Here is a 54,445-nt window from a genome sequence, read left to right as displayed (position 1 = left end):
TTAGAGGTTAGCATCTCGGCTTCATAAATAGGCAGAGGCCTGTTACCCACTACAGACATGTCGCCGCGTAAAATGTTATACAATTGAGGCAGCTCGTCGAGGCTCGAATTACGTAAAAAGTTACCTAATTTGGTAATACGCGGATCGTTTTTAATTTTTACGAAGGCTGCTGTTTTTTCGCCACCCTCGGCAGCATACTGGTTGTTTTCTTGCGATAATTTAGCCAATAACTGATCAGCATCGGTACGCATCGAACGGAATTTGTAAAAATCAAACACCTTGTAACCGGTACCTACGCGTTTACTTTTATAAAATACGGGGCCTTTTGAATCAAGCTTGATCATGATAGCCACAACCAGCATAACCGGCGAAAGGAAAAACAACATCCCGCCAGAAATTACCAAATCGATAAAGCGCTTACCTGCCGGCATTTTATAAGCCGTATCAACCACTTTTGATAGTTCAAGCAATTTAGGTTTGATCAGTTTAAACCTAACCAAAAAGTTAAGCCTTTCACGAATATCACTAATGGCGAAAGGTGCAGTATAAAAATCATGGACCCTTAACTTCGCTGCCTTTTGCTTTAAAGTTTTATCACTGTGCGATGAAAGCAAAACAATGATCAAACCGCTAAGTAAAAAGCTGCTTTTAACCTCTTCAACCAATTTAACCCATTGGCCTTCTGCATCTACCTCTACCAGCATAATATCCGGTACAGATAAAATTGATTGCTCGCCCAGGTAATCGTTAAGCTGAGCAATTGTATCGTTATATTCTATCTTAAAACCGTCGTTTAAACCCGCTGCTATAACATCCTTAAATTCAGTACCGGCGTAAGCTATCCTGATATTTGAACCCGAACTTTCGTTCCAGTTAGCTGTTTGATGATTCATAAACTTTTAATACTTGATTAATGGCTGTTTTTAACTGTTCTGGTTTAAAGGGCTTGTGGATATAGGCATCTACCTTAAACGGCATTTTGCTCACCTGTTCATCAAGGTCGTGAGCGGCCGAAAGCAGTATTACCGGGATGTCGCGGTAAAAGCCGCTGATCTTTACATTTTTCACGAACGATTGCCCGTCAAAGTAGGGCATTTGAAGATCTGACATGATCAGTTCTGGCATATTGCCGTCTTCCAACCAGCTAAAAGCCTCAATACCGTTGTTTTTAACTACGATATCATAATGTTTTGAGAGAATGAAGTTAAGGAGCTTCAATATACTCAGGTCATCGTCAACAATAAGTAAAGTTGGTTTCATTTTGAATAGTTTGACTTAAGGGAGAGGGGTTTGCTTATGATTGTTGTTATATATTTTTCTGTTTGTAATAGAGTAATATTGATTTTTTATACTCAAATTATTTATTATAATAAATAGTAATTAAGCATTATTGCCAATTTGTATTGGCTGCTAAATATAAATAAATAGTTACATCAATAACTATGTTTGTTTATGCTTAAAGCTTATGCAATAAACATTCCCGAAAACTAAAAAAACGATGATAAGCGGCTCAATGGCCCTTTTTACGTGTTTTACAGGAAATAGTTATCTAAATAATCCTTTTTTAACAGAAAGTTAATAGCGGAAGGTTGTATTGACGAGGAATTAATTCCCGGTAGGGATGCCGGGATTCCCCAAATTGTGGTTGATGAAATAGTGAAAATTGCGGTAATTTAACTTTGAGTTTCTAAAACAGATAAAAAATTGCCTGCGGCGTCTTTGAACCAAGCTATTTTGGGCCCGCCGCCCAGAAAAATACCCTTTTCGTTTGTCTTAAAATTTTCGTCGTTGTATATCTCAAATTTAACTCCGCGTGTGGTTAACTCATCAACCGTATGTTCTACATCAGCTACGGGAAAATTAAGAATGGTAAAGCTGGCCGGTGTATGGTTGGGTTTAGTGTAGATGAGAATTGAACTACCACCGCTAATGTTTAACCTGAGCAAACCCTGCATATCCGGCACATCGCTTACATCTAAACCAAGCACATCGGCATAAAATGTTCTGGCCGCTTCGGTATCATTGACTGAAAACCCGCTGAATGCTTTGCTCTCTTTTAACATAACTTTAGGTGTTGATCTGTAATTAAATACCCGGCAAGATGGGTAATTGTTTGCTTTAGATTAGGTTTATCCCGGCAAAACTTCTGCGCGGCAACCTAAATTGTTTAGGAAAGCTACCAGTGTTTTGGGGCAAATTGTACCTTCATTGCACTGCACCCTCAGGATCCGGTCGCAATCATCCAAATCGAAATTTGCCTTGTGATTGAGGAATGTTTGGTGAATGGCCTCAAGCAGTTTATTTGCGTCGCGGCGCTTGTTCACATTCGTTTTAAAAACTTCTACTATCATAAGTTTGGTTTTTAGGTTTGATTTTTAAGGGATGATGAAGCTATTCATCATCCCTTAAAAGAATATTACGGACGGTTTGGATTGTAAGAGATCATCCAGCTGATGCCAAATTTATCAGTAACCCAGCCAAAGTAATCGCCCCAAAATTCTTCTTTCATAGGGCCGCCTTTTTGCTGATCTTGTGATAAGCCGGAGTGGTACCTATCTGCCTCTTCTTTTGATTCGCAGCTGATGGTTAGCGAAAAATTGCTGCCCATAGTTACCAAACCCATGGCCGATTCAAGTGCATCAGTACCCATCAGCATATTGCCGGGGCCAAGTGGGAGCGCTATGTGCATTAGCTTGTTCTGATCTTCTTCGGGGATTTGCGATGCTTCAGGGCCATCTTTAAAACGCATTACCACGGCAAACTCGCCGCCAAATACTGATTTGTAAAAGTTAAAAGCCTCTTCGGTATTACCGTTAAAGTTTAAATAAGGATTTACGACTAACATGCCTGTTTGTTTTTATGATTTATGGATTGATTGGTTAATTGTTCAGAGTAAAAGTAAGCCGTAGCAAGCCACATAGGAGGGTGCTGTTAAGACATCTTAAGGGGTTAATTGCGACATCAATTATCCCTAAGATAGTTATAGGAGAATAAGAAACATGGGTTTTATACCCTAATTATTTTCAACAAATGTTTTGTCTGATATGAACCGATACAGATACGGTGCTTTATGCGCGCCACCAGTCCATTTTTTGGCAATGCGTTCTAATATTCCCAAGCCTAACATTTTACGCTGAAAGGCGGCGCGTATGAGTTTTTTATTGAGGATGGTTTCGTAAAGCGATTGCAGATCGCCCATGGTAAACTCCTCGGTCATGAGGTTAAAGCCAATGAGTTTTTGGTCGAGGTCGCGCTGCAGGGTTTGCAGGGCTTTACTGATGATCTGTTGATGGTCTTGCATCAAAACAGGCAATTCGTTAAGGCTGTACCAGTTGCAGGTATCCGAGATCTCGTCGGGGGCGGGGATAGCCTTAGTGAAATCAACAAGGGCATAGTATCCCACCGAAACAAAACGTTTAAGCAGCCAGTGATCGGCAGGGGGGATGTATCCCCGGGCTTCCATAATGGCTTTAAGCGGAGTAGGATCGTACCGACTGAGATCTCCAAAAACATAAAACTGCTCCAGGTAAATATTACTCAGCGTAGTACGGCTTTGCAGTACCCGCCGGGCAGCCTGGTTTACATCCTCGTCATCATGAACAAATCCACCCGGTAGTGCGTATAGCCCGGTGTTTTTATACTCAAGCAATAATACCTTTAGCTGGCTATCATGAAAACCAAATATAACGGTATCAATGGCCAGGCCTGGTAAAAAACCAATCCCTTCAACATTGCCTTCCTGCCTGCGAAACTCTTTGCTCATTTACTGTGTAAAATAAAGGCACAAGTAAATAAAAAAATTTGATAGCTGTTGTTTTATTTTTATTATTGTAACATATTGATACAATAAACAAGTGCTTTTGTATCTATCATAACCAAACTAACCAAAACCAGATAATGAAGAAACCAATTTTAGTAATGCTGTTGCTGGCACAGATAGCCTCGGTGCGGGTAATGGCCCAGCTTTCGGCCAACAAAACCACTGTTGAGAATGGCGCGCTTGAGGGTACAAGCGAAGCATCGGGAGTAGTAAGTTTTAAAGGTATTCCATTTGCCCAGCCACCCGTTGGCGATTTACGTTGGAAAGAACCTCAACCAGCCAAAAACTGGGAGGGCACTTTAAAAGCTGATCATTTTGGCCATAATCCTATGCAGAAACCAATTTTTGGAGATATGAGTTTCCGCTCGGCTGGTATGAGTGAAGATTGTCTTTATCTTAACGTATGGACTCCCGCCAAATCATCCCAAGAGAAACTGCCAGTACTGGTTTATTTTTACGGAGGAGGGCTGATGGCCGGCGACGGATCTGAATCGCGCTATGATGGCGAAAGTATGGCTAAAAAGGGGATTGTTACTTTAACCGTAAACTACAGGCTTAGCGTATTTGGTTTCTTTTCGCATCCGGAATTAACCAAAGAGTCGCCAAATCATTCGTCGGGTAACTATGGTTATCTTGATCAGAACATGGCCCTGCTTTGGGTAAAGAAAAATATTACAGCTTTTGGCGGCGATCCGGATCGTGTTACGATAGCCGGCGAATCTGCGGGTTCAATTTCTGTATCGGTACAAATGGCGTCACCCTTATCAAAAAATTTGATAGCCGGTGCTATTGGCGAAAGCGGGGCAGGTATCAAGCCAACACTTTTCCCAATTCCGCTGGCCGATGGAGAGCAAAACGGTGTTAAGTTTGCCGCCAAAGTAAATGCAAATACGCTGGCCGACTTGCGTGCTATCCCCGCCGAAAAATTATTGGATGATGCCTTTACACCGGGAACCCCGCCAATGTCGGCCACTATTGATGGGCACCTGTTGCCAAAATCGCTGCCCGAAATATTCATGGCTGGCGAGCAGGCTAAAGTACCGCTGTTGGTTGGTTGGAATTCGGCCGAGGTGCCGTTTCAATTCCTGATGCACGCCGATGCGCCAACCCTCGAAAATTATAAGAAAACTTTGAGCACATTATATGGTGATAAGGCTGAGGAAGCATTGAAGCTTTATCCGGCTGCCAGCGATGAGGAAGTAATTAAATCGGCAACGGCGCTGTCCAGCGATCGTTTTATCGTGTACAGCACCTGGAAATGGGCCGATCTGCAAGTACAAACAGGAGGGAAGCCTGTGTACCGCTACCTGTTTTCGCGCGTTCGCCCGGCAATGGTGGCTTCGATGGGCAATGCTACTCCTGGTCTGGCCGGTGGTGTGGTAAAAGGCGATGCAAGCAAACCTGCTCCTAAAATGCCGCCGCCGGTTGGCGCATCTCACGCTTCGGAAATTGAGTATGCGATGGGTAATTTAACAGGTAACAAAACATACGCCTGGACGCCCGAAGATTTTAAAGTATCGGAAACGATGGAAAGTTACTTTGCCAACTTTATTAAAAACGCCAATCCTAATGGTAAGGGCTTGCCAAAATGGTCGGCCATTACCGATAATAACAAGGTGAAGTTTATGAATATAGATGTAAAAAGCCAGGAACAGGTCGAGACAGACCGCGCCCGCTACCTGTTTTTGGATAAGGATTATATGAAGTAAGATTCTTTTTTTTTTAGATGTTTGGGCTGGCCTCTGCAATTTTTTGTAGGGGCCTTTTTTATTGTATCTTTAGAGTGTGAAAATCAAGGCGTTAAAAAGTATCTTATCTAAATGGCTATTCACAGCCATGGTGGTGTTGAGCTTTTTTACGTTTTCGGGGTTTGTATCTCCATCCACAATTAAAATTGCTACGCCAAATACAACCTTAATTGCTAAAAGTATCGGTGGGGTTGTAAAATCGGTTTGTTATAGGTTGAGATCAAAACCGACAGCACACAAAGGATGGTTTAACACGCGCCCGGTAAATGATTTTGCTAAATTGAGTTATACTCATACAAAACAAGTGTTGCTACTTGTTAAGCAAATTGCTAAACCGGTTGCAAATAATACAATGGCACATTTTTATCACGCGGCAATTTACCCTCAAACCCTCGCCGACGGCGCTGACCTTATCTAAGCTTCGCTTTTTCTTACCAACCTCATGGTAAGCTAACTCTTCCATTTATCATAATCAATTTATAAAGCAAATGCTTTAAGCACTTTGCCTTGTTACGCATTTCAATATTTTAACAGATGAAAAAGCTTAAAAAACTCATCAGGCTTTGCGGGCTTGTTGTGTTTATAATCCTCGCTGTGGCCGGCATAGGCATTTTTGGCGTGGCCCCCACGCTAACCAAAGACAGAAAACTTTTTGTTGATGAACAATCAAAAACAGAAATAACCGATAGGAGGAAGAATGACAATCAATTACCAGATGAATAGCCAGGAAAGTGGCATTGGCGTGAGTTTGGATATAAAGCTATAACGCTATAACGCGTTAATAACTATCTTTGCTTTATGAACTATTTTGAATTTTATGGCATCCCCGAGTCATTTAACGTTGATCAGGCAGCGCTTAAAAAAGAGTTTTACAAGCTGAGCAAGCTTTACCATCCCGATTTTTACGCTAACGAGGGCGATGAAAAACAGCAGGAGATCCTGGAACTATCCACCCTAAATAACAAAGCTTACCTGGCACTTAACGACCCAGCGAAGCGACTTGAATACATTTTGCAACTTCATGACTTAGTATCTGAAGGGGCAAAACCACAATTGCCTGCAGATTTTTTAATGGAAATGATGGACATTAACGAGCGCCTGATGGAAGTTGAGAATGCCGGAGAATTAGCAAGCATCACTTCAGAAACACTTGCCATTGAGGGTGATATAAACGAGGAGTTGGCAACGCTAACCGATGGCTATGAGCAATTAGACGATACGGCCAAAGAAAGCCGTCTGGTAGACATTGCAAATGTTTACTATAAGCAAAAATATTTGTTGCGAATTAGGGAGAGTTTATCTACATTTGCAGCCCGCTTGTAAGGGAATACACTTACAAAATGCCCAGATGGCGGAATTGGTAGACGCGCTGGTCTCAAACACCTGTGGGAAACCGTGCCGGTTCGACTCCGGCTCTGGGTACAAAGCCTCGATAGTAATATCGGGGCTTTGCTGTTTTTATCACTTTTTTTCTGATTAGATAGCATTCTGGGGCAAGCAAAAATCTTATAAGCGAACAAGAAAAGGTATTTGTTTTGAAATTAGAATATGACCCAATAAGATATGGAGGTAATTTTGAGCGTTTGACATAAAAAAAAGCCTGCAATTAATTGCAGGCTTTTTTTATAATTTGATATTAAGCCCTTTTTTACAGCTTAGACCCTTTAGCGGGCGATAATCACTTTCGCTTCCTTCAGTGGACTTCGTCCGCCGAAGATCGCTACAGCGATCGAAGGCGGAGAGTTAGGGAACAATCACCTATCCAATGTCCACTGTAAATCAATGCTTTCTAATTCTATTCAATTTGAGGTCACCTAATAGATCACCCTTAAATAATCAAATCGCTTGTGCTTATTAAACAAAGATAACTATTTTAAAATATAAAACTGCAAACCCAACACAAAGGAATTCAAAGATGCGTTAGTGCTAATACGCATCGAAGCCGTTTCGGTTCGACTCCGGTTTAGAGTACAAAGCCGTGATTAGGACGAATTTTAGTTCTAACACGGCTTTGGTTTTTTGGTGAAGTGCTGTTAATCAGATAGATAAGCTCTACTGCTGCATTCAGTTTTCCGGTTCGATGTATTAAACCATCAAAACTCCATTTTTCAAGAAAGATCGAACCAATAATATCCCGTTGATGGCCAATATCTGCGTTTAAATACAACAGATCAAGCTTTTTAAGATTTTCGACTGCTTTGTAAACTAAATTATAAATATCTACAGTTACCGCTGTATTGGCTATAAAATCATTTAGCCGGGCTTCCAATATCATGATTTTTTCTTCAGCCTCTGCTTTGATTGTTTTATAGTCACTGCCGCTAATATCATCGGATAGCAGCAACTCCCTCGCTTTAGTTATACGGTTATTATTTTCCGTAATCTGGGTTATATAGTTTTTTCTTTCAGTACGGAAATAATCACTCCCACCATTATATAAATCAAGTATAACCTCCTTGTATAATTCACCCATCCCTGGTTTAGGAATAAACTCACGAAGCTTTGTCAAAAAAGCCATATTAACATGCTCGGCCTTTTAACGACAACCACAAGATGGTTGACAATGATAGTAATGGTAATAATCGTTTCTACCTTTAGATGCACTACCAGTCAGTAAACGGCTGCAACGAGAGCATTTAAGAAATCCTCTTAAAGGTAACTTGTCAGGGACAACTACCAAGATGCCGTGGGAACTATTGATACCAATATCTCTTACCCTCCCATCCATCATCTCTTGTGCTTTATAAAACAAGACTTCTGATATAAGTGGTTGATGTAATCCCTGTACAATCTGCATTTCTTCATTTTTATAGGCAGGTACTAAAACCTTGCCACAGTAGCCAACATTTCTTAAAGCCGTCCTGAAACTTGTCGCGCTGCATTTTAAACCTCGGTGTTTAGCCATTTTCCAAATCTCCTGTGTGGTAAACACGCCCTCTGCTATTTGTTCAAATGACCATCGCATGTGTGTTGCTTCCGGTTCGTCTATGGCAACATACTTCGTACCGTTCTCCCTGGTCTTATTTATATAGCCGGGAGGCGCAACACCTAACCACCTGCCTTCCTTTCGAGCCTGGCGCATACCTGTTTTTACATTCAATGCCCTACGGTCGTTTTCTATTTCGGGTGTGGTGAGGTAAACGGCAAGCATCATCTTATTTTCCGGGATATTCATATCCAACGGCTGTTCAATTGCTTGCGGCTCTACGCCGATTTTTCGCAATGTGCTGATCATTTGGTAGGCATCACTTGCGTTACGGCTAAATCTGTCCCACTTGGTAAATAGTACCAAATCTGTTTTGCCTTTATACTTCTTTAATTCAGCAAGCAACTTTATCCACTCTGGCCGTTCAAATGTTTTAGCAGAATGATCTTCAAAAATGATTTTTCTAACCTTAATAGCGTTGATCTCACAATACTTTAAAAGCACATCTTCCTGAAGACGTTGTGAGTAGCCTTTATCCGCTTGTTCATCAGTACTTACCCTAATATATAAATCAGCTATTCTCATAGTTTTATTTGATATTCAAAAAAACGTTAACGTATTTTTGATTTTTGTTTGAACTTGATTTCCAGTGCATTAAACTCTGCTTCTAGAGCTAATTTACCAAATTTATACATGAAATCCAAAATTATTTTGGCTTCTTCAAGGGTGACTTTCGTGCCATATCCGGCTAATATTTCGACGGCTTTAGCGGGCGTAACATTTCGTTTATTGGAATAAATGATTTGCATATCATACCTGTTTATCAGATACAATATTGTAGACATAATAATAAAGAATTAGGCAAGTAGCCTAAAATTTCATCGTCAAACCCGTTGTTTAACAGGCCCCTGATTGATATGCATGTGCACAATTTTCAGCAATTCTTCGAGATCAAAAGGTTTATATAATATCCCGTCGCAACTTTCGGGTTGATCTGCGTCTGCTGCATTGAAGTATGCAGAGAAAATAATTATAGGGATATGCCGAAATTCGGGATTACCTTTTAATTGCTGCGACAGATCACCTCCATTAGTGTCTGCAAGTCGGTAATCCATTAAAATAAGATCTGGTGCAAAATCACTTACCGCCTCTAATAACTGGTAGCCCCAGGAAATATTCATAACTTCAAAATTTTCGTAAATAAGGGCTTCAGTGACGACTTCCAGTATGGACTCGTTATCATCAAGTATTAAAATGCGTTTATTAGTCATAACAGAATGTTGCCTAAATAAACAATTGCAAGGTAAGAGTATGAAAATTTAAACGTGCGCTATTGAAATAGGAATGTACAGTTGTTGTGTAGAACAACAATTAAAGAATAATTGTTTTGCGATACTATTCGTGTTTTCAAGATATTCATTTCGTTCGTAAAATAGATGCAATACTTAAATTTTAGGCAAGTTGCCTAATCCATGAAATATTGGTACCCACCTTTGATTATCAATTCAGATAATCATGAAAAACAGTGAAGTCATATCCGATCTCAAGGGCCGCAAGTTCAAGGCCATATCTCTAAAATTAAACGTATTCGCACCGAGCCGCGACAGCGGATCAGGCAGCTTTTACGCTCTTTTGTTCCGCTTGACCATCTTGGCCGCAAGTCCGAATCCAGTTAGCAAACTCAATCAAATACCAGGCCGCAAGCGGCCCGGTTTCCGTTTTTTACGCGTCCATTTTTTTGAAAAAAATGGAGCAAGCGGAAGTTGGGCAGAGCCCTACTTTGCTTGCTCTACGCTTCGCTACGAGGATTTAACTTATACTCCGGGTATAAGTTGTAGCGCAGGCTATATTAAAAACATCGAAAAAAGTATAACCCTGGTTATAACCCACCACTAAAAACGACAGGATGAGTAATAAGGATGGACATACGAAAACCCTACGGTTCTCCGATGCACTGGACGAAAAGTTTGGAAAGCTGGCGCAGAAGCTAAACCGCAGTAAACTTCAACTCTTCGGGTTGATGGTCGAATATTTTTACAAGACAAAAAAAGATCCTGCGGATATCAGCGACGAAATGCTGAAGACATCGCTCGCCAAAAACCACGATATCTATATACGGTTTATCCGTACCCAGGAAGATACGCTGCTCATACCCTTAAAAGAAGAAGTTGACCGGATGATCAACAACCAACGCGAAATAGTCAGATACTTTAATGAGCAGGTAGTCAACGCTAACAAAGCCATTCTAACAGGTCAGGAAACACAAGCTTCCAGGCAAAAGGAAACCGACAAGCTGCTTCAGGCTGTTTACAGCCGGATCGATACCAAAGAAAAGCTTAAAGCGAAATTCCTTGTAATCCTTACCGGCTATATTAAAATGCGCGAGGAACTCGGCAGCTTCAAGAACAGGGAAAAAGATGAACTGGCGGAAACTTTTAGAAAACAGATAACAGACTTATAGAAGCCACGATGTATATCAATATCACCGACAGCGAAGCTGGAAATAACGAAGAAAGCAGTAAACAATTGGTTCATTATCTTGAAAAAGAGAACCGCCTAATTGAAAGGCATGAGCCGGAGAGTTGGTTCAACGGTGCAAGCAATGGCATTTTGCCACATGAAGTTGGTAGCAGGCTGGATGACAATATCGCCAAATTAGGCCGGGACGATGCTGAATTTTTTCTGATCAATATCAGCCCCAGTCAGAAAGAAATAGCCTGGCTTAAATCACAATATGGTGAGGATGGTGCCAAAGATATGCTGAAAGCCTTTGCAGTTGGTATCATGGACGAATACGCAAAAAACTTTAATCGACCCGGCATAAAAAGCAACAGCGATCTGCTATGGTTCGGTAAACTGGAAACTCACCGTTATTTCAATCACAAAGATGCTGAAGTAAAAAAAGGTTTTAGAAAACGCGGGGAGGTGAAGCCCGGCGAACAAATGCCCATTCAGGTTATCGTTAGCCAAAGAGATATTACGAACAAGATCAAGCTCAGTCCGTTGAATAAATCACGGGGTTCAAACGCGGAGAATTCTAAAAGGTCGGACAGTTTAACCGGTCGGCCTCTAAAGAGTCAGGTGAAGTTATTATAGTTTTGCAAAATCCATCCCACTCATATTTGCGTAAGTTTGATAATAACACTTATTTATTTAAGTAACGGTTATACATTAAAGTATAAGTTTAAAGGCTGGTTATTTTTAACCCCGGCTAATTGATATCTATCTACCTAAAAAAACACCATGGGATTAGGCGCACCAGAGATCATACTGATCTTAATAGCTGTACTGTTATTGTTCGGCGGAAAAAAAATACCAGAAATGATGAAGGGTCTTGGAAAAGGCATGAAAGAATTTAAAGATGCCCAGAATGGAGATCAATCTGAACAGGCATCCGAAAGTCCTAAGACGCAGTTATAAGATAAGGGCGGCATGGGACAAAAAAGAAATCTAACTTTTCCTGAAGCGCACCTCATTAGGCTCATCAGGGAACGTCATCCAAATGGGGCCAAAGCACTTTACAGTATGTATAGTAGTTCGCTTTACGGCGTTATTAGTCGTATTGTTATTGATGAAGCTGTTAGTGAAGATGTTCTTCAGGATTGCTTCATTAGGATATGGCATAATTTTCATTCGTATGACGAAAATAAAGGTCGCCTTTATACTTGGATGTCAAATATTGCGCGTAACCTGGCAATTGACCAACGACGTTCAAAGGACTTTAGAAACAGCCATCGACACCAAAAGCTTTCAGATTTCAACGAGGAGTTTTATGAAGATGAAGTTTGCAGCTTGCAGGTAGATATTCGATTTCTAAGATCCTATACACAGAGGTTACCAGATAAAGAAAGGGCGATCATTGATCTTATTTATTATCAAGGTTACACCCATGCTGAAGTGGCGGAAGTGTTGCAAATTCCATTGGGTACTATTAAAACGAGGGCTGTAAGAGCGATCAAACGTCTTAGAATTTATTATTCGACGGAAGTTTTGGCTAAAGCCTCCTAATTTACCATCAGGGTTTAGCAGTCCATTCAAATGACTGTTCGTTGATCGGAGACAGATAGTAGACATAGTGTCGCCGAAACCAACGCATTAACCGGTTTAGAAAAATTATTTTCAGTTGGATCAATTCTAATAATTCCGTGTTTCCGGCTAAGCGGGCAGGGGCGTGAATTTCACGTCCCTGCGTTTGCTTTCGCCGGCCTTGGCCGTTGCCTCCACTCGTTCCTTGGCGGTACAATACAAATTTCACAATGAAAATCCGGATAATCTATTTTCAGCGTTTCTAAAGTATCCTAAAACATGTCATATTTTATTTGAGGGTATTTGCTCACGAAAACTTACCCAAAGAATACTCAAGAAATGCAATTTGTTGATTATATAGCTTTTCAGTTCTTGACAGGTATTGTTCAATCTTTTTTACGGCAGTTTCCAAAATGGATTTTTCGGCTTTGAAATTTTTCGCTTTAGGCTTTGGATATCTTTTATCAAAAAGATTGTAGAAAACAAACTCTGTTTCATCATCCGTATCCTTGTAAAGGATATATTGGTAATCATCAGTGAACAGGCTAATTATCTGTTGCAGTTTGGCAAATCTTCCGTCCTGTCTGTTGTATCCCAATTTAAGCTCTATTGCACATCTTTGTACAGTTTCAATCGCTTTAATCATGAATGATATTGCAGACTTGTATTCGTCCTTCTTCAAGTGGGTTTCTATTCGTTTTAACAGGCTGCGGCTCTCTTTATGAGCGTTCTTCCAGCACCTTTCCAACACTGCCTTATGCATTTCGACCGTCACATATTCAGGGTTCGGAATTACAAGGTCCTGATCGGTATATAATACTATCCCTGCATAAACTACCCATTCCCAAAAGCGTGGATTCGTTTTGATTTCATTTAAAGCGTCTTTGACTTTATAAACGATGGGAACGATAAAGGTTTTTCCAAGCCTGTCAGATTGAATTTTATCCGATATCTCAACTTCTGTTAGTCCAACCTGATCATCAACTAAAATTAACGGGTAAATCCTGTCCGCATATGGTAGAGCGCCCAGGTGGCATACGTGCCGGATAAATGGAAATTCTTTTACGAGAGTCTCGGCCATTTCCCCGAATTTAAATTCCTTCTCTAATCTGTTTTTGCGTTTAAGTGCCCGTGGCAACTTCCAATCGTAAAGATTGTAATTTTCCGTATCCTCCATGAGCGTGATGACCTTCCTGCCGTCTTTGGTATAAGATAAATGATGGCCGTTATTTGTAGTAAGGGTTTCCCACACCGCGCCAATAGCAAGTTGTTCGACCATATAAGCTGCCGAGTGTAGTTTTAATAGGTCGTCAAATCATTGGGGCATATTGCCTTCGAATTCTTCTACTGTCAATGCCTTATTGCTAAGGGCTGAGTAAAGCCAGTAATCGAAGTAGTCACGGAGGTCCTGCAAGCCGATATAGCCAAAGATTCGTCTGAAAACTATATATGGATTGCGCTCTTCGTAGAACGACAAATCATCCGGAAAATATTTCCATGTATGTCTTGCAAACCACAATTCACTCCCTTCGACAATTTCGGCCTTATCCCAATCATCGGGGGTTTTTCTGTCGAGCCACAAAATATAACAGATCTCTATCATCCGCACCCACTCGTTTACCGCCTGCACCATTTTTGCAGGGCCTTCTTTGCCACCCTGATAATGTGCATCGCTCAGTGCAAATGTTTTTAATTGTTCCAGCAAACGTTTATTCCTTTCTGGTTCTTCGCCCCAAAAAGCATCTCGTAACGCGCGATACGGATCGCGGATTTCATTAAAAAGCAGGAATTTAGGATAGTGCTCCCATGGTACATAATGTTCGTCACCTCGCATAGCATTTCTTTTTTAATGTCTGTTAATTAACAAAATTCAAACTGCTCATTTGATTATTCAATTCTTTTGAAGGTTATCGAAGATGCGAATTGGGATAACTCAGTCAAATCTGGAAAAATGAGTTAAAAAGTTGAGCCAATCTTGCAAATATTAGATTTTACTTATGCGCCCTAAGTCTCCGAGTCAATTACAACTTACTGTTTCTGCAAAACTCAAAGTAATTTTCATATCCACAATATAATGCTAACACGTCTTTAGTATAATACGAAGGAGGAAATTTTGCAGGTAGGAAATTAAATGTACGTAGAATAGCTATTTCTGAAATTTCATAATTAGTTTCCTTAAAAACAGCACAGGAAATATGCCGTGCATAATGAGCCTTCATCACTGAGATGCCGGTTTTTTTAAGTGCCAAGTTTTTAAGGGCTTGTAAACAATTATCAACGACTGACATTTAGGTTTTTCTATATAATACATATTGTATTATTCTGGTGTTTTGCGATAGGTATAAAATACTTAGAGCTTTTTGGGGTAAAAAATAGATTCAACACTTTCGACGATGAGTTGATTAAGCGAGTATATTAGTGGAAGAAATTTTGAAAAAAACTCCATTACGATTTAAGAGTTGTCGTGCGAATTCACGGAAAGTTTACACCGGTAACATCAACTGCATGTTAGCAAACACCGTTATCACCAATCCCTATCATAGATTAGTGGAACAATTTGAAATCCCCTAAGCAAACTCAATAAACTAAGCCTTGCCAACGTGTATTTCCTTAAAATAGCTTAATTGTCCTAAGTTCACAAATATATTGGATTGAGATTTGTTTAGTAAGGAACATGGATTGTAATTGCCACCTTACTTCGATAGTCGGAATAGAGGTTATCATTGTTCCCGAACTTAACTGCCAAATAAGGGTAATTGGCCCGGCAGAGTACGCCATGGAATCTCCGTACGATGGCGAGATGATTTTTGCCACAATATTGAACCGCGAATTAGGTTTTCAAGTGATTTCTGAGAGTTGCCCCGATTTAGAGGAAATTGTTAACGTAATACGGTGGTATAGCTTTCAAAAGACGTTCATAAATCAAGTTGCATAAGTTCGAAAGTCGCTTTAACTACGAAGATGCGGTACTCGTGGAAATAGTTACCCGTGACGCGAAAAATTGTACACTAAAACACGTGTTGTGGAAAATCATTGGCTTTGAACAAATTGTTAGCGCGGCTTCAAAGCGATTTGTAATGTTGTCTCTAAAATAAAGCATGCTGCACATTTCGCACATTTTTGACATGAGCAATTTACGTCGCCGTTTAACAATGGTGATGTAATAGACCCAAGTGGTTTACGGGGATCCCGCAAGTATCTATGCTAAATTGTAATAAATTTATTTGCTAACGTAAAAGGGCCTGCTCCTGCAGGCCTAAAACATATTTATTGGGGGTACTAAAATTAAGTGTTAATTCGTCGTCTACAAATGAAAGCCAAATAATTAAAACGAAAATTAAACGATTAAATTGTCATCTTGTAAATTTTGGTGATATTGAAATACGTTCTCAAAATAACGTGCAACATGTCCTATTTGGCTTCCGATCTATCTTTATATTGTTTGTCAGAAGTTATGAACAGTGCAATAATTCCTTCAGGTAGTTTATTTAACCAATACATCTGAATGAGCTTTGGAATTAATATCCAGTTATGATCAAGACGGCTCAGATGATTAACTAATTACCCTATCTTTGCTGCATATTCATCCGCCGGACAAGTGTCGGCAAAATTAATAAGGTTTTATTCGACAATGGTATAGCGCGAGGCCGTACCATTGTTATTAATTATTATTCATCAATACTGAAAATCAAACCCAAAGCAGGAACATTCAAAATATTTTCTTATGCACCCAATCTGAAGCTGACATCGGGATTTTGGTCAGGCTTGAGGAAAAATGCGGGTTCTTGCTTAGCAACCTTTCGACGAACAACAAAAGCTTGAAATCCCAGCTTTTTGACGCATATATAAAACACGCTATAAATAAATGAATGAACCGTTACAGCAAATTATCTACTTTAGTAAAGCAGTAAAATTGATGGAAGATGACGATCTCGTGTCGTTGTTAAGAGAGTGTCGTGAACTGAACAAGAAAGATGGCGTCACCGGTATGCTACTTTACATAAGAACCGAGATTTATGGCGGTTTGCAAGGCAGGTTTATCCAGATCATCGAGGGGCCCAAGGAGGTTGTTTCAGATACTTTCAATCGTATAAAGGCAGACCGCCGACACCGGAATGTCACTTTACTAATCCGAAAGAAAATAGATTCGCGAGACTTCCCGGATTGGGCAATGGGTTTTCAAGCGCAGGCGACCAATGAGCTCGGTAATGATATGAATTGCTACCTTGATAACGAACTATTTAACGTCGAAAGCCGCCGAATTAATATTCCGCTTGAATATCTTAAAAACTTTTATGCGCTTCGGGCGAAGTGATCATTTTTAAACCCGAATATAAATGACAGAATATAGGGGCAAGATCGCAAAACAATAGCGCCCGCCGATAGTTTACATTATTTAGGATTGTTTAGGAACGGTTAAATTGTTAAACGGGCACTTAGTGCCCGTTTTTATTTTACGGATCTAAGAAGTAGTTTGACCCATGATCAGGTGCAGACAAGTAATTTGAAGATATTAAGCGCAAATCCTTGGACTTTGATCATCAACTTTTAAAACAATCCACTAAGACGCTAATTGCAACCCCGATCAATTAACTGCTTGCATCTTATCTGTCAAGCTTATACTTTTTACCAAATTCTTTCACTTTATTTTGAAACCCGTCGTCGGTGTATTCCCTTAGCAGCTGCTGGTACTCATGTTTGGCATGTTCGAACAAGTTGAATTCACTGTAGGTAACCATTTTTCCCATTGGAAATAATGGCATTTCTTCTTGCTCAAGGTTAGTAAGCAACTTCTCTATAGTATCAAAGTTGCTGAGATAGGGTAAGATATAGTTTTGGATATCAGAATGCACTTGATTCAACAAATCGCTTTCAGGAGTTTCCTTAGATAACCTATACCAATTGTCACTCTTGTTTTTAAGCGTGCCAATTCTTTTTCGGATAAGGCAATCCACGTCACGAGGAAAATCCGGAACCTCTTTATGAGAAAAATTGAAAAATGCTAACCATACTTTCGGAACGAAAATGCCGATATTAATTGTGAACTTATTATGTTCTCTTGTGCCCCAGGCACTTTTTTGAACATTTATCAGGTGCCCTAAGCCATTAAGCTTTAAATAGAAATTATTTCCTTTGTTTTCAAATCCGCGGGGCTTTAGTAATTCCGCAAACCCATCTTCGAGCACTATATTAAATTTTTCTTCGGCAGGCACTGCTGTTTTTTTAAGGTTTCAAGGTGTTATGTTTAAATTTTTATTAGGATGCGGCATTGCTGGCAAGCTGATTGATCTAACCGGCCCATAAAATTTATGGGGTTTATACGTTTTAAAATTTTTATGGTTGCGTGCTTAATAAACTTATCTGATTTTTACGGGCATATACTCCAGCGGACAGCAATCTAAGACCGTTACACGATTGCCCTCACTACGCCCTGATACTGGTCTCTAATTTATTAAATTAAAAAGTCCTATGTCTAACATAAGATTCTAAGGGACCCGCCGCTTTTTCAGCTGTTCACATTTCAACTTAACGGTTGACTTTCAGAACTTTTGTCTCTAAAGTCCGTACAAAATAAAAAACCGTATTGCAACATGAACAATTTGAAGTTTAAATTACTGATGCAGCTAATCAACTTTGTTAGCGTGATTTCTTTCGAACAATACTGGAAGCACGGAATTCGTATCGTTATTAAAAAGCGCAAGAAAACGTGAATTCGTGTTTACCTATTTGGCCTCCTGCTGCCTTTGAGGTTTCCATTGGATAATGGGTAAATAAAGTGTTAAATTTTTAGAGAATATCAGCTGAATGCGATACCGTAGTAACTTAAATTATCACAGAGTTCATACGGCATATAAAAATATCGCTGTAAAATAACCGGCAAGTAATCGGTGTCATAAACAAGTTATAGTGGTCAAAATCGATTGGGTGCTACGCTATCAAACGGTTAAATCTTCATAACCATCTCGATGTGCTCGTAAGTTAAAGGTTTACTGATGATCTCATGAACAAAATCAATTGATTTTGCCATTTCGATATCTTTTTTAAAGACTGATGAAGTGAGAATGACAACACGGGTCCCCATTTTTGTAAAACCGCGTTCGTGATAAATTTTTAAAAATTCCCAACCGTCCATGCCCTTCATGTTAAGGTCAAGGAATAAATACTCGGGATGGGGACGATGTTCTATAGTTAGCTGGTGGAGGTAATCAATTGCATCCTGGGCCGAAAGAAAGGTTGTAACATTTGTGGCCGGATAGTATTTGCTAAACATAGACTTTGTAATGAAATTATTGATCATTTCATCATCAACCGAGAATACGCTGGTGGGATTTGAATAGTTCATACATTTAAATTTTACAAGGCATCGTGCTGTAAACGAGGCTTTGAATTTTGAATATGTAATTCCTCATAAAGCTCAATTATTTTTTTTTGAAGTTGGAAGAGTTGACCCTCCCGGTTGGAAAGCATTTCCCTAATATTAGCGAGCTTGTCTGTCGCTTCATGACGATCCGGCTCATGAAGGGTGAGGAGCTCTATTACAGAAAGATCGAATACTGATGCGATCTGTTCGAGGCGAGATAAGTTGACATCTGTGACGCCCGTTTCGATTTTCGAGAATGCGGGCGTTGACATATTAAGCAGTTCCGATATGTGTTTCTGATTCCAGCCTTTCTGTTGACGAAGCATCTTGATATTGTTTCCGACTTCACTCATGATTTTAAATTCTTAATTTATCATTCTGCAGCCGTGCTAAATCTTAATGCCACACAAAAAATAGAAAAGGATTCGATGAATGCACTTTAAAATCGTATGGAGATGCCTGCCGATTATTGGTTATACGAGTTAAATTGTTTTTTTGTTCTTCTAAGTTAAATTTGGACAACCTGTATCAGCAACGGATATCTTTAAAAAGCAAATTAGGTATTGTTCAATCCGCTAACTTTCGGTTAGAGATATTTTGTACAAGTATCTTTCATAAAATCCTAAGCGCTTTATTCCAGAATATTTTACCTGTTATTATTTCTATATTAGATAATCCATACCTTCTGATAATTTGTGTATTTTTGCCCGCACGCTACATACTGACTTATGAATAACTTAGACACCCCAAAAAATATCCATCAAGGCCGAAATGTAAAACGCTTTCGCGAAATGCTTGGGTTAAAGCAAGAAGCACTTGCGATTGCCCTTGGCGACGAATGGAGTCAGAAGAGGGTTTCGTTACTGGAAGCAAAAGAAATTATTGAGCCTGAATTATTGACTAAAGTAGCCAGTGCCTTAAATGTTCCAGAAGATGCAATTAAAAACTTTGACGAGGAAAAGGCTATCTATAATATTCAAAACAATTACGATGGGTCGTCGAGCAATTACAGTGGGCTTTACCATTGCACGTTTAATCCAATCGATAAGCTTCTTGAGGTAATTGAAGAAAATAAAAAGCTTTATGAACGTCTGTTACAGACTGAACGGGAAAAAGTAGAAATTTTAAAGAACAAGGCTTAAAAAAAAATAATTGTATGAGCTGAAGCATTCGCGGAATAAGCTTTGGCGGTACTGTATCGAACTCCCTTAAAAAGGCTGACAGAAACACACCAACCCCTTGGTAAAGATAGACCTCTTTATTTTGGAATATTTGGTCATTTTCAGCAGAATACCCAAGTAAAGAAAGTTCCGGTTAATCCAAGATCCAATGTTTTCTGGAGCACCGGAAACATTTATAACGTTTGATCGGTAGCCAAAACAAAATTGTTTTCATTAAGGTGGTTCTTCGAATACGTTGGAAACTGGAACGCGGCGCTCCGCAGCGGCACGACGGTTTCTGAGACTGGGGGGCAGACATGTTAATAATCACCGTTATCAAATAGTTAAGGCTTCTTACAACGGTTTATAATCGGTTCATCAAATATAGGGAAAACACGTAAAATTGACCAATAACCGCACATTAATTTGTGGCAAAAATTTTTAACCAGTAGCAACGCAAAGAACAGTGCAGAAAAATAACGGAATCAATAAAGTATTTCTACCCGGCAAGATCGTTGATTCTCCTCGTTTGGAACACAACGAAATGCGGTTCACATTAGAGACAGTTGAAATCATAGCAAAAAAAGAAGAGCCGAACGAACATTTTGAAACCCATAAGATACGGTACAGCAATTATCCGGCAGGTACAAGGTTGACAGCAGGTATGTTGCTGCATATTGAAGGCGCTATTAAAACGACTTTTTTTTCCGATACGGCAAACTTCAAGGGAAATTTAACTGAAATTCTAACCCAAAAAGTCTTGATTGTATCATCGTAGTTATTGGCAAATAATTCATTATTCATATTGACTTAACATTGTTGTTACGAGGCAATATTCGTCGAAAAAATGTCGTTCAAGATGGATGCCTTTAGCAAATCAACCGGCCAGAATTCTGCTCATTGAAGATTCTGAAATTGACACTTTCATCTTTCACTTAGTGATCAGAAAAACCCTCGACAATCCCATCATCGAATCTTTTAGAAATGGAGCGGATGCGATCGAACGACTTATCAGTTTAAAATCTAATGGATACGAACTATTGCCCGATTTCATTTTCCTCGATCTTGCAATGCCCGTAATGAACGGATGGCAATTTGTAGATGAATTCAATCGCCTGAATATAGATCCCATAGGAAAAAGCAAAATATACGTGTTGTCATCCTCCCTAAAAAAATTGGACATCCTAAAATCAAATGCGGAGCCAAGGGTTGAAAATTTTCTGTCGAAGCCAATCGATTTTGATAAGATAAAGGCTGTTTTCTACTCGAATTAATCAAGCATTGGATGAGCATTAAATCTGCTATCTTTGCGACGCTTTTGGAATAATAGATTTTCGTCTTATTCTATTTGTTAAAAGCCAGTTTAAGTTAATACGTTTAAATTAATTAGGGAAACAAAGTCGGGCGCGATGCCGGGCTTTGTTTTGTTTTCATACAAATAATGTCAGCATATTTTTAAAAGCTATGAGAATATTGGATCATCAGAACAAGGCGGCTATCAATAAATTGGTGAAAGTAATTCAGGAATATTGTTAAGCTCTTTAGGTGCGCCTCAAAGCCACAATATTTTTCAACTCCACGACCTTAAGAATCAACTCGATCTATTTACACAAAAAATTGGTTCGCATTATCCAGGTATTAATCCTCTTTCTCTTCAAGGAACGGTGAACTCGTATCTTACGTTTGAAATTTATAAGCTATACTATCATAAGGTGCCCGTAATATCAATCGTTTCGCGGAACACTGGATTTGAAGAAGCTTTTCGTGAAGATGACTTGAAGTATGGTTCTTTACCTTTTGTACACAGATATGGCTATTACGGTGTTTCTTAATTACTTACACCACCACCTAAACAGGCATTTATTCTACTCCTTAAATTAACTTGAAATTTCTTTTTCAGTAAATTGGGTAAGCCGAAATTGATACTCTTGAAGCTATGCAATAGCCAGTTTTCAAAAAAAGCCTTAAAGCGGTTGCTCCAAGGCTTTTTCATTGCATGTTCATCTTACTCTGTACGATCTTCGTCGTATCCAGATGTAGAAAGGTCTGCCTCATCATCGTCACTTCCATTTACTGGAGTTTGTGGTGTTGATTCGTCATGTAAATCGTCAAAGGTATCATCCCCGTCTTCAGCATTAAATTCATCGTCACCATCCAGGCTATTATCAACCTGATCGCCATTCAATCTCGCATCATCCGTAGATACTGTCCCGTGTGATTGTTCATCCTCTAATCTTGCATCATCAGATGATACAGTTTCGTTGTTGAATTTGCTCTCCAGCGCTTCATTACTTTCATTTGCAGTTGAGTCCTGATTGTTGTCAACTGTATTATTTTCATCCCGGTTCATAGTGTTTTGTTTTAGCTTTAGTTAAAGCAAAACATATACCGACAAATTGACAAATAGCTTTTATTTTGATGTGATTTTAACTTTAAGTTTATTATTTATATTAATTTTACAAAATATCTTTTATTTTTAAATTTACCCCTGCACTATTTATCATACACTGTGTCTGCCTACACGCTACATTCAGGTCATAAAAAATAATTATAGAACGTCAAAAAATCTACAATCATAACCTATGCTTTTAACGATTACTGTTGAAACAATTTCTTACCAATTCGAAGTTTCATTACATTCGGACAACGACAAAGAGTATTTCTGCCTTGCCATTCTATTCCCTGAAAAATCGGTATTAATTGCGAGAAAGGAATTTCCAGACGGTGACTGGTACCAAATTGAAGGGGGCGGATTTGACGCTGACCTTGAAGATGCTGTTTACAATGAGGTTGATGCCCAGTTTAATAAACTTAAAAGGTCACTTACGAACGTTAATGTTTTAAAGGAACGGTATTACGATTTGTTATAAAGCAAGCTTATGTGAGCGATTTAAAAACAGCAATTGAGTGAAAAACTATTTTCTTCATTAAACAGCTTCAAGAATCCATCATTTATGCCGTAAGCGCATCAATAACAAGTTTGCGTATGCTTAAATACCGATGGAAGTTGAAAACATGTCTCTCTCGTGTTTTACATGGCAAGCAAAAATTCAAGGTTGATCCTGGGAAAAAAGTTGTATTTGCATTCCATTCAAAACATCTTCCAATGCAAATTCAAAGAATTTGTTTTCCAAATCAGTCGCCAATATTTCATCTCCGGCAGCAAATGATTGCAGTAGCGTTAAATCTATTTCAACTGACTTTACGCGAGCATTTAGGAGATTCCTGATTTCTTCCCGCTCGGTCTCTGTAAATGGTGGTTTGTATTTGTCGAGTGCATCAAAGCCCTGCATTAAAGCCTTGTACTCAAGCATTAGCGCAGTAAGTGTTTTTCGATTCATAAGAGGTTAGTTGTAATTACTTTCTATATTATCCAAGAAGATATTGCCTCAAAATGTTTTAAAATTTAAAGCAATTAAAGGCCGTTAGTCGTTTTGAGGCCATCCATTTTTGGGTGGCCTTTTTTATTATCCATAAAATCGATGTATAAGAGCGGTGCAGCCGCTTCATGCCGTTCCTGCATTCAGCAGCTTCCCGCGTCAGGCACAGGCTGCGCCAGTGCCAATTCTTTTCAGCTGCGCTGTTTTAAGCCTATAAAAAGCGCGTTCTCGGCCTTTTATTAAACAAATTTCTGATAAGCCGTCCACACAGCAAGCCCGAGCCCTGCGGGTTTTGGAAAAAAAATCTTCCTCTCATTTTTTTACCTGATGCCGCTATCGCGGCGGGTCTTGAAAGCTAAAACCATACTCTCAAGGAGAGTAAAAATCATTTATTATTCAATTTATAAAATCATGGCAACGGTTTTGCCCAATCTTCAATCAAAACATTTATCTACAAACACTCTATGAAAACTAAATCACTCATTTATGCTGCGGCCTGCAGCTTGATACTGGCAGGAGCCTGTAAAAGCAAATCGACTAATAAAACGGTTGATAGTGCCGGAATCGACACAACCAAAAAAGATACCGAGGCTACCGGAAAAATTAAACCAACGGGTCCTGCACCTGAATGGGCTACAGGCATAAAACCCGAAATGCAGGCGGTTATTGAAAAACTGGGCAGCTATGGCGATAAACCTATAGAAACCCTTACTGCCGTGGAAGCCCGTAAAAATCACACACCCACCGATGCTGTAATGGATTTGATGAAAGAGAACAACATCCCCAAGCCGGCACTCAATATCGATACCATGGGCAAAGATATCCCGGTTGATGGCGGCAAGATCCATATCAGGGTGTACACGCCAAAAACAGGCAAAAGCAGCTACCCGGCTATTGTATATTACCATGGCGGTGGCTTTGTGATAGCCAATATCGATGTATATGATGCATCGGCAAGTAGCCTGGCCGATCAGGTTGGTGCCGTGGTAATATCGGTAGCATATCGTTTAGCACCCGAACATAAGTTCCCGGTTGCACATAACGATGCTTATTCCGCTTACGAGTGGGTGGTTAAAAATGCAGCCTCGATAAAAGCCGATCCTAAAAAGATAGCCGTTGCCGGCGAAAGCGCGGGTGGTAATCTCGCCCTTAACACCGCTATTAAAGCGCGTGATAAAGGTATTCAACAACCTATTCACGTATTGGCTGTTTATCCCGTTGCAGGATCAAATATGGCTACACCATCGTATGTAAAAAATGCCAATGCCAAACCGCTTAATAAAGCCATGATGATATGGTTTGTTAAAAACTATCTGAACAGCATGGCCGAGGGCAAAGATCCGCGTATCAATTTAATAGCAGCAAACCTTACAGGCTTACCTGCGACAACAATTATTACCGATCAGTTCGATCCTCTGCAAAGCGAAGGCATGACACTCGCTGATAAACTGAAAGCAGCCGGGGTATCTGTAGACAGTAAAAACTACGATGGCGTAACTCATGAGTTTTTTGGGATGGGCAATGTTGTTCCCGAAGCTAAAGATGCTGAAACCTACTCGGTTGATCAGCTGAAAAAAAGTTTTGGAATGTAAACAAACTCTTGATAATAGTGGACGCCGGGCATCAACCCCGGCGTTTTTTTTGTGACCGGTCGTGGTAGGATTTGCAGCCGTACTTTACAGGCTCGGGAAAGCATCGCTTTTAATGAAAATGAAATCTTGGCAAGAACTTAAGTTTAGAAGGCGGAATAAATATGGGTTTTTTCTTTCTAAAAGAATTAATGTGATTTATAATGTTGGGTTCTATGGCTTTGATCTATATTCGATAACCCAATCATAAACTGTTATTGGAAGACTTAACTATTGATAACGATGATAATTAACATGTCTTGCCCTCGACCTAATGAACCGTCGTGCCGCTGTGGTGCGCCACGTTGCAGTTTTCAGCGCATTTGGCGAAACGCCTTGATGAAGTTTTAGCACAAATGAACATTCACACGGATGGGTGTATGCAGATGCCAGGCAGCTATATCAAACCTAACCTGCTAAAAGCTGTATTTGATGCCATTACTTTTGCCGATCATCAAGAACTCATCAATGACATCAAGCCTCTTCAAGAAATAAAAATGAAGCATCTTAAATAAGTTCAGAATCTTTTTATGCTCTTAGAATAGTATTTCAAAGCCTATTCATAGCTGGGGGCTTTTTTCAATTGACTTATAATATCGTAACGCAACAAAAAACCCTTCGTTTTTGCGTATTGAAGGGCTAATTAACTTTTGCGAATGCAGTAAACCTTTTACCGCTTTCAGCCGCGAAGATAAATAAAATAATCAAAATTTAACCTTTGATTAAATTACCAAGGGTCGTTATTCACAAGAGCAGGCAATTTGATATTTGTAATGATGAGCAAATTCGCGCTGTCAGGATTGGAGTAATCGAAATTCTTCATCAGAACGATCTCTAATTTTTCTTTTTGCCACATTAAAGAGCCATAGCTTCTCTGCCGGTAATCACTCTCTATCACATTCCAGGGCCGTCCCAATGATTCACAGAAGGAATCTATATTCCTATGATTATTGACAGGCAACAGCAGATACAGACAAAGATTTTCATCATTTTGTCGAAAGGCATAAATATTTGCAACCGGCACGCTAAACAGTGATAAAAAAGTATCGTATTTATATGACCTGTTAAAACGGTAGAGTTCGATGGGGTGGTGAATCTTTCTTAATTCCGATTTCGAATAAGAGACAGGAGAAAAGTCTTGAGTAATAAAAGCTCTAGGCCAGTGATGCTAAAAACTCTATTCTCTAAATTTGATTCAATGTCGCTCATTCTCTTTTATTATGGGAAAACAAAATAAGTGTTACCCTTAAACTATGACAAGTGTAAAGTGTATTGATTTGACGATCAACATAACGTTACTTCCAATTAAATTCTTGTCGAACTCGGCTTATGGTGAGCTAATGGCAACATGATTCTTCTGCTGCCGCTTTTTGTTAAAAAGGTTGGCGAGAGTTGATTTTGTTACAACTGCGAACCTTTCGATATTCTCTTCTGTCACGTAAGGAGATACTTTTTGTGAGGCATAGCCAACCATTAATTTAACTAAAAAATTGGAATGCCTGAACAATGTCTTATTCAGAGTGATCGGGATCAGAAATCGCGAGGCTAAGCTTAATAAGTCCGGATGGAAAATTCCGTGGTCGGTAATACTACGCGCGGCAGCCGATTTTGGGAATAACGTGAGCACTGACGCCAATACTGCTGACGGGCTGTTAAAACGATGCTTGAGCGCCAGGCTTTGTTCATCGTCAATTATCCTCAGCCTGTTGATTTCCGATCTTAGTTCACTGATATTGCTTATTGCTGTTCTATTCATTTGCGTAGGTATTATGCATGCTCAAGATCGTCAGGGACCTCGGTTTCAATTTCGTTACCGAATATCTCTTTGATGTTGTTAACAATTTTGTTTTTGAAGACGTCACCAAGATTATTGATTTGCTCAGAGGCTGCATTTTTAATCGATTCACCGAGATCCAATAATGACTCCGATAGCTTGTTCCTGGTTTCTGAACCATTTTCCGGGGCTAATAAGATGCCTATTGCTGCGCCTGCTACTAATCCTGCCAGTACTGCAATAACAACTTTTGTTTCGCTCATAATAATTAAATTTATTTAACTTTCTATTAGTTAGTAAATTACGATTCTTTATCGTGGCTTTCCAGTTTTACTAACTTATTGTAAATACCAAGCAGCAAAAATGGGGCAGCCCATTGTCCGACAAATAAAGCGGTATGTTTTTTCTGCAATAACTTGAGTGTCAACGATGCGCCCATTGCTCCTAAGGCCGCTAAAAGAAAAATGTCTGATGGTAATTTTGCCGTTTGCTCTTCGATGGCTTTGGTAACAGTGCCCTCGCTTTGTGGTGTGTTTTGTTCCATGATTATACTGTGTTTGATAATTTTTATGACCGTAGAGTTAAAATTATTTAACCGATGACCGGTAAGCCGATTTTATCCTTATCTATTTTTTAAAAAGAACTTTGACGAATCGTCCTATTAGCATGTTTTGAATACTGATTTTTAAAATTCTCGCAAAAAAAACAACGATGACATATAGCAAGGCTATACATCCAAAGCCTTCCCAATAGGAATTGAGCAGATGCGCAGCAAACAACGACATGGTTATGCTAATAAATAAAAATGCTAACAAGGAAAGAACCACGATTATAATATCGGTTATCACTTCAGCAATAATCGCAGTTGCCCTGTCTATACCTTCATATTTTAACAGTTTGATTTTGTTTTCCAGATACAGCTTGATCTGGTCAAAAATAGGGGGCGGGGTATTTGTTTGCTCCATAATATCATGCTAAGGCGAGAAAGAATGTTCTCTTATCGCATAGCGCAATGACGGTGCCAAATGTTCACTAATTCGGAATTAATTTAACTAATAATTTTTATTGTTAAATTAAAGGTAAAATAAGGTAGCGCAGTCAGCCTATAAAGTTTGAAAAAAAACTTTCAGAATTTTAAATGACAGAACTTAGCTTTTTTGGATAGTATTTAATACGTAATTAATTGATACCTCGAAGTCCTGATAACCAATATCAATAAGTGACAATCTTACATCAATTCAATGATCAGCTGGTTGTAATTCAAAGAGGTTATTGTTTGATCAATAACGAAAATACCCTTCACTGTAAATTGATCATTAGAACAAAATCGTTGAGCAGTTTTATTCGTGATTCTATGATCAGGTAAGTGTTTCAGAAAGTTTTCAAAGTCGGATTGCAACAGAGGAACAACGTAAACTTTCATCTTGTGGCCTTTGTAAGTAAATGCAGGTGGTAGTTTCGCTTTTTTTATTATGGCATCCTCGAATGTCATTGATGTAAAGTTAAAGAGATTTGGATGGCGAATATATAAGAAATTACAATAAATCGGAATTGATTAAGTTTTCAATTCCTCCTTCCCAATGACTCAATTTATCATCATAGCCTTTAATATATTCTTGTACCAGAGCAAGGCTATTTTTATTTATGTCAGCGGTGCAGCCGCTTCATTCCGTTCCCGCATTCAGCAGCTTCCCGCGTCAGGCACAGGCTGCGCCAGTGCCGCTTTCTTTTTGACTGCGCTGTTTTAAGCCCATAAAAAGCGCGTTCTCGGCCTTTTATTAAACAAATTTCTGATAAGCCGTCCACACAGCAAGCCCGAGCCCTGCGGGTTTTGGAAAAAAAATCTTCCTCTCATTTTTTCATCGGATGCCGCTATCGCGGCGGGTGTTGGAGAGCGTATTTTTTTTCCAAAAGGCTTGCCTTAGTGACCGGCTTTTACAGGTGAGGTGCTTAATAAAAAGCGAGAGCGAGCGCATGCGAGCATCACTTAAAGAACAAATTAAAAAGCACGGGAAAATGAAAAATTTAAAAAATAAAGCGCCACCCATTAAACGACTAAAAACCGACAACCTATCGCAGAGCAGTAAATAATAATCAAATAACTAAGAAAAAATAACACCATGAAAACTACAGTAATCGAAAGCCAAAGCGCTAAAAACAATAAATCAGTTAAAAACAACAACCGCCCGAACATCACAGGTAGGGAGGCTAAAAATGAAAAACAAAACGATGAGTCAAAAAATGGCGATACGCAAAATGAAGCAGGCCCGCAAGCCGGAAACACAGAAGTTAAGGCCGATAGTAACATTGCAGTGGATAACCAACCCGCTAACGTTGGAGGCGAAACCGAAGCCGGCCAAATAAAGCAAGGTGAAGAAGCACAGCCACAAGGCGAGCCAACAAAAAAAGAGCTGAAAGAGCACTTTAGCCTTAAACCATTTTTCAATCTTGATGCAACGGTAAAACTGGTAGGCGATTTAAGCAAAAAGATTGCACAGCGCGACAGGCTCAAAGGCACTATTGACAATCTCGACACCTTTTCTATTCAGGCTAATGAGGATGGGGATGTAACAGGAAACAATAAATTTTACCGCTGTGAACTTATTCTCCGTGATGATAACGGTAACGAATTTGTAACCAAAAACGCCTATATCATCGACCACGTAACACAGTACGTGAACAGCCTCTGCGTAGAAAAATTGGCAGAAATCGAAGCCGAGATAATCATTCCCGCATAACTCAATTAATGGGCGATGCCCTATGTACCGTGGTACATAGGGCATCTTGCTCAGATGATATCACCTTAATAGCTGCAACAATGATAGAATTATTTATCGAGTTAACCAACCAAATATTTTGGCCGGGTTATGCGCAGGATTTAGCGACTGCCGACCCTGCATTATTCCAATTTGAGTACGACGAGTTTCTAAACGTCTATGAAATGGTTTAATGACTGCACAATCCTTGACGAGGTTAAGGCGCAATACAAGAAACTGGCCAAGCAATTTCATCCAGATTTGGGAGGCGATACTGCAACTATGCAGGAAATCAATAAAGATTATGCATTTGCAAGTGCGAAGGCCATTAAAGGCGAAAACCTTTCCGACGAAGAAACCGAAAACGAAATCCTTTCCTCGGAAGCCTACCGCAAAGCCATTGAGCAAATTATACACCTCGACGGTATCAGCATTGAATTAGTGGGATACTGGATTTGGGTAACCGGAAGTACCTATCCTGTAAGAGCAACTTTAAAAGGTGCCGGTTTCTTTTTTGCATCAAAAAAACAGGCCTGGTATTTCAGGATAGCAGAATACAAGGTCAGTCAAAGCAGTGGCAAATCATTGGATGAGATACGCACCAAGTACGGGAGCGAACTATTAAATGAATACAGACCAAAGCAAAACCACTCAAAAAGATAATTATGAAAATTTTAAATAAAGAAAGCACTGAAATATTCTGCTTGCTAATTGATAAACTTAACGGTAAGCAGCACCTTAAAATTGAGAACGAGCCATTTATGCCGTTGGTAATTGAAAAGATTGGCGAAGCCTACGACGGTGAAGCTTTGCTCATTAGCCTTTGCCATTATTACAAACAAAACGGTGATCTGATGCAAGACCCCGAAGTTTGTTTTGTCTTCATTGATGGAAGAAACCATGAACATTCAGGTTATGAGCATGTACAAATTATTCCGTATTCGTTTGAGCAGGCAAACCTTGGAATTTATCAGGTAAGTATAACGTTCTACTGCGGAATTGTAGAACATTGCGACGAGGTGATGCAAAATGACCATAGGGCGTTTGCAGAGGCGTGGCTAAAGAGTTTGTTGAATCAAGGCTTTGTTGATTAAAAGTATTAATATATTCTTAAAAAAAGCTTTGGGCCTCGGCGCAAGGCTTTTTTTAAAATTTCTTTTGTAAGGTTCTTTTAGGTTCAAATATTGCTAAATAGCGTTTGTGTATTCAATAAATTTTGTATTCCCGAAGTTCACAGGGTATTGACGCTTTAATAATGTTTAAGCGGTCAGGATATATAGAGTAGCGTTGCTCCATGATCCTCATAAGTAATGTTTTATTCTTCTACTTGATCATTAAAGTGTTCTTGACCTTGCTGCACTTCTCTCGGCATTGTGAAATTAAGCATTGCCCTTTTAAGGTTTACAAATTTGGCGTCCCCCCGGCATTTTGGTATTCACCAGATTACTCACCACTTTTTATTTACATTCATGTAGCTGCAAATGCTATGTTCAAAATTCAAAAAATCCACATATCACTTTATTTATAAAATGAAAGAACTCGAATCTATGAATCTGAAAAATTCTCCCTTTCTGGGGAATTTTCAGACGATGATCTTTTTGATGCTAAACATAATACTTTGACCTGAAATGCTGTCAGCTTCTTGTGGAGTTTGTATTTTAATTTAATAATTAAACTAAAAGTAAAACAAGATGGGGGGTTCAAAGCTTCTCATAAGTAGATCAATCATCTAAAATACCAATCAATCATCTCCTATGAAAAATGAAACCAATACTGAACCTAAGTTCAGTACTAAAACCTCTGCCAAAGCAGAACCTGCTTTGCTTGAACTTTTTAAAGATGGCATTATGGACATTTACTGGGCAGAAAATCACTTAGTGAAGAACCTGCCAAAAATGATCCAGGCAGCTACTTCGGCCGAGCTTGCCAAAACTATTGAAGATCACCTCGAGCAAACCAAAGGCCACGTAAGCCGCCTGGAACAGGTATTTCAATTGTTGGAAGAAAAACCACTGGCAAAAAAATGCGATGCTATGGAAGGCCTTACCAAAGAAGCGAAAGGCATTATCGAAAGTACTGAATCAGGAACTGCCACCCGTGATGTTGGGATTATCCTGGCTTCACAAAAAGTAGAACATTATGAGATTGCCACTTATGGCGGTTTAACACAACTGGCCCAAACCCTTGGCTTTGATGATGTAGCAGAATTGCTATACAAAACACTTGCAGAAGAAAAGGCGGCCGATCAGTTGTTAACTGATGTGGCGGAAAATAATATCAATTATAAAGCATCTGAAGAAGCGTAACCATGGCAAGTAAAAAAGTTACTGAAAAAGGAAAGGACGCTACCAGCGATACCAAAAAATTGGACAAGGGTGTTCAAGGCGTTAATGCTAAAACAGAGAACCTGGTTCCGCATACCGCAGATTCTACAGGGGAGTTCATGACCACCAATACCGGGCTGAAGATTAACGATGATCAGAATTCTCTGAAAGCCGGGGACAGAGGAGCTACATTGCTTGAAGATTTTATCCTGCGGGAAAAGATCACGCATTTTGACCACGAGCGGATTCCTGAAAGGGTAGTACATGCCCGTGGATCGGGCGCACATGGCACCTTTAAAGTTTATGAATCTTTAGCCCCCCTTACCAAAGCGTTATTCCTCAACGATACGGAAACTGAAACACCGGTATTCGTTCGTTTTTCAACCGTGGCCGGCTCAAAAGGATCGACAGATCTTGCCCGTGATGTGCGTGGCTTCGCCGTACGCTTTTACACGCAGGAAGGAAATTTTGACTTGGTGGGCAACAATATGCCGGTATTTTTTATCCAGGATGCCATTAAGTTCCCCGATTTGATCCATGCTGTTAAGCCCGAGCCCGATAACGAAATCCCGCAGGCTGCTTCGGCCCATGATACATTTTGGGATTTTATTTCACTTACACCGGAATCGTCGCACATGATCATGTGGGTTGTGAGTGACAGGGCCATCCCGCGTAGTTTGCGGATGATGGAAGGCTTCGGCGTGCACACATTCCGCTTCATCAATGCCGAAGGCGTGGCAAGTTTTGTTAAATTTCATTGGAAACCTTTACTAGGCGTCCATTCGGTGGCCTGGGATGAGGCGCAAAATATTTCGGGTAAAGACCCTGATTTTCACCGCCGCGATCTTTGGGATGCTATTGATAGCGGCGCTTTTCCTGAGTGGGAGTTGGGCGTTCAGATCGTTCCGGAAGAAGATGAGTTTAAATTTGAATTTGATTTACTGGATCCTACCAAACTCATCCCCGAAGATCTGGTGCCGGTGCAAAGGGTAGGTAGAATGAGCCTTAACCGTAACCCCGATAATTTCTTTGCGGAAACCGAGCAGGTAGCATTTCACTTAGGCCACGTAGTACCGGGCATTGATTTCAGCAACGATCCTTTATTGCAGGGAAGGCTGTTCTCTTACACTGATACACAGCTGCTTCGCCTGGGCGGGCCTAATTTCCAGGAGATTCCTATAAACCGGCCGGTTGTGCCTGTGCATAATAACCAGCGGGACGGTCATATGCGTCAAATGATCAATAAAGGAAAAACCAGCTATTCGCCCAATTCTATCGGGGGCAATGATCCGCGCCAGGCTAAAGAGGCCGAAGGAGGGTATGTTACTTACCCGGAAAAGATTTCGGCCAGTAAAGTAAGGGCCCGAAGCAAAAGCTTTTTAGATCATTTTAGCCAGGCCAGGTTGTTCTTCAACAGCCAATCCGACCCGGAAAAGAATCATATTACAGATGCGCTGAGCTTTGAATTGGGAAAAGTGAAAACAGTAGCCATCCGCGAAAGGATGCTGGTTGTTTTAGCTCAAATAGATAAAGGACTGGCAGCGGAAGTAGCGTACGCGCTCGGCCTGCATATCCCTGAAAATATCGGCGAACAGCTCAATCAGAATATCCCGGCTGACGGTGATCCTGCGGATTACGCTTCCGTTCAGGTGGAAGGCTCACTATTAAAATCCGATGCGTTAAGCATGGCTAATAGTGTTAAAACCAGTATCAAAACCCGCAAGGTTGCCATATTAGCTGCTGATGGTGTTGACGACAAGGCTTTAAACACGCTGAAATCTGATATTGAAGCTGAAGGTGGTGTAGTAGAAGTGATTGCGCCAAGATTGGGGTTTATTACATCGATAAACGACGAAAAGATCCATGTAGATGAAAGTTTGCTGGGTGCGGCATCTGTTTTATTCGACGCGGTTTATATTCCGGGAGGTACCAACAGTGTAGCGACTTTGGAAGCTGATGCCGATGCGGTGCATTTTCTGAACGAGGCTTTTAAACATTGCAAAGCAATTGCAGCAGACGCTGATGCCATGCAGGTTTTGGAAGCAACTTATTTTAGCAAGAAAATTGAGAACGATGAAGGTGTTATTATAAGCGACGATGCCGCAGAATTATCTGCTCAGTTTATAGCAGCGATTAAGCAACATCGTTTTTGGGAAAGAGAAAAACCAAGAAAGATCCCGGCTTAATAAAGTATAAAACAATGAATGAAAAGCCTCCCGCAATTTGTGGGAGGCTTTTTGTTAAGCGCCAAAATAGTCCGGGGCTTTCCGGATAACCTGTTATATATAGTCGGGCATTCTGATTTTGAGGTTGATAATGTATCTGTTAAATAACTGAAATATAACTTTCTTATTAATATAAAAATTATCCAAATAAAACTAAATAGAAACCATATTGTAGTAGATGTAAACATCTAAAGCAGTATGAACCCCTTATTTTTTCAACTTGAACAAGGTTATCCATTAATGGTGATCCCGGATACAGTTGCCCATTTGGATGGCCATACCATCATTACCCATACATACGGCATTTTTCTTGATATCGGCGCTGGTAACCCTTTAATAAGCAGGAGCAAAGAAAGTACCCTTCACCTGGAAAGAATCAATGACCCGGAGTATTTTGGCTATATCACTTTTGAGCTGCCTGGCAAGCTCTTTACTTATACTGCAGATGGCCAGCGGGAGCTGAATAATGATGAAGTGCAGGAAGTGATTGAACACCTAAGCAATATCCGCGATAACCCGGCGCTTTGGAACCAAATGAAAAATAATTAGTTGCGATTATACTATCCTTATCCATTCTCAAAACCCTGAACTATTGGAAAATAAAAAGCGTATCGCCATACTTGGCGGAGGCCCAAGCGGGCTGTTCATGTTTAAGCGACTGGTGAACACCGGGAATATAGATTTCGATATCACCATCTTCGAACGAAAAAATAAATTAGGATCGGGCATGCCATACAGCGCCGAGGGCGCCAATGATGAGCATATTACCAATGTATCCGGTAATGAGATTCCGCCCTTAGTCACCTCTTTGGATCACTGGGTTAAAACCATATCTAAAGATACGCTGGATAAATACCATATGGATTCTACCCGTTTCAACGAGTACAAAGTGTTGCCGCGCTTATTGTTCGGCCAATACCTTACCGCGCAATTTGACCTGCTGCAAAAACAAGCCCGCGAAACAGGTATTACTTATAATATACGCTATAATACAACTGTTACGGATATTATTGATCAGCCTGAAAAAAGCATGGTAATCGTAGAAACCAGCGACGGTGAACAATCCGAATTTGACCACGTGATCATTTGTACAGGTCATAACTGGCCTAAAAAACACGAGGGCAAAGTCGCTAATTATTTTGATTCGCCGTATCCGCCCGTTAAGCTGGCCCTGAAACTCAATCATCCGGTTGCCATTAAAGGCTCATCCCTTACCGCGGTTGATGCTATCCGAACCTTGGCCAGGCATAATGGTACCTTTGATAAGGATAAAGCAGGCAAGTTGTTTTATAGACCTTTCCCCGAAAATCATGGTTTTAAGATGGTGATGCACACCCGGAATGGTATGCTGCCTGCTGTACGTTTCCACCTGGAAGATTCACATTTATCCAATGATAGCCTGCTGAGTAAAGACGAGATCAAAGCACATATTAAATCCAACAACGGCTTTCTATCATTGGATTACATTTTTGAACGGGATTTTAAATTGCCGATACAGGCAAAAGAACCCGAGTTTTATGAAAAGATAAAGGATATGCGGCTGGAAGAATTTGTGGACGCTATGATGGCATTGCGCGAGGAACTTGATCCTTTTCAATTATTAAAAGCAGAATATGCCGAAGCCGGGCAATCGATAAAACGTAAAAAATCTGTTTACTGGAAGGAAATGCTGGGCGTATTGAGTTTTGCATTCAACTACCCTGCCAAACATTTATCTGCCGAGGATATGCAGCGATTACAGCATTCGCTAACTCCGCTGATTTCTATAGTGATCGCCTATATTCCCCAAAGTTCGAGCGAGGAATTACTGGCGCTGCACCAGGCAGGCGTTCTTGAGCTTATCCCGGTTGGCGATGATAGCAGGGTGGAGCCGCATGAAACCAATGGGGCGATTTACCATTATACAGATGAAGCCGAAAACGAACAAATTGTACACTTTCAAACTTATGTAGATTGTGTGGGGCAACCGCACTTAGCCTTTGAAAATCTTCCGTTTAAAAGCCTGATTGACGGACGAACTGTTACACCCGCCAAACTCAAATTTAGTTCGGCAAACGAGGGGCTTAAGGCCATGAACGCCGGTAAACCTGTTTCAACAGATGAGCATGGCGATTACTATTTGAAAGTCTCTGGCATCGCTATCAATGATTATTTCCAGGTAGTTGATGCCTATGGCGCTTATAATGAACGGATCTACATGATGGCGGTACCTTATATCGGTGGCTATAACCCCGATTATTCCGGTCTTGATTTTAGTGAAGAGGTATCTGGTATCATTATTGAAAGATTAATGGCATGAAGTTATACCTGTTATTGTTAGGAGCCGAAGCGCCCGGAAGGGTAGTTGAACAACATGATTATTTCTTCGGCATCGCCGAAAGCTTGCCTGACCTGGTTCCTGATGTCAGGGCATTTTGGCCGGAAGCAGGTGGCAGCCTGCACATTGATGGCTGGCGGGAAGTTACTAAGGTTGATAATTTTGAAGTACGCATTGTGCCCCTGCATGACGAAAGCCCTGCTTCTGTCAATAAACTGTTTTTTTTAAACCTGGGTGGTTACACCGGCGGCAAACTGGAGGAACAACATTATACAGTGCTCACTGTGCAAAACAATCGTTTAGATGCCATTCAGTTTGCGAAGAAAAGCCTGTTTTTTAAAACCAATTCGTTAAAAGGTATCGCTACCGCGCACATCGATGAAAAATATGGTGTGGACGTGGATAGTGTTCATCACATAGAAGATCTGCTTTCTCCGGCGCTAAAAGCACAATACCGCATTGTTTTCGGCGACGGAACCCGCATGCCGGAGGACGAAATCCATTTAGGCTATTTTAAACTGGATAAGCTTAAATGAACTGCGCTGATAAACTTCTTATCTGGATAAAGCAGCGGCATGAAGGCCAGCTGATCAGGCGTACGGCCGAGCCTTATATTAATCATCTTACTGCTGTTGCCGAATTAGCATCCGTTATCCCTTTAGGCTATGAGATTGGCCTTTGCCATGATCTTTTTGAGGAAACCGAAACAACCGGCGCCGACCTCCGTTCGGCACTAATAGGTTGTGGTTATACAGATCAGGAAGCGGATTTGATCCTGAACAGTACTGTAGAACTAACCGATGTATTCACAAAGAAAAACTATCCTGAGTTAAAAAAGAAGGTAAGAAAAGCGAAGGAGGCCATGCGGTTAACTACAATCAGCTCTGCCGCACAAACCGTTAAATATGCCGATTTGATTTATAACATAGGTTGGGTAGTACGGTATGATACTAAACATGCCGGGAAATATCTGCTGAAAAAGCGTTTGCTTTTGCTGGCCATGACGATGGGTGAGCCCAATCTGCATTTCAAGGCTATGAGCCTAATCGAAGATTCGCTTTACAAAATAACAACCACGGATTTTACCGGTACATAACTAAAGGCAAACAATACTGATTCAGTAATGACTGACCATCGCTAATGGTCAGAGCCTTATTTTTTCTTATAGCGTACCGCTTTCAATTTATGATTTTCACCCGCAGCGTCAATAGAATGTGTGCAGGTAATATCGTCTTCATCTTCCGCCAGATCTGATAATTGCTGATAAAAACTGTGCAGATGGTCCAGTTCTTTTTCTGTCAGGTCTTCTATATCAACCATCCTGTTGCTGGCCCCTTCATGTGCTGCCAAAAGTTCATTTAGTTTAAGGTGTACTGCTTTTGAATCTTTATTCTGGGATTTCTGGATCAGGAATACCATCAGAAAATGTAATGATGGTGGTGCCTGTGTTAATGATCAATTGCCAGGTATCTGAGTATTTAGCCAACGGCCCGGTGAGCAGCCAAATTACGATGGCGGCAATGGCGATTACGAAAGCTGCCGAACTGCCGGTAGCTGCCGTTGCCCAGTTAGAAAAACGCTCGAACAAATTTTTTTTCTGTTTCATTGAATAGAGTGTATGCCAACAAAGAAATAAAAGATGTATTTGTTTGAAAATTAATTAATTATTAATATAAAACAAAAGCAAACTTCAAAGGCTTTTCAGTATAGACATTTTAACTATATTAATATGAATTCTATACTTTATATCATCGCTGTTATCCTGGTAATTGGCTGGGCAATTGGAACGTTTGCTTACGCCGCCGGTAGCCCGATCCACATTTTACTGGTGATTGCTGTTATCGCTGTAATTCTGGGCGCAATCAGGGGAAGGTCGGTTGTTTAGGCAAGGCCTCCGGCAACAAAAATTTAATTTGCAAATCCATTTATGAAAGCATTAATCAAACCCCGATTTTTCCAATACCGGGGCGCTGGCGGAAAAGGCCGCCGAGCAATTAAAGGGACATGGTTTCGAAACCGAGATCATCCGCCTGAACGATTACCAGGTTTTAACCGGCAATTCGTCGGATGAGGGAGAAGGCGACCAATGGCCGCTCATTCTTGAAAAAATCAAAGCCTGCCAGGTATTTATTATCGCCACGCCGATATGGATGGGGAATCTCGCTTCCACATTGCAAAAAGTAATTGAACGGCTTGACGCTATCTTCAGGGATGAAGAATTGAGCAGTAAGGAAAACGGCCAATATATGCCCTATAATAAAGTAGGCGGCTATTTGGTAACCGGTAATGAGGATGGCGCGCATAGCTGCGCCGCCCAGGTGCTTTGGGCGTTACAGGAAGTGGGCTTTACTATTCCTCCAAATGTGAACGCCTATTGGGTTGGAATGGCCGGCGGCGAAAAAGATTATGTTGAAGGCGGTGGAAAACGTTATTTGTACACCAACAAAACACTCCGTTATATGACCGCTAACCTGGCCTGGTTTGCCAGGTTGCTTGCTGCTAACCCGATAAGTACCAACCTGCTGGAGGAAAACAAAAAGGCAGAAGCTGAAAGCGATAAAGAGGACGGCGAATAACTTTTAGCCGAAAATTACCCAATAAATAAGAGTTCTTTCGGAAGAGTTTTAAGCGCTTTTTTTCTCATTGTGTATTTATTACGCAATAAACGTAACTTTTTGATTGCTATTGCGTAATAGGCTTAAAATCAGAAGGGAAGAAGCAGGTGATACATAAGTGTTCAGGGTTGAAAATTAAATTATTAAAAAAACAGGTATTTATTAAAGCAGGATTGAAATCGGTTGGCATTGCAGATATTTTACCACTTACCAGTCAAATTAAAAAGGAAACAAACCTGGATTTGAGCCAAGTCACGCTCAGTAGGTTATTCGGCTATACAGACAGCAAATTCGGGCCTTCTTTATTTACACTTCATGTACTGTCTGTTTATTGCGGATGTGAAAGCTGGGATATGTTTAAAGAAAAAAATAGCTGAATTGAAAGCCATGCCGGGGCTATTGCATGTGGATCTAAAGGCGTGATTAAATTTCATTTAAAAAGCCAACCATTTTCTAAAATCATTGTTAACCCAATCATGCAATCAGAAAATACTAAAACGAAGTACAACGATACGGAATTAAATGAATTCAAAATATTGATCAAAGGCAAGATTAATATGGCACGCGAAGAATTGCAGGACCTGGTTGGTACGATCAGCTCCTCCAATTCTAATGGTGATGATGCCGCGATAGCCGGCAAAACGCTGGAGGATGGTTCTGCAACTTTCGAGAAAGAACAAACCAACCAATTGGCAGGACGGCAGAAAAAGTTTATCGAGCAGCTTGAAGCGGCCCTGACCCGTATTGAAAACAAAACTTACGGCATCTGTCGTTCTACCGGGAAACTGATCCCTAAAGAACGTTTAATGGCTGTTCCGCACACTACTCAAAGCATGGAAGCAAAACTTAAACAGGCATGAGTTCGGCATTTGTAAAAGAACGGGAGGCGCGGCATCTCAAAAATGTCGCGCCTAATCTTGGCGCGTTGCTGTTATTTTTACGGATAGAAAATAATGGCACGGTGATTCGCGATGAGAAGATGTATTTTAGCGAAAAGCATGGCCGTGATGTTTATGAAATGAGCGATGGCTTGATCTACGCGATAAATGATGACAACCAGTGGTACATTATCCTCGACTAAAAAGATAAAATCATTAGATCATTTAATTCGGCAGGTGATTTATCTATTAAAGTTCGTACGATGATTTGCGATTGCCCGCGACCACCAAGTCTTTGATCACTTCGCGTCCGCTTACCCACCGCTTCAAACGGTTTGCCCGGCGAATATCCTGCCTGTCTTTTAATTCGTAACTTTTTTTATAATAATCCGGCATCAGATCTTTCATAGCGTTATGTATAGCTTCCAGGCTTCCATGTAATAAAAGATCCGGGTCGCTCTTTACCAAACCTGCCAGTGCGTCGGCCATACTGGCTGCGTAATAGGGACAATCCCAGTCGTGGTTATAAGGATTGTCTCCTTTGACATTTACTTTTTGTAATGGATGGGAGAGGTCTTCTATAATCTCAGTTATCCCGGGGCCGAAGATATTCGAATATTCTTCAATGAAATGATTCCACCAACGTGGATGATGCGGCAGATTTTTAAGCAAAGTATCACAAACCAAAACCCGTGTCGGAAAGTCGGGGTTGGCCGGGTCCATAATCACTAAAGAAGTGCCGAAATGCCCTTCCTGCTGCGAATGCCTGCTATAGATTACAAAAAATTGCGGGTACCTTTCGGATTCATTTTGCATCGCGGCGGCCAGCACTTTGATATCCTGCAATCTGTCTTCCAAAAAACCACGTTTAAACAGGATATGCAACTGGCCTTCCGATTTTGCTGTGCAGCGTTTACTGTTCTCACTAAAAACATTCTCGTTTGCTGGTCGGCTCATGAAATGATTTCCGCTGTTATAGCAAAGGTCGGATCCAATGGGGTATGTGTTGATATCGGCGGTATCACCCGCTTCTGTCTGCTTGTTGGGATGAATGGAGAGGAACGGCACATGCATGTTTTCACCATCCATCCTGCGGGCAAGGTTATAGATGCGTTGTTCTGTAACCGCTAATAAAGGATCGCCGCTAACAGGATCAAAATAGACAACTTTCGGGCGCCGGCCTAAATGGCAGGAAATAAAGCGGTTTTTTAACAACTGCTGAATTGGATGCCTTGTGTTTAGAAAGAAATCTCTCAAGGCGTCATTCGCGATATACTCCTCCAATGGTTGTTCAAATTGAAGCAGCGTATTGTCCTGGTGCCCGTTAACCCACTCACGTAAAAATAAATGCACTTCCTGATCGAAAAAGAAATTGGCGGCCACTGCTGTTTCTTTTGTTAAAGCGCATAGTTCCATAAAATTTATAGGGGAGAAATAAAGTATGAGCCATAAATATAGCAAATAAAAATCCAACTGTCGCGTATCAAATTATTTTAGCTCCCAGTATTTCTCACTCCAATATCATTTAGCCTCCCGTGGTTGCGGGAGACTTTTAAATTTAATGGGCAAGCAGGCTGATTGCCTCTTCATTTCCTTGCTGAACAGCAAGGTCAAGCACAGATAAGCCTCTCGAATCAAGAATGGTTTTATCAGCTCCTCTATCCAACAACAATTTGACCAGTTCGTTCCGGCCGAACATGGTGGCAAACATTAACGCCGAGCCTCCATTACCATGCTGCCGGTCAATATCAGCACCATGTTCTAATAATAGTTTAGCAATATCGGCGTAGCCTTTAAATGCAGCGCCCATCAGTGCGGTATTGCCTCCAAAATCAGCAGCGTTTACATCTGCACCATTATCCAATAAAAGTTTTGCGGCTTCGGGTTGATGATTGTAACAGGCAATGATCAATGGGGTGTATCCTTTTTCATCCTTGCTGTTAACATCGGCACCTTGTTTAATGGCTTCCTGTAAAACTTCGGTATTGCCCTGGCGGGCAGCTACTGTAAGTACCTGGTTTAATTGGGTCATTGTTTTATCTTTAAATATTTTCAGGTTTGGGCTTAAACAAGCCCTTTTTGTAATCCTTCATAAACTGCCTGTAATCTGCCCTTGCTTTGGTCGCATAGTTTTCAGCATAAGCAATCAATAATGGCTGCCACTCTTCCGATTTGCCAAAAGCGATCAGGTCGTCGATAATGGACGAACCCTGCATACCGCCGCTCCGCAAATGCGAAGAAGCCGTGAGCGTTGCCATATCGCTGATCACCTGGTACATATCTCGGTAATTGGTTAATTGTTTAAATTTAATAGTGTCTTTAACCGGTTGCAGTTCCTGGATCACGAAGGTGTCGTCGCGGAATGTAGTTGTACTTAGCAAAGCAGCCGGTACATGTTGCATCCTTCTTTGAATATTGACAATCCGTTCCGATTCGTTAGGCCAATCCAGTTGTTGTACGGGTAGATAGGGGTAAACGGATGATTGCATGGACTGCTTCATATCCAGCAGCAGATATTTGTTTTTCGTGTTGGTGCTTTTTAATAGGAACAGGTAACGCTTTACGCCGATGCTGCCAGTTCCCGCAAGGCGGAAAACGGTGCTCACCACCTCGTAATTGTACGGGCCATCATTACTGTTTTGTACCCACTCGTTGATGTGAGCTTTCAACTCGCTTTTCAACTTTTTGTCGAGTTTGAAATGGCGCTCATCTTCCAGCGAAAGAATGATCTTCCGCTTTTTGCTGATGGTGCGCTTTTTCAGCAGGTCTTTTTCATTGCTATTGTCTGCCCTTGTCAAAAAATCTTTTACAATTCCCCTGGCTGTACGCGGTTCTATGCTTATCGCTTTTGCGTTAACCAATGTATTTGCATAATCGCGGATAAATAGCTGAGCCATTTTTAAAGCTTTTTCCGGTTCGAAACCAAGGTTGTCAAAAGCAATAAAAATACTGGCTGTCATACGGGCTAACTCATAGCAAACCGGCGCGAGTACGGCTTCGTCAAAATCATTCAGGTCGAAATAAACCAGCTTGTTATCGCCTTTATAACTGCCAAAATTCTCTATGTGCAGATCACCGCAAATCCAGCCTAACGGGGAAAGTGGTAATGGTGAGGCTTTAGCTAAGTCCTCATAAAATAAATGACAGGTTCCCCTGAAAAACCGGAAATGGTTTTCGGCCATACCTTCATATTTCAGCGCCACCATTTCTGGCAGGCGCCCTTTATTAAATTCAATCAATCGTTCGGATAATGTGGACATGGATGGTACCGGTTCATATGGTAAACATGCAACAAGCGTTTGATTTTAATGTTTAATGATCCATGATTTTTCAACCACCTCTGTAGCATAAAACGCTTTCCGGAACTCATCGTTATTTTTAAAAGTTAGCTGATTGATGAGCCGGGTTTCAAAAGCAACTTTAAATTCTCTCTCTTCAAAAGGCCAGGGTGTAATTTTCAATATGCCCGGTTCATCCTGAGTGAGCATGTGGTTGCCATTATCAGGGCCTTTACTGATCTCTACGGCCCGGCCTTGCGGCTGGTTTTCCCGCTGACAGATGAGCAGCGAGAGCGCGTCGCACCATTCCATCAGGCTGTAGTCCTTTTCGGCCTGTTTAATGGTGATATGCAGTTCTTTCCGCCAGCCTTTTCGCAATGCTTCCTGTGCTTTCATAAATGATTTACCTTCCAGGTTGTTTTTACATAGACTGCCGTAAACAAAATCCAGGTGCATAGAACATAGTAAGGCCACATAGCGGCTTTTACTGATGGACGCCTCGAAAGTGCGCTGGCAATGGCCCTGGTCAAACGCTTTCATTTTGAAGTCGGCCGGGCCGCCCCGGTCGGTAAGCAATTCACCATCGCCGGGTTCAACCCTGGCGTCATCGTGTTCGGCAATGGCCAGCAGCGTTTCCAGCCATCGTTCGGTACGTACCGAATGATGCCAGTGGGAAGCAAGCTGCGCCGCCAGCATTCCGTGTGCTCTTTGCGTAATTACCTCCCATCCGTTTTTGGTATAGTTAACTATCATATATGCTTATTGTTGCTAAACAAAAGCCGCTCACAATAGTTGTAAAAACAAATACTTTAATATGGACAATTTTCCGGTAACGATTAGTGTGGATAAAGAGGTGCAGCGCTTTGAGGTGGGTGAATACCTGCACCATAGCGGCGAAACCTGTAAGTTTAAAGTTTTAAGGATGGAATCTGGGTTGCCAGTTTCGAGCCTGATCCGCATGAGTACCTCAGGGTTTGCAATAATCCCGGCAACCTCAAAGAGCCGGTGTTGCATTTGTTGGCCGATGAAATAGAGAGCCATCACCCGCATCAAGCGAATGATCACATTAAAACCATAAAACCATGAGGGCTATCTGGAAAGGCTCTATCGGCTTCGGTCTGGTGAGTATCCCTGTAAAATTATATTCGGCGGTGCAAACCTCGGGGCTTGACCTGGATATGCTGGACAGCCGCGATCATGCACATATCAAATATCAGCGGGTAAATGAGCATACCAAAAAAGAAGTTCCCTATGATAAGATAGTTAAAGGCTACAAGCTGGATAACGATGAGTATGTGATTGTGGAGGATGCTGATTTTGAGGCTGCCGCGCCCGAAAAAAGCAGGGTAATAGAAATAGAAAGTTTTGTTGACCTCGAAGAGATCAACCCGATGTACTACGAAACATCTTATTACACCGAACCCGATACCAAAAACAACAAAGCTTACGCGCTGCTTTTTCAAACCCTGCAGCAAACTAAAAAGGCCGGCGTGGCCAGATTTGTATTACGAAGCACCGAAAGCCTTTGCGTGGTTCATGCGGTAAAAAAAAGCATGGTGGTTACCCGCATTCGCTTTGAGCAACAAATCCGCGATCAGGAAGATCTGAATATCAGCGGCGAAGTAAAAGTGAGCAAAAAAGAGCTGGACGTTGGCCTGGCGCTGGTTAACCAGTATGCCGAAAAGTTCGACCTGTCGAAATACAAGGATGAATACCATACCGAATTACTTGAACTGATCAAAGCGAAAGCTAAAGGCAAACGGCCGACCATTAAAAAACTCAAACCTGCCAAAGCAAAAAGCGACGACTTGTACGAGCAGTTGATGAGCAGTTTACAGGCTAAAAAAGGAGCGTAATGAACAAACCAGAAAAAGTACTCCTGAGCGGATTTATGGGAACAAACTTCATGACAGCGTCCAGCTACTTGATGTCTATACTTGCCGGCGAAAATTTCCGGGAGCCGGAACACCTGGCCACCATGATCGGCAGGGTTGCACCCGGTATGTCAAAACATGCCAAGGTAATTGCAGGCTGGGCCGCTCATTATGGCATGGGCATAGTTTTCGCCGCTGTATATGTTGAGCTTTGGGAAAGCGGTAAGATCAAACATACTATCAGGAACGGGATCATGCTGGGTGCTATCAGCGGCTTTTTAGGTATCCTGATCTGGAAGGCTACATTTAAAGTTCATCCTTTACCGCCCTGGGTTAATTTCGAAAAATATTACATCCAGCGCATTCCCGCACATATCGTATTCGCCGTTTTCGCTACCATCACTTACCGTTTAATACTGGCGAATGAGGATGAAAACCCGCAAATAGAAGCTGCACCTTACGGTAAATCGTTATAAAAAAATCAAAATAAACAACATCATGTCCAAACCAAACTACGAATTAGCAGGAAAAACAATTGTTATAACCGGTGCTTCCAGTGGCGCGGGGCGGGCGGCCGCATTAGCGTTCGCGCAGCAAAATGCCGCGTTGGTGCTGGCAGCGAGGAATGAAGACGCGTTAAATGATGTTGCAGAAGAATGCCTGGAATTTGGAGCGGAAGTATTGGTTGTTCCTATGGATGTTACCGATCCGCGTGCGATGATTAGCCTTGCAAATACAGCTAATGATTGGAAGAATGGGCTGCACGCCTGGATCAACAATGCAGGTGTATTGGCCGCCGGCCCTTTTGACAGAACGCCTATAGAGATTCATATGCAAGTGGTACAAACCAACCTGTTAGGCTATATGAACGGCGCGCATGCGGTAATACCGCTGTTTAAAGCCCAGGGCCATGGTGTCCTGATCAACAATATCTCCATTGGCGGTTTTTTACCGGTGCCGTACGGCGCGGGTTACACGGCCAGCAAGTTTGGCCTGCGCGGTTTTTCGGAAGCGTTGAAGGCCGAGCTTACTCCATGGCCGGAAATTTATGTATGTGACCTATTCCCGGCGTTTTTGGACACGCCAGGCATTTTACACGCGGCAAATTATACAGGTAAAGTCTTAAAACCGGCACCTCCAGTTTACGACCCGAAAAGAGTAGCACAGGCTATGGTTGCGATTGCAAAAAAGCCGGATGCCAATACTTACGTAGGTAGCGTATCCTACGGGTTAAAATTCGCCCATGCGCTATTCCCGGAACTGATGACCAAAGCAACGGGATTTGTGATGCGCCGCTATTTTAAAAGTGCCGATCCAATTGCATCGACAAGCAGCAACCTATACAACACCGTAGATTACGGGATGGCAACGAACGGCGGCTTCGGCCTGCCGGGAGAGCCAAAAACTCACCGTAAATATATTGTAGGTGCGTTGAGTGTTGGGCTTGCTTTAGGGTTTTACCTGACTAAAGGTAAGCGACCATGAAAAAGTATTTGCTGATGGGATTGGTGCTATGCTGCTTTGCCTGCAGTAGCCACAAAGGGCCGCTGGCTATTTTTCAAAAACTTTCTCCGCATGATCAATATGCCCGGCACCTTGCCGACGCAGGACTGGCGAATACCGCGTTGGGCTCGGGGTGGCTCAGCACGTCGCAAACGATATTAGCAGCCCCCTTAAAAATATCTTTGCCTTACATGGAAAAAGGCTATTTCGCGGCAGATAAAGCAACCGCAACAGCGTTTGACTTTGATTTGAAACGCGGACAGAAGATCTCGGTTCTGATCACCAAAAAACCGGTGAGCTTTATTATTTATGCCGACCTGATGCTGAACGGCGAAACCGTTGCCCCGGCGGACAGCACGATGATCAGCTATGAAGTAAAAACCGGCGGCAATTATATACTCCGTCTTCAGCCCGAATTGCTCAGGGGCGGAGAGTATACGCTCACCATTAATATCGGGCCAGCGTTGCACTTCCCGGTTTCTGCCACCGGGCATCCAAGGATAGGAGGTTTTTGGGGCGAGGGGAGGGATGAGGATACCCGCAAACATGAAGGCATAGATATCTTTGCAGCCAAAGGAACGCCGGCGATAGCCGCCGAAAAAGGGACGGTTACCAACGTAGGGCAAAATACCCTCGGTGGCCTGGTTGTATTTATGCGGCCTGAAGGCCGTGATTATAATTTGTATTATGCCCATCTCGATGCGCAACTGGTACACAACGGGCAGCAGGTTAATACCGGCGATACGCTTGGGCTTGTCGGGAATACCGGTAATGCGAAAAATACACCGTCGCACTTGCATTTTGGGATTTATACAGGCGGGGGTGCGATTGACCCGCTTCTATTTGTCAAGCCTCAAAATGAAAATCCACCCGCTTTAACCGCACCCCTAAATAAGCTGGCAAGTATGGCAAGTTACAATGATATCCCGGTTACCATCAGCGCAGCTACAAGAAATTCATATAAAGTTATTTATCCCGATAACAGATCGGCATTTGTTAATGCCGCGCAAGTAAAACCACTTCTTGATCTTCCCGAAACTATCCGGTACCGCCAACCATTATATGATGCGCCAGACAGCAATGCATCGCAAATTACCGAGCTTAATACCAAAGATAATGTTAACGTTAAGGGAATATTTAAAGGTTATCAGCTTATAGGTTTTGGAGATAAAACAGGTTGGACCAAAATATCCTCATCAAAAAACACAGCATCGAAATAAATTCCGGCACTGTGTTAAATTGCTTTTTCGAAAGTGCAATAACTATTGCGTACTTTTTAACGCCCAGGTGATAAGAACCGGTTGAAAAAATAACCGCGCTAACCTTTTGTTGGATGTGTTAAGCCCGAAAGCGTTCCGGTTATGCGTGTATTGCGCTATATTTCCCGGAAAAACAGCGGTGAAGAAACCCGCGGCAATTTTTCCCATAGTTTTTTCAGTATGTTTAGGACTGAGCGCCAAAGCCGCACCCAGTGCAATTTCAGCAAAGCCAGAGTAGATAACGGTATCGTCTTTTTTCAGCGGAACCCAGTTAGGTACCTGTGCCCGGAAATCTTTTCGTGCAAAAGTAAGATGGCTGATACCTGCTAATACCAGGCTTGTACCTAACAGCACGCGTGCGGCTGTTTTGATATTTTCTTCTTTCATAGTAATTTACTGTGCTACCTGATCTTTTATTTTTCCATCGAGCGCTCTTACAGCTGCCAGGTGCGCTTTGAGCGCAGGGAGTTGCTGTTGCGCAAACGCCTTGACCGCCGGATCTTTACCGTTCACGGCATAATTTTCAAAAGTTTGTACCGTATTATTATGCCCTGCCAACATACCGTGTACATATAACCGGTCGAAATCTGACGTAGCATTTTTCAGGTTGAGATCGGGTTGAATACCACCGGTTGCTGCCGCAGGCAGGTTATAACCCCTGCTTTTAGCCAGCTGTAATAGTTGCTGTTCGGCCTGGGTATGATCTTTAACCATCATCTGGCCAAAAGAACGAACGTCGGCGAGGTTGGCTTTTTGTACAGCAAGCTGGCCCACACTTGCTTCCTGTAAATTACCGATGCTGGCAACAATCAGGAAATGTTGAGCCGTTGTATCAGGATCGGGCTGCGGAATCTGTGCATGGGCGGTGAAACCGGTAATACACAGGAGTGAAATAAAAATCGCTTTTTTCATGCTCATCTGGATTAAGGTTGACCAACACCACCGGATGCGCCATAAATCTGCCCGGAAGCAAAGCTGGCATCGGATGCTGCTAATTGTACATAAATGGAAGCCAGTTCCGCAGGCTGCCCTGGCCTGCCCAACATGGTCCAACTGCCAAACATCTGTTGTTTTTCGGGCTGCGCGCCACCGCTGATTTGCAAAGCGGTCCAAACTGGTCCTGGTGCAACGCCATTAACCCTGATACCTTTTGGGCCTAATTGTTTGGCAAGGGATTTCACATAATTCATGGTAGCAGCCTTGGTTTGCGCGTAGGCGTAAAGATCCGGCGACGGATCATAGGCCTGCTCTGAGGTAGTACCGATTATAGCTGAACCCGGAGGCAAATGAGGCAATGCCTCACGGATGATCCAGAATGGCGCGTAGATATTGGTTTTCATGGTAGCATCAAACTCCTCGGTAGTAACATCTACTATAGAGTTGATAGACTGCTGCCTGCCGGCATTGTTAACTATAATGTCCAGACCACCAAGGCCGCTGATCGCTTTTTGCACCAGTTGCTTACAGAAATCTTCGCTGCGCAGGTCGCCGGGGATAGCGATAGCTTTGCGCCCTTCTTTTTTGATCAGGGCGATCACTTCCTGAGCGTCCTGCTCTTCGGTAGGATAGTAATTGATAGCTACATCCGCACCTTCGCGTGCGTAAGCAATAGCTGCCGCACGGCCCATGCCCGAGTCTCCACCAGTAATGAGGGCTTTTCGTCCCATTAATCTGCCCGAACCTTTATAACTTGTTTCACCGCAATCAGGTACCGGGTCCATTTTGCTTTGCAGGCCAGGCCATGGCTGGGGTTGGCTCTTATATGGTGGTTTTGGATAAAGTTTAGTTGGATCGCTTATCTTCGCAGGACCATCAATCGTTTTGTTTGACGTTCCTGTGGCTGCCAATGCAGGCGAAACAGTGGCCGCTGAAATTGCAGCTCCTAAGCCGGCAACTACCTGTCGCCGACTCATTTTATTTTCTTCGTTCATGTTAGTTTTCGGTTTCGGTAAGCTTATATTGATGGTTGGCATGTTCAGCCAGCCATTCGCTAATGTAATTCGCTATTTCTTCCCAGCCGGCCTGTCCGCAAATCCAGTGCCCGCGGTTTGGAAACGCTTTAAAATCGGTAATACTGATCTCATCGGTATAAGCTTTGGCGTTTTTCTCGTTAAGCTCGTAAGGAATGATCTCATCTTCCTCGCCGCCAATAAACAACAGCGGCGCGTGCGGTAGTTCTAAATCTATGTGACCGGCCTCGCCCATGCAATCGCGTAATACGTTCCGGCTGTCGTGGGTGGCAGTTTCATTGAAAGCAACTTCTGTTTCTTCAATGCTCATGGTATTACAGAATGAACCGTGGAAACTTTCCAGATCCATAAAGAAAGGCTCATTCCCTTTAAACGGATTAGCGATCAGCGCACTGTTTTTCATAAAGCCCCAATCGAACGCCAGCATAGCATTAGGTGCTACCGAATCTATAGGAACGCCAATTTCTGCCAGTCCCTTTTGAACCAGGATCTGTACGATAAGGCCGCCTACAGAATGACCAATCAGGATCGGTTTTTCGGGCAAGGATGCTATTACGCGTTCTATCTCATCAACAATAGTTTGAAGGTGTAGATCGCCTAAACCGGCGGGCGGGTTTTCCCGCAGATCGGCAGGGGAGCCAACATGCATTGGCCAGGCCGGAGCTATGCAGTTATAGCCTTTTTCATTAAAATAAGCGATCCAATTTTCCCAGCTTTTTGGGTTTTGGAACATGCCGTGAATAAATACGATGGTTTTCATAGGATGATATTTGATGTTTGTTTTTGTTGTTTAACCGTTAACGACCTCTCCGCCGTTAACATGAATAACCTGCCCGGTAATAAAAGACGCATCCTCCGAGGCCAGGAATACGTAAGCAGGTGCCAGCTCCGAAGGCTGACCGGCACGTTTCATAGCAGTTTCACTCCCAAAGCTTTTGATCTTTTCCTCGTCAAAAGTTGCTACGATCAGCGGCGTCCATACAGGGCCCGGCGCAACGGCATTAACCCTGATCTTTTTATCGGTTAGGTTAGTGGCCAGCGAGCGTGTAAAACTGGTAATAGCACCTTTAGTTGAAGAATAATCGATCAGGCTGGGCGAGGAGCGGTAGGCGGTAACCGATGTGGTGTTGATGATGCAATCACCTTCTCCCATATACTCCAATGCTTCGTTGGCAAAATGGAAATAAGCGAAGATGTTGGTTCGAAAGGTATTTTCCAATTGTTTTTCATCGATTGATTTCGGATCTTTTTGAGGTAACTGCATCCCTGCATTGTTAACCAGGATATTCAGTTTGCCTAATTTATTAACTGTATTCCCGACTGCCTTTTTACAAAAAGCAGCTTTTTTTACGTCGCCTTTTAGTAAAAGGCAACGCCGGCCTTCAGCTTCAACCAGTCGTTTGGTTTCATCGGCGTCTACATCTTCATTAAGGTAAACGATAGCAACATCAGCTCCTTCGCGTGCAAAATGAATACTTACCGCACGACCAATGCCTGAATCTCCACCGGTGATCAGGGCAACCTTACCGGCTAACTTACCTGAGCCGTTATAGCCGCTTTTAATGTATTCCGGTGCCGGGTCCATTTTGGCTTCGATGCCTGGTTGCCTGTTCTGTTTTGCTGGGGTCTTTGCCATTACTAACTAATTTTATTGTCAAGGGATGCCAGATCTATCACATAACGGAAACGTACATCCTCATCCTTGATCTTTTTATAAGCCTCATTAATATCTTCGATATCTATCAGCTCCACATCAGGCAGGATATTATGCTCGGCGCAAAAATCCAGCACTTCCTGTGTTTCGGCAATTCCGCCGATGAGCGAGCCGCCTACGCTGCGTGCCTGGCTGGCTATCATCATGTTATTCAAGGGGGCCTTATAAGGTGCCAGTAGACCAACGGTAACCAGCGAACCACGGCGATGGATCAGGTTGATATAAGGTGTCACGTCGAAAGGATCCGGAATGGTAACCAGTATGAAATTGAAATATTTTTCGCACTGCTTCATTTCCTCCTCGTTTTCTGAAACGATCACAGCATCAGCTCCAAGTTCCAGGGCCGGTCCGCGTTTTTCTTCTTTGGTGGTGATGGCAGTAACTTCAGCGCCCATGGCTTTGGCAATTTTCACGGCCATGTAGCCCAATCCGCCAATACCAACTACGGCTACCTTATCACCGGCTTTAACGCCCCAGTGGTTTAAGGGCGAATAGGTGGTAACGCCGGCACAAAGGATCGGCGCTGCTTTGGTGATGTCCATCCCTTCGGGTATGCGCAAGACAAAATCCTCTTTTACGACAAGGTTGTTTGAATACCCGCCGAAGGTGTTGTAACCGCTGCCATCGGCCACAAAATAACCGTTGTAAGTCATGGTTGGCCCATGCGGGTGTTCGCAAAATTGTTCTTCTCCTTCGTGGCATGCCGAACAGCTTTTGCAGCTGTCTATCATACAGCCTACACCTACGATATCGCCCACTTTAAATTTACTGACTGCTTCGCCCGCGTAAGTGATCTTCCCGATCACTTCATGACCGGGTACGCAGGGATAAATGGTGTTCTTCCAGTCGTTCTCCACCTGGTGCACATCCGAGTGGCAAACGCCGCAATATAATACTTCAATTAAAACTTCGTTGGCTTGCGGAGCATCGCGCTCAAAATCCATCGGTTTCAGGGTTTCACCGCCAATTAATGACCCCGATGCGCCATAGCCTTTAGCTGTTATTTTTTCCAGCACTGCTGTTGTATTTTCCATAGGTAGGTGTGTATTTTAGTTTTCTATTTTTACAGGTTCGGTATTATCCGTTGGTTTTTTCTGTTCCCAGGGTTTCAATACCACTTTCACGCAATCCTCTTCTTTTTTATTGAAGATCTCGTAACCATGTGTCACTTCGCTCAAGGGCAAGGTGTGGGTGATGATATCATCCAATACCACTTTTTCTTCTTTCACTAATTCAATTAAGTGATCGATATAATTTAATACCGGTGCCTGGCCCATTTTAAGTGTTATGCCTTTATCAAACAGGCGATGTAGCGGGAAATTATCATACGTTGAACCATAAACGCCCATAATAGAAACAGTCCCCATCCGGCGTACGGCTTTAAAAGCCATATCCAGTACTTTCATACTACCTACCTCAAAATTGATCAGGGCTTTTGCCTTATCTATAATGTTGCGTTCCGGTTCAAAGCCTACTGCATCCACGCAAACATCCGCACCGCGGCCACCGGTCATAGCACGGATGGCTTCTACAACGTCTACTTCATCAGGGTTAAGTGTTTCCACTTTATTGACAGCTTTGGCTTTTTCTAAACGGTAACTCAATGGATCTATAGCGATTACGCGGCTTGCGCCGTTGATCCAGGCTGCTTTCTGTGCCATCAAACCAACAGGGCCGGAACCAAATATGGCCACAACCTCGCCGCCTTTTAACTGCGCCCAATCGATTGCCGACCAGCCGGTAGGGAAGATGTCTGTCAGGAACAAAACCTGTTCATCGGTCATATTATCCGGTACAATCCTCGGGCTGATATCCGCATAAGGCACACGTACATATTCCGCCTGTCCACCGGAATATCCTCCGTACAGGTCAGTATACCCAAATAGCGCAGCGCCTTTCTGATCGGCCATATCACCGTCAGGCCCATAATGTTTATAATTGGAATTTTCGCAGGCCGGAGAAGCATCATGCTGACAGAAAAAGCAATGCCCGCAGGATATCGGGAATGGTACTACCACGCGGTCGCCTTTTTTTAATTTGGTTACGCCTTTACCAACTTCTTCAACAATGCCCATAAACTCGTGTCCCATTATCATGGGTTTTGGTTGCGGTACGCCGCCGCTCAGGATATGCAGGTCGGAACCGCAGATGGCCGTAGAAGTGACTTTTAAAATGACATCGTTATCCTGCTCTAATCGGGGATCTTCAACGGTATCATATCGGATATCGCCGGGTTTGTGAAATACTGCTGCTTTCATAGGAGAATTTAAGTTTTAATGTATTAGTTTAACTTTAGGTGAAATTATTTGTTTTTTAATTTACAATATAAATAAATCAATAGCTCCAACAATTAATCAGTAGTAGGATTAGATACGAATTCAAATGGAAGGTATTAGAGTGCGTGAAAGCATTGCCAATTTCAGGAATCTGACGATTATCTAATTCTTTCTTCAACTTCACATTTAAAAAAAACGAAAAGTTGAAGTCGAGGGAAGAAAGACGTGCTATATTAAAGAAGGAGAAGAATTATAACAACCTAGTATCAATGATGATACAGGTCGCGATTTCGGAGACTGACTTTTAAAATTACAATATTAAAGGTGGGAAGAGAATTAACTTGAAACTTCCGGAGGCCATGATGGTAATGAATATCGCCGTTTTTGGTTTAGTTAAAGCAAACTCAGGCAATCTCACAGTAAGGCAAGCTGAAATGGAAAGTAGAGCCTTCATTCTCTTTACTTTCCACCCAGATCTTACCGCCATGGTCGGTCACAATTTTTGATGTGATATAAAGCCCCATACCCAATCCGGCGTGGGTTTTACTGACATCTTCGGCGCGGTAAAATTTATCAAAAATTGACGTCATCGTATCGGCCGACATACCAATACCCTGATCTTTAATTGATATG

Annotated in this window: 70 protein-coding genes and 1 tRNA gene (1 of these 71 cut by a window edge); 36 read left to right on the top strand and 35 right to left on the bottom strand. The window is 41.8% G+C overall.

Translation table 11 applies throughout. The features are described from left to right. The 6 genes from AAFN85_RS23265 to AAFN85_RS23240 form a co-directional block, all read right to left on the bottom strand. On the bottom strand, positions 1-893 hold the 5' portion of the coding sequence (locus AAFN85_RS23265) for a sugar transferase (RefSeq protein WP_347530111.1). Its footprint begins 196 nt before the window's first position; 893 of the gene's 1,089 nt are visible here — the first part of the coding sequence; it begins with the start codon at positions 891-893; the stop codon falls past the left edge of the window. Next, positions 874-1,260: a response regulator gene (locus AAFN85_RS23260; protein WP_347530110.1), complete on the bottom strand. Its 387-nt coding sequence runs from the start codon at positions 1,258-1,260 to the stop codon at positions 874-876. Before AAFN85_RS23260 ends, AAFN85_RS23265 begins: the two co-directional genes overlap by 20 nt. Before the next feature lie 413 nt (positions 1,261-1,673). Further along, positions 1,674-2,063 (bottom strand): VOC family protein, encoded by a 390-nt coding sequence (locus AAFN85_RS23255; RefSeq protein WP_347530109.1) that lies wholly within the window; start codon positions 2,061-2,063, stop codon positions 1,674-1,676. 66 nt (positions 2,064-2,129) lie between these two features. Continuing rightward, a complete protein-coding gene (locus AAFN85_RS23250) occupies positions 2,130-2,351 on the bottom strand; it encodes a hypothetical protein (protein WP_347530107.1) in 222 nt (73 codons plus the stop codon). Positions 2,352-2,416: 65 nt separating this feature from the next. Then, complete coding sequence (locus AAFN85_RS23245) at positions 2,417-2,845, bottom strand: VOC family protein (RefSeq protein WP_347530106.1); 429 nt, start codon at positions 2,843-2,845, stop codon at positions 2,417-2,419. Positions 2,846-3,013: 168 nt separating this feature from the next. Next, complete coding sequence (locus tag AAFN85_RS23240; RefSeq protein WP_347530104.1) at positions 3,014-3,763, bottom strand: NUDIX domain-containing protein; 750 nt, start codon at positions 3,761-3,763, stop codon at positions 3,014-3,016. 134 nt (positions 3,764-3,897) lie between these two features. Here AAFN85_RS23240 and AAFN85_RS23235 point away from each other — a divergent pair, with 134 nt between their 5' ends. The 4 genes from AAFN85_RS23235 (at position 3,898) to AAFN85_RS23220 (ending at position 6,990) form a co-directional block, all read left to right on the top strand. Further along, the gene (locus tag AAFN85_RS23235) at positions 3,898-5,529 is read left to right on the top strand and encodes a carboxylesterase family protein (RefSeq protein WP_347530102.1); all 1,632 of its coding nucleotides are present in this window, start codon (positions 3,898-3,900) and stop codon (positions 5,527-5,529) included. 573 nt (positions 5,530-6,102) lie between these two features. Beyond that, positions 6,103-6,291: a hypothetical protein gene (locus AAFN85_RS23230; protein ID WP_347530100.1), complete on the top strand. Its 189-nt coding sequence runs from the start codon at positions 6,103-6,105 to the stop codon at positions 6,289-6,291. 75 nt (positions 6,292-6,366) lie between these two features. Next, the gene (gene hscB, locus AAFN85_RS23225) at positions 6,367-6,891 is read left to right on the top strand and encodes a Fe-S protein assembly co-chaperone HscB (RefSeq protein ID WP_347530099.1); all 525 of its coding nucleotides are present in this window, start codon (positions 6,367-6,369) and stop codon (positions 6,889-6,891) included. Between the two features lie 19 nt (positions 6,892-6,910). After that, a tRNA-Leu gene (locus AAFN85_RS23220) sits at positions 6,911-6,990 on the top strand. Between the two features lie 541 nt (positions 6,991-7,531). Here AAFN85_RS23220 and AAFN85_RS23215 read toward each other — a convergent pair. The 4 genes from AAFN85_RS23215 to AAFN85_RS23200 all read right to left on the bottom strand — a co-directional run bounded on the left by AAFN85_RS23215 (position 7,532) and on the right by AAFN85_RS23200 (position 9,765). Next, complete coding sequence (locus tag AAFN85_RS23215) at positions 7,532-8,086, bottom strand: hypothetical protein (RefSeq protein ID WP_347530097.1); 555 nt, start codon at positions 8,084-8,086, stop codon at positions 7,532-7,534. 18 nt (positions 8,087-8,104) lie between these two features. After that, positions 8,105-9,079: a recombinase family protein gene (locus tag AAFN85_RS23210; protein WP_347530096.1), complete on the bottom strand. Its 975-nt coding sequence runs from the start codon at positions 9,077-9,079 to the stop codon at positions 8,105-8,107. 26 nt (positions 9,080-9,105) lie between these two features. Beyond that, entirely contained in the window at positions 9,106-9,303 is a 198-nt protein-coding gene (locus tag AAFN85_RS23205; protein WP_347530095.1) for a hypothetical protein, read from the bottom strand. 75 nt (positions 9,304-9,378) lie between these two features. Next, positions 9,379-9,765 (bottom strand): response regulator, encoded by a 387-nt coding sequence (locus AAFN85_RS23200; RefSeq protein WP_347530093.1) that lies wholly within the window; start codon positions 9,763-9,765, stop codon positions 9,379-9,381. Between the two features lie 244 nt (positions 9,766-10,009). On the opposite strand from AAFN85_RS23200, the gene AAFN85_RS23195 reads away from it, so the two are divergent. The 5 genes from AAFN85_RS23195 (at position 10,010) to AAFN85_RS23175 (ending at position 12,502) form a co-directional block, all read left to right on the top strand. Then, complete coding sequence (locus AAFN85_RS23195; RefSeq protein ID WP_347530091.1) at positions 10,010-10,390, top strand: hypothetical protein; 381 nt, start codon at positions 10,010-10,012, stop codon at positions 10,388-10,390. A gap of 10 nt (positions 10,391-10,400) precedes the next feature. Beyond that, positions 10,401-10,955 carry a BfmA/BtgA family mobilization protein gene (locus AAFN85_RS23190; RefSeq protein ID WP_347530090.1) on the top strand — a complete coding sequence of 185 codons (555 nt, stop codon included), beginning with the start codon at positions 10,401-10,403 and terminating at the stop codon, positions 10,953-10,955. 8 nt (positions 10,956-10,963) lie between these two features. Next, the gene (locus tag AAFN85_RS23185) at positions 10,964-11,590 is read left to right on the top strand and encodes a DUF5712 family protein (RefSeq protein WP_347530088.1); all 627 of its coding nucleotides are present in this window, start codon (positions 10,964-10,966) and stop codon (positions 11,588-11,590) included. Between the two features lie 147 nt (positions 11,591-11,737). Beyond that, complete coding sequence (locus AAFN85_RS23180; RefSeq protein WP_347530086.1) at positions 11,738-11,914, top strand: twin-arginine translocase TatA/TatE family subunit; 177 nt, start codon at positions 11,738-11,740, stop codon at positions 11,912-11,914. 12 nt (positions 11,915-11,926) lie between these two features. Continuing rightward, positions 11,927-12,502, top strand: a complete 576-nt coding sequence (locus AAFN85_RS23175; protein WP_347530085.1) for a sigma-70 family RNA polymerase sigma factor — start codon at positions 11,927-11,929, stop codon at positions 12,500-12,502. Between the two features lie 325 nt (positions 12,503-12,827). Here AAFN85_RS23175 and AAFN85_RS23170 read toward each other — a convergent pair whose 3' ends face one another. Next, a complete protein-coding gene (locus tag AAFN85_RS23170; protein WP_347530083.1) occupies positions 12,828-13,799 on the bottom strand; it encodes a hypothetical protein in 972 nt (323 codons plus the stop codon). A 36-nt stretch (positions 13,800-13,835) separates the two neighbouring features. Next, on the bottom strand, positions 13,836-14,354 hold the full coding sequence (locus tag AAFN85_RS23165; RefSeq protein ID WP_347530082.1) for a hypothetical protein: 519 nt from the start codon (positions 14,352-14,354) through the stop codon (positions 13,836-13,838). 2,031 nt (positions 14,355-16,385) lie between these two features. Here AAFN85_RS23165 and AAFN85_RS23160 point away from each other — a divergent pair. Then, a complete protein-coding gene (locus tag AAFN85_RS23160; protein ID WP_347530080.1) occupies positions 16,386-16,835 on the top strand; it encodes a BLUF domain-containing protein in 450 nt (149 codons plus the stop codon). A gap of 289 nt (positions 16,836-17,124) precedes the next feature. Here the strand turns inward: AAFN85_RS23160 and AAFN85_RS23155 are convergent, their stop codons facing one another. From AAFN85_RS23155 to AAFN85_RS23145, 3 genes are all read right to left on the bottom strand, one after another. Then, positions 17,125-17,733 (bottom strand): DUF4304 domain-containing protein, encoded by a 609-nt coding sequence (locus AAFN85_RS23155; RefSeq protein WP_347530079.1) that lies wholly within the window; start codon positions 17,731-17,733, stop codon positions 17,125-17,127. A 731-nt stretch (positions 17,734-18,464) separates the two neighbouring features. Then, a complete protein-coding gene (locus tag AAFN85_RS23150) occupies positions 18,465-18,863 on the bottom strand; it encodes a response regulator (RefSeq protein WP_347530077.1) in 399 nt (132 codons plus the stop codon). 11 nt (positions 18,864-18,874) lie between these two features. Continuing rightward, complete coding sequence (locus AAFN85_RS23145) at positions 18,875-19,234, bottom strand: helix-turn-helix transcriptional regulator (protein ID WP_347530076.1); 360 nt, start codon at positions 19,232-19,234, stop codon at positions 18,875-18,877. A 375-nt stretch (positions 19,235-19,609) separates the two neighbouring features. Here AAFN85_RS23145 and AAFN85_RS23140 point away from each other — a divergent pair, with 375 nt between their 5' ends. The 3 genes from AAFN85_RS23140 to AAFN85_RS23130 all read left to right on the top strand — a co-directional run bounded on the left by AAFN85_RS23140 (position 19,610) and on the right by AAFN85_RS23130 (position 21,315). Beyond that, complete coding sequence (locus AAFN85_RS23140; protein WP_347530074.1) at positions 19,610-20,023, top strand: helix-turn-helix transcriptional regulator; 414 nt, start codon at positions 19,610-19,612, stop codon at positions 20,021-20,023. A gap of 484 nt (positions 20,024-20,507) precedes the next feature. After that, a complete protein-coding gene (locus tag AAFN85_RS23135) occupies positions 20,508-20,819 on the top strand; it encodes a hypothetical protein (protein WP_347530072.1) in 312 nt (103 codons plus the stop codon). Positions 20,820-20,904: 85 nt separating this feature from the next. After that, a complete protein-coding gene (locus tag AAFN85_RS23130; protein ID WP_347530070.1) occupies positions 20,905-21,315 on the top strand; it encodes a response regulator in 411 nt (136 codons plus the stop codon). 731 nt (positions 21,316-22,046) lie between these two features. Here AAFN85_RS23130 and AAFN85_RS23125 read toward each other — a convergent pair. After that, on the bottom strand, positions 22,047-22,391 hold the full coding sequence (locus AAFN85_RS23125; protein ID WP_347530069.1) for a hypothetical protein: 345 nt from the start codon (positions 22,389-22,391) through the stop codon (positions 22,047-22,049). A gap of 232 nt (positions 22,392-22,623) precedes the next feature. Between AAFN85_RS23125 and AAFN85_RS23120 the strand changes: the two genes are divergently transcribed. Next, the gene (locus tag AAFN85_RS23120) at positions 22,624-22,911 is read left to right on the top strand and encodes a hypothetical protein (protein WP_347530068.1); all 288 of its coding nucleotides are present in this window, start codon (positions 22,624-22,626) and stop codon (positions 22,909-22,911) included. A gap of 180 nt (positions 22,912-23,091) precedes the next feature. Here the strand turns inward: AAFN85_RS23120 and AAFN85_RS23115 are convergent, their stop codons facing one another. After that, the gene (locus tag AAFN85_RS23115; protein WP_347530067.1) at positions 23,092-23,382 is read right to left on the bottom strand and encodes a hypothetical protein; all 291 of its coding nucleotides are present in this window, start codon (positions 23,380-23,382) and stop codon (positions 23,092-23,094) included. Between the two features lie 503 nt (positions 23,383-23,885). Between AAFN85_RS23115 and AAFN85_RS23110 the strand changes: the two genes are divergently transcribed. Together AAFN85_RS23110 and AAFN85_RS23105 are read left to right on the top strand one after the other, a co-directional pair. Further along, positions 23,886-25,013, top strand: coding sequence for an alpha/beta hydrolase (locus AAFN85_RS23110; RefSeq protein WP_347530066.1), 1,128 nt, complete (start codon positions 23,886-23,888; stop codon positions 25,011-25,013). Between the two features lie 359 nt (positions 25,014-25,372). After that, positions 25,373-25,564 (top strand): hypothetical protein, encoded by a 192-nt coding sequence (locus tag AAFN85_RS23105; RefSeq protein WP_347530064.1) that lies wholly within the window; start codon positions 25,373-25,375, stop codon positions 25,562-25,564. 812 nt (positions 25,565-26,376) lie between these two features. Here AAFN85_RS23105 and AAFN85_RS23100 read toward each other — a convergent pair. The 4 genes from AAFN85_RS23100 to AAFN85_RS23085 form a co-directional block, all read right to left on the bottom strand. Next, positions 26,377-26,805 (bottom strand): hypothetical protein, encoded by a 429-nt coding sequence (locus AAFN85_RS23100; protein ID WP_347530063.1) that lies wholly within the window; start codon positions 26,803-26,805, stop codon positions 26,377-26,379. Positions 26,806-26,816: 11 nt separating this feature from the next. Then, positions 26,817-27,086, bottom strand: coding sequence for a YtxH domain-containing protein (locus tag AAFN85_RS23095; protein ID WP_347530062.1), 270 nt, complete (start codon positions 27,084-27,086; stop codon positions 26,817-26,819). 38 nt (positions 27,087-27,124) lie between these two features. Continuing rightward, on the bottom strand, positions 27,125-27,367 hold the full coding sequence (locus AAFN85_RS23090) for a hypothetical protein (protein WP_347530061.1): 243 nt from the start codon (positions 27,365-27,367) through the stop codon (positions 27,125-27,127). 82 nt (positions 27,368-27,449) lie between these two features. Further along, complete coding sequence (locus tag AAFN85_RS23085) at positions 27,450-27,788, bottom strand: hypothetical protein (protein ID WP_347530059.1); 339 nt, start codon at positions 27,786-27,788, stop codon at positions 27,450-27,452. 615 nt (positions 27,789-28,403) lie between these two features. Here AAFN85_RS23085 and AAFN85_RS23080 point away from each other — a divergent pair. The 12 genes from AAFN85_RS23080 (at position 28,404) to AAFN85_RS23025 (ending at position 37,541) form a co-directional block, all read left to right on the top strand. Then, positions 28,404-28,571 carry a hypothetical protein gene (locus AAFN85_RS23080; RefSeq protein WP_347530058.1) on the top strand — a complete coding sequence of 56 codons (168 nt, stop codon included), beginning with the start codon at positions 28,404-28,406 and terminating at the stop codon, positions 28,569-28,571. A 372-nt stretch (positions 28,572-28,943) separates the two neighbouring features. Then, a complete protein-coding gene (locus AAFN85_RS23075) occupies positions 28,944-29,561 on the top strand; it encodes a hypothetical protein (RefSeq protein WP_347530056.1) in 618 nt (205 codons plus the stop codon). An 80-nt stretch (positions 29,562-29,641) separates the two neighbouring features. Beyond that, positions 29,642-29,773, top strand: a complete 132-nt coding sequence (locus tag AAFN85_RS23070; RefSeq protein ID WP_347530054.1) for a hypothetical protein — start codon at positions 29,642-29,644, stop codon at positions 29,771-29,773. After that, a complete protein-coding gene (locus AAFN85_RS23065) occupies positions 29,760-30,242 on the top strand; it encodes a J domain-containing protein (RefSeq protein WP_347530052.1) in 483 nt (160 codons plus the stop codon). Before AAFN85_RS23070 ends, AAFN85_RS23065 begins: the two co-directional genes overlap by 14 nt. A 2-nt stretch (positions 30,243-30,244) precedes the next feature. After that, positions 30,245-30,673: a hypothetical protein gene (locus tag AAFN85_RS23060; protein ID WP_347530051.1), complete on the top strand. Its 429-nt coding sequence runs from the start codon at positions 30,245-30,247 to the stop codon at positions 30,671-30,673. A 660-nt stretch (positions 30,674-31,333) separates the two neighbouring features. Further along, positions 31,334-31,885, top strand: coding sequence for a ferritin-like domain-containing protein (locus AAFN85_RS23055; protein WP_347530050.1), 552 nt, complete (start codon positions 31,334-31,336; stop codon positions 31,883-31,885). A gap of 2 nt (positions 31,886-31,887) precedes the next feature. Beyond that, the gene (locus AAFN85_RS23050) at positions 31,888-34,089 is read left to right on the top strand and encodes a catalase (protein ID WP_347530049.1); all 2,202 of its coding nucleotides are present in this window, start codon (positions 31,888-31,890) and stop codon (positions 34,087-34,089) included. Positions 34,090-34,107: 18 nt separating this feature from the next. Continuing rightward, positions 34,108-34,236, top strand: a complete 129-nt coding sequence (locus AAFN85_RS23045) for a hypothetical protein (protein ID WP_347530047.1) — start codon at positions 34,108-34,110, stop codon at positions 34,234-34,236. Between the two features lie 90 nt (positions 34,237-34,326). Further along, positions 34,327-34,677 (top strand): hypothetical protein, encoded by a 351-nt coding sequence (locus AAFN85_RS23040; protein ID WP_347530046.1) that lies wholly within the window; start codon positions 34,327-34,329, stop codon positions 34,675-34,677. Positions 34,678-34,720: 43 nt separating this feature from the next. Beyond that, positions 34,721-36,427 (top strand): FAD/NAD(P)-binding protein, encoded by a 1,707-nt coding sequence (locus tag AAFN85_RS23035; RefSeq protein WP_347530044.1) that lies wholly within the window; start codon positions 34,721-34,723, stop codon positions 36,425-36,427. Next, on the top strand, positions 36,424-36,981 hold the full coding sequence (locus AAFN85_RS23030; RefSeq protein WP_347530043.1) for a DUF1543 domain-containing protein: 558 nt from the start codon (positions 36,424-36,426) through the stop codon (positions 36,979-36,981). The genes AAFN85_RS23035 and AAFN85_RS23030 overlap by 4 nt, the downstream gene beginning before the upstream one ends. Further along, complete coding sequence (locus AAFN85_RS23025) at positions 36,978-37,541, top strand: hypothetical protein (RefSeq protein ID WP_347530042.1); 564 nt, start codon at positions 36,978-36,980, stop codon at positions 37,539-37,541. The genes AAFN85_RS23030 and AAFN85_RS23025 overlap by 4 nt, the downstream gene beginning before the upstream one ends. A 56-nt stretch (positions 37,542-37,597) precedes the next feature. Here the strand turns inward: AAFN85_RS23025 and AAFN85_RS23020 are convergent, their stop codons facing one another. Together AAFN85_RS23020 and AAFN85_RS23015 are read right to left on the bottom strand one after the other, a co-directional pair. Next, a complete protein-coding gene (locus AAFN85_RS23020) occupies positions 37,598-37,864 on the bottom strand; it encodes a low affinity iron permease family protein (RefSeq protein ID WP_347530040.1) in 267 nt (88 codons plus the stop codon). Next, positions 37,833-38,051: a low affinity iron permease family protein gene (locus AAFN85_RS23015; protein WP_347530039.1), complete on the bottom strand. Its 219-nt coding sequence runs from the start codon at positions 38,049-38,051 to the stop codon at positions 37,833-37,835. The genes AAFN85_RS23020 and AAFN85_RS23015 overlap by 32 nt, the downstream gene beginning before the upstream one ends. Before the next feature lie 123 nt (positions 38,052-38,174). Here AAFN85_RS23015 and AAFN85_RS23010 point away from each other — a divergent pair, with 123 nt between their 5' ends. The 4 genes from AAFN85_RS23010 (at position 38,175) to AAFN85_RS22995 (ending at position 40,141) form a co-directional block, all read left to right on the top strand. Beyond that, the gene (locus AAFN85_RS23010; protein WP_347530037.1) at positions 38,175-38,330 is read left to right on the top strand and encodes a lmo0937 family membrane protein; all 156 of its coding nucleotides are present in this window, start codon (positions 38,175-38,177) and stop codon (positions 38,328-38,330) included. 85 nt (positions 38,331-38,415) lie between these two features. Then, entirely contained in the window at positions 38,416-39,021 is a 606-nt protein-coding gene (locus AAFN85_RS23005) for a flavodoxin family protein (protein WP_347530286.1), read from the top strand. 515 nt (positions 39,022-39,536) lie between these two features. Beyond that, positions 39,537-39,920, top strand: coding sequence for a TraR/DksA C4-type zinc finger protein (locus tag AAFN85_RS23000; RefSeq protein ID WP_347530035.1), 384 nt, complete (start codon positions 39,537-39,539; stop codon positions 39,918-39,920). Continuing rightward, positions 39,917-40,141 (top strand): hypothetical protein, encoded by a 225-nt coding sequence (locus tag AAFN85_RS22995; protein WP_347530034.1) that lies wholly within the window; start codon positions 39,917-39,919, stop codon positions 40,139-40,141. The genes AAFN85_RS23000 and AAFN85_RS22995 overlap by 4 nt, the downstream gene beginning before the upstream one ends. 46 nt (positions 40,142-40,187) lie before the next feature. On the opposite strand, the gene AAFN85_RS22990 is transcribed toward AAFN85_RS22995, so the two are convergent. The 4 genes from AAFN85_RS22990 to AAFN85_RS22975 all read right to left on the bottom strand — a co-directional run bounded on the left by AAFN85_RS22990 (position 40,188) and on the right by AAFN85_RS22975 (position 43,969). Beyond that, positions 40,188-41,321 (bottom strand): hypothetical protein, encoded by a 1,134-nt coding sequence (locus AAFN85_RS22990; protein WP_347530033.1) that lies wholly within the window; start codon positions 41,319-41,321, stop codon positions 40,188-40,190. 175 nt (positions 41,322-41,496) lie between these two features. Further along, positions 41,497-41,970 (bottom strand): ankyrin repeat domain-containing protein, encoded by a 474-nt coding sequence (locus tag AAFN85_RS22985; protein ID WP_347530032.1) that lies wholly within the window; start codon positions 41,968-41,970, stop codon positions 41,497-41,499. A gap of 10 nt (positions 41,971-41,980) precedes the next feature. Then, positions 41,981-43,198, bottom strand: a complete 1,218-nt coding sequence (locus AAFN85_RS22980; RefSeq protein WP_347530030.1) for a DUF2252 family protein — start codon at positions 43,196-43,198, stop codon at positions 41,981-41,983. A gap of 45 nt (positions 43,199-43,243) precedes the next feature. Then, positions 43,244-43,969 carry a DUF3891 family protein gene (locus tag AAFN85_RS22975; RefSeq protein WP_347530028.1) on the bottom strand — a complete coding sequence of 242 codons (726 nt, stop codon included), beginning with the start codon at positions 43,967-43,969 and terminating at the stop codon, positions 43,244-43,246. A gap of 329 nt (positions 43,970-44,298) precedes the next feature. On the opposite strand from AAFN85_RS22975, the gene AAFN85_RS22970 reads away from it, so the two are divergent. Genes AAFN85_RS22970 through AAFN85_RS22955 form a run of 4 tightly spaced genes read left to right on the top strand, consistent with a single transcriptional unit; the run spans position 44,299 to position 47,813 of the window. Next, complete coding sequence (locus AAFN85_RS22970) at positions 44,299-45,072, top strand: Ku protein (RefSeq protein ID WP_347530027.1); 774 nt, start codon at positions 44,299-44,301, stop codon at positions 45,070-45,072. Further along, positions 45,072-45,566: a hypothetical protein gene (locus tag AAFN85_RS22965; protein ID WP_347530025.1), complete on the top strand. Its 495-nt coding sequence runs from the start codon at positions 45,072-45,074 to the stop codon at positions 45,564-45,566. The genes AAFN85_RS22970 and AAFN85_RS22965 overlap by 1 nt, the downstream gene beginning before the upstream one ends. Before the next feature lie 22 nt (positions 45,567-45,588). Continuing rightward, the gene (locus tag AAFN85_RS22960) at positions 45,589-46,575 is read left to right on the top strand and encodes an SDR family oxidoreductase (RefSeq protein WP_347530023.1); all 987 of its coding nucleotides are present in this window, start codon (positions 45,589-45,591) and stop codon (positions 46,573-46,575) included. After that, entirely contained in the window at positions 46,572-47,813 is a 1,242-nt protein-coding gene (locus AAFN85_RS22955; protein ID WP_347530021.1) for a M23 family metallopeptidase, read from the top strand. The genes AAFN85_RS22960 and AAFN85_RS22955 overlap by 4 nt, the downstream gene beginning before the upstream one ends. 42 nt (positions 47,814-47,855) lie before the next feature. Here the strand turns inward: AAFN85_RS22955 and AAFN85_RS22950 are convergent, their stop codons facing one another. The 8 genes from AAFN85_RS22950 to AAFN85_RS22915 form a co-directional block, all read right to left on the bottom strand. Further along, positions 47,856-48,239, bottom strand: a complete 384-nt coding sequence (locus tag AAFN85_RS22950; protein WP_347530019.1) for a hypothetical protein — start codon at positions 48,237-48,239, stop codon at positions 47,856-47,858. Positions 48,240-48,245: 6 nt separating this feature from the next. Beyond that, entirely contained in the window at positions 48,246-48,764 is a 519-nt protein-coding gene (locus AAFN85_RS22945; RefSeq protein ID WP_347530018.1) for a DUF4142 domain-containing protein, read from the bottom strand. 11 nt (positions 48,765-48,775) lie between these two features. Further along, on the bottom strand, positions 48,776-49,783 hold the full coding sequence (locus tag AAFN85_RS22940; RefSeq protein ID WP_347530016.1) for an SDR family oxidoreductase: 1,008 nt from the start codon (positions 49,781-49,783) through the stop codon (positions 48,776-48,778). A 1-nt stretch (position 49,784) separates the two neighbouring features. Continuing rightward, complete coding sequence (locus AAFN85_RS22935) at positions 49,785-50,582, bottom strand: alpha/beta hydrolase (protein ID WP_347530015.1); 798 nt, start codon at positions 50,580-50,582, stop codon at positions 49,785-49,787. A gap of 30 nt (positions 50,583-50,612) precedes the next feature. After that, positions 50,613-51,458, bottom strand: coding sequence for an SDR family oxidoreductase (locus tag AAFN85_RS22930; protein WP_347530014.1), 846 nt, complete (start codon positions 51,456-51,458; stop codon positions 50,613-50,615). A gap of 2 nt (positions 51,459-51,460) precedes the next feature. Then, entirely contained in the window at positions 51,461-52,570 is a 1,110-nt protein-coding gene (locus AAFN85_RS22925; RefSeq protein WP_347530012.1) for an NAD(P)-dependent alcohol dehydrogenase, read from the bottom strand. Between the two features lie 15 nt (positions 52,571-52,585). Then, positions 52,586-53,794: a zinc-dependent alcohol dehydrogenase gene (locus tag AAFN85_RS22920; RefSeq protein ID WP_347530011.1), complete on the bottom strand. Its 1,209-nt coding sequence runs from the start codon at positions 53,792-53,794 to the stop codon at positions 52,586-52,588. Positions 53,795-54,216: 422 nt separating this feature from the next. Next, on the bottom strand, positions 54,217-54,445 hold a 229-nt coding region (locus AAFN85_RS22915), incomplete at its 5' end, for an ATP-binding protein (protein WP_347530009.1).

Origin of the sequence: Mucilaginibacter sp. CAU 1740 (genome assembly GCF_039839285.1) — a bacterium.
GTDB lineage: Bacteria > Bacteroidota > Bacteroidia > Sphingobacteriales > Sphingobacteriaceae > Mucilaginibacter.
Note: the sequence above shows the minus strand (reverse complement) of the source record. Positions and strands in the feature narration are given on the sequence as shown.

Bases quoted from the DNA above. Each gene is read 5' to 3' on its own strand.
- AAFN85_RS23260 (WP_347530110.1), bottom strand. From the start codon at position 1,260: ATGAAACCAACTTTACTTATTGTTGACGATGACCTGAGTATATTGAAG.
- AAFN85_RS23255 (WP_347530109.1), bottom strand. From the start codon at position 2,063: ATGTTAAAAGAGAGCAAAGCATTCAGCGGGTTTTCAGTCAATGATACC.
- AAFN85_RS23250 (WP_347530107.1), bottom strand. From the start codon at position 2,351: ATGATAGTAGAAGTTTTTAAAACGAATGTGAACAAGCGCCGCGACGCA.
- AAFN85_RS23245 (WP_347530106.1), bottom strand. From the start codon at position 2,845: ATGTTAGTCGTAAATCCTTATTTAAACTTTAACGGTAATACCGAAGAG.
- AAFN85_RS23240 (WP_347530104.1), bottom strand. From the start codon at position 3,763: ATGAGCAAAGAGTTTCGCAGGCAGGAAGGCAATGTTGAAGGGATTGGT.
- AAFN85_RS23235 (WP_347530102.1), top strand. From the start codon at position 3,898: ATGAAGAAACCAATTTTAGTAATGCTGTTGCTGGCACAGATAGCCTCG.
- AAFN85_RS23230 (WP_347530100.1), top strand. From the start codon at position 6,103: ATGAAAAAGCTTAAAAAACTCATCAGGCTTTGCGGGCTTGTTGTGTTT.
- hscB (WP_347530099.1), top strand. From the start codon at position 6,367: ATGAACTATTTTGAATTTTATGGCATCCCCGAGTCATTTAACGTTGAT.
- AAFN85_RS23215 (WP_347530097.1), bottom strand. From the start codon at position 8,086: ATGGCTTTTTTGACAAAGCTTCGTGAGTTTATTCCTAAACCAGGGATG.
- AAFN85_RS23210 (WP_347530096.1), bottom strand. From the start codon at position 9,079: ATGAGAATAGCTGATTTATATATTAGGGTAAGTACTGATGAACAAGCG.
- AAFN85_RS23205 (WP_347530095.1), bottom strand. From the start codon at position 9,303: ATGCAAATCATTTATTCCAATAAACGAAATGTTACGCCCGCTAAAGCC.
- AAFN85_RS23200 (WP_347530093.1), bottom strand. From the start codon at position 9,765: ATGACTAATAAACGCATTTTAATACTTGATGATAACGAGTCCATACTG.
- AAFN85_RS23195 (WP_347530091.1), top strand. From the start codon at position 10,010: ATGAAAAACAGTGAAGTCATATCCGATCTCAAGGGCCGCAAGTTCAAG.
- AAFN85_RS23190 (WP_347530090.1), top strand. From the start codon at position 10,401: ATGAGTAATAAGGATGGACATACGAAAACCCTACGGTTCTCCGATGCA.
- AAFN85_RS23185 (WP_347530088.1), top strand. From the start codon at position 10,964: ATGTATATCAATATCACCGACAGCGAAGCTGGAAATAACGAAGAAAGC.
- AAFN85_RS23180 (WP_347530086.1), top strand. From the start codon at position 11,738: ATGGGATTAGGCGCACCAGAGATCATACTGATCTTAATAGCTGTACTG.
- AAFN85_RS23175 (WP_347530085.1), top strand. From the start codon at position 11,927: ATGGGACAAAAAAGAAATCTAACTTTTCCTGAAGCGCACCTCATTAGG.
- AAFN85_RS23170 (WP_347530083.1), bottom strand. From the start codon at position 13,799: ATGGTCGAACAACTTGCTATTGGCGCGGTGTGGGAAACCCTTACTACA.
- AAFN85_RS23165 (WP_347530082.1), bottom strand. From the start codon at position 14,354: ATGCGAGGTGACGAACATTATGTACCATGGGAGCACTATCCTAAATTC.
- AAFN85_RS23160 (WP_347530080.1), top strand. From the start codon at position 16,386: ATGAATGAACCGTTACAGCAAATTATCTACTTTAGTAAAGCAGTAAAA.
- AAFN85_RS23150 (WP_347530077.1), bottom strand. From the start codon at position 18,863: ATGAACTATTCAAATCCCACCAGCGTATTCTCGGTTGATGATGAAATG.
- AAFN85_RS23145 (WP_347530076.1), bottom strand. From the start codon at position 19,234: ATGAGTGAAGTCGGAAACAATATCAAGATGCTTCGTCAACAGAAAGGC.
- AAFN85_RS23140 (WP_347530074.1), top strand. From the start codon at position 19,610: ATGAATAACTTAGACACCCCAAAAAATATCCATCAAGGCCGAAATGTA.
- AAFN85_RS23130 (WP_347530070.1), top strand. From the start codon at position 20,905: ATGCCTTTAGCAAATCAACCGGCCAGAATTCTGCTCATTGAAGATTCT.
- AAFN85_RS23125 (WP_347530069.1), bottom strand. From the start codon at position 22,391: ATGAACCGGGATGAAAATAATACAGTTGACAACAATCAGGACTCAACT.
- AAFN85_RS23120 (WP_347530068.1), top strand. From the start codon at position 22,624: ATGCTTTTAACGATTACTGTTGAAACAATTTCTTACCAATTCGAAGTT.
- AAFN85_RS23115 (WP_347530067.1), bottom strand. From the start codon at position 23,382: ATGAATCGAAAAACACTTACTGCGCTAATGCTTGAGTACAAGGCTTTA.
- AAFN85_RS23110 (WP_347530066.1), top strand. From the start codon at position 23,886: ATGAAAACTAAATCACTCATTTATGCTGCGGCCTGCAGCTTGATACTG.
- AAFN85_RS23100 (WP_347530063.1), bottom strand. From the start codon at position 26,805: ATGAATAGAACAGCAATAAGCAATATCAGTGAACTAAGATCGGAAATC.
- AAFN85_RS23095 (WP_347530062.1), bottom strand. From the start codon at position 27,086: ATGAGCGAAACAAAAGTTGTTATTGCAGTACTGGCAGGATTAGTAGCA.
- AAFN85_RS23090 (WP_347530061.1), bottom strand. From the start codon at position 27,367: ATGGAACAAAACACACCACAAAGCGAGGGCACTGTTACCAAAGCCATC.
- AAFN85_RS23085 (WP_347530059.1), bottom strand. From the start codon at position 27,788: ATGGAGCAAACAAATACCCCGCCCCCTATTTTTGACCAGATCAAGCTG.
- AAFN85_RS23080 (WP_347530058.1), top strand. From the start codon at position 28,404: ATGACTCAATTTATCATCATAGCCTTTAATATATTCTTGTACCAGAGC.
- AAFN85_RS23075 (WP_347530056.1), top strand. From the start codon at position 28,944: ATGAAAACTACAGTAATCGAAAGCCAAAGCGCTAAAAACAATAAATCA.
- AAFN85_RS23070 (WP_347530054.1), top strand. From the start codon at position 29,642: ATGATAGAATTATTTATCGAGTTAACCAACCAAATATTTTGGCCGGGT.
- AAFN85_RS23065 (WP_347530052.1), top strand. From the start codon at position 29,760: ATGAAATGGTTTAATGACTGCACAATCCTTGACGAGGTTAAGGCGCAA.
- AAFN85_RS23060 (WP_347530051.1), top strand. From the start codon at position 30,245: ATGAAAATTTTAAATAAAGAAAGCACTGAAATATTCTGCTTGCTAATT.
- AAFN85_RS23055 (WP_347530050.1), top strand. From the start codon at position 31,334: ATGAAAAATGAAACCAATACTGAACCTAAGTTCAGTACTAAAACCTCT.
- AAFN85_RS23050 (WP_347530049.1), top strand. From the start codon at position 31,888: ATGGCAAGTAAAAAAGTTACTGAAAAAGGAAAGGACGCTACCAGCGAT.
- AAFN85_RS23045 (WP_347530047.1), top strand. From the start codon at position 34,108: ATGAAAAGCCTCCCGCAATTTGTGGGAGGCTTTTTGTTAAGCGCCAAA.
- AAFN85_RS23040 (WP_347530046.1), top strand. From the start codon at position 34,327: ATGAACCCCTTATTTTTTCAACTTGAACAAGGTTATCCATTAATGGTG.
- AAFN85_RS23030 (WP_347530043.1), top strand. From the start codon at position 36,424: ATGAAGTTATACCTGTTATTGTTAGGAGCCGAAGCGCCCGGAAGGGTA.
- AAFN85_RS23025 (WP_347530042.1), top strand. From the start codon at position 36,978: ATGAACTGCGCTGATAAACTTCTTATCTGGATAAAGCAGCGGCATGAA.
- AAFN85_RS23020 (WP_347530040.1), bottom strand. From the start codon at position 37,864: ATGGTATTCCTGATCCAGAAATCCCAGAATAAAGATTCAAAAGCAGTA.
- AAFN85_RS23015 (WP_347530039.1), bottom strand. From the start codon at position 38,051: ATGAAACAGAAAAAAAATTTGTTCGAGCGTTTTTCTAACTGGGCAACG.
- AAFN85_RS23010 (WP_347530037.1), top strand. From the start codon at position 38,175: ATGAATTCTATACTTTATATCATCGCTGTTATCCTGGTAATTGGCTGG.
- AAFN85_RS23000 (WP_347530035.1), top strand. From the start codon at position 39,537: ATGCAATCAGAAAATACTAAAACGAAGTACAACGATACGGAATTAAAT.
- AAFN85_RS22995 (WP_347530034.1), top strand. From the start codon at position 39,917: ATGAGTTCGGCATTTGTAAAAGAACGGGAGGCGCGGCATCTCAAAAAT.
- AAFN85_RS22985 (WP_347530032.1), bottom strand. From the start codon at position 41,970: ATGACCCAATTAAACCAGGTACTTACAGTAGCTGCCCGCCAGGGCAAT.
- AAFN85_RS22980 (WP_347530030.1), bottom strand. From the start codon at position 43,198: ATGTCCACATTATCCGAACGATTGATTGAATTTAATAAAGGGCGCCTG.
- AAFN85_RS22975 (WP_347530028.1), bottom strand. From the start codon at position 43,969: ATGATAGTTAACTATACCAAAAACGGATGGGAGGTAATTACGCAAAGA.
- AAFN85_RS22970 (WP_347530027.1), top strand. From the start codon at position 44,299: ATGAGGGCTATCTGGAAAGGCTCTATCGGCTTCGGTCTGGTGAGTATC.
- AAFN85_RS22965 (WP_347530025.1), top strand. From the start codon at position 45,072: ATGAACAAACCAGAAAAAGTACTCCTGAGCGGATTTATGGGAACAAAC.
- AAFN85_RS22960 (WP_347530023.1), top strand. From the start codon at position 45,589: ATGTCCAAACCAAACTACGAATTAGCAGGAAAAACAATTGTTATAACC.
- AAFN85_RS22955 (WP_347530021.1), top strand. From the start codon at position 46,572: ATGAAAAAGTATTTGCTGATGGGATTGGTGCTATGCTGCTTTGCCTGC.
- AAFN85_RS22950 (WP_347530019.1), bottom strand. From the start codon at position 48,239: ATGAAAGAAGAAAATATCAAAACAGCCGCACGCGTGCTGTTAGGTACA.
- AAFN85_RS22945 (WP_347530018.1), bottom strand. From the start codon at position 48,764: ATGAAAAAAGCGATTTTTATTTCACTCCTGTGTATTACCGGTTTCACC.
- AAFN85_RS22940 (WP_347530016.1), bottom strand. From the start codon at position 49,783: ATGAACGAAGAAAATAAAATGAGTCGGCGACAGGTAGTTGCCGGCTTA.
- AAFN85_RS22935 (WP_347530015.1), bottom strand. From the start codon at position 50,582: ATGAAAACCATCGTATTTATTCACGGCATGTTCCAAAACCCAAAAAGC.
- AAFN85_RS22930 (WP_347530014.1), bottom strand. From the start codon at position 51,458: ATGGCAAAGACCCCAGCAAAACAGAACAGGCAACCAGGCATCGAAGCC.
- AAFN85_RS22925 (WP_347530012.1), bottom strand. From the start codon at position 52,570: ATGGAAAATACAACAGCAGTGCTGGAAAAAATAACAGCTAAAGGCTAT.
- AAFN85_RS22920 (WP_347530011.1), bottom strand. From the start codon at position 53,794: ATGAAAGCAGCAGTATTTCACAAACCCGGCGATATCCGATATGATACC.